Genomic DNA, 53,477 nt, shown 5'->3' with positions numbered 1-53,477 from the left:
TCGCTCGTTTTTTTTAAAACCCCCACACCCCCCCCGCTTTTTCCGCCCACCCCACGACGGCCACGGGGGCGCGCCGGGCCCCCACGCCGGCCCCCGGCCCTTTCGGAGGACTTCTCAGAGGACCTCTCAGCGGGGAAGTCTCACAACAACCCGTCCCACATCTGCTCCAGCAGCACCGACCACCAGCTCTCCGGGGAACCGAGCGCCGCCGGGTCGAGGGAGGCCAGCTGGGCCTGGAAGTCGACGGTCCACCGGCCCGCCTGCTCCTGGTTCAGCCCGAACCTGAGCCGCCACATCCGGCCCAGCAGCGCCAGGCACCGCTGGAACTCGGGCAGCCCCGTGTTCACGAACTGCGGCGGCACGGGCCCACCGCCCGGCCCCGCCTCCACCGGCACGGCGACGATGTTGGCGGTGCCGTACTGCACACAGATCGCCTTGCCGAAGTCGCTGCCCATGACGAGGTACGAGCCCGCGTCCGAGGCCGGCTGCACCCCGCGCTCGGCCGCCAGCTCCGCCAGTGTCGGCACCGGCCGCCCCGGCTGGGCCTGCGCCCAGAAGAACGGCCCCATGTCCATCGGCAGCCCCGCCACCACCAGCGAGTGCGCCACGACCGGCGGCACGCCCTGCCGGGACACGGCCACCTGCTCGAACCGGAAGAGCCCCGGGCCGAACGCCCCCGCCAGCTCCTGCGCCACGCCCTCCGGCGGAATCGGCGGCGTCGGCTGCACCTGGGGAAGCGGGGCGCGGATGGGCGCCGGCCGGGCAGGCCCGTCGGCCACCTGGTGCAACTCGCCCTGATGGGCGAGCAGTTGCCGCATGCCCTGCTGCCGGCTCGCGTGATCCGTGCCGTACGGCGCGATGCTCGTGATCCGCGCCTGCGGCCACTGCTCCCGGATCATCCGCGCGCAGTACGCGCCCGGCAGCTCGCACGACTCCAACTCCGTGTGCAGCTCCAGGACCTGGTCCGGCGGCACGTTCATGGCGCGCAGCTCGTGGAAGATCTGCCACTCCGGGTGCGGCGTGCCCGGCGCCGAACGCCGGATCAGCTGCTGCTCGGAACCGTCGTGCGCGCGGTAGCGCAGTACGGCCTGGTAGCCGGGGCCGACGGTCGGCTGCCCCTGCTGGGGCGGGTAGCCGTACGACGGCTGCAGCCCGGGCACGGGCTGCCCGGGCGGCGGCATCGCACCGGGGGGCGGCATCGCGCCGGGGGGCGGCATCGCGCCGGGGGGCATCGGCTGGGGCGCGCCGGGAGGCATGCCAGGGGCGCCGGGGGCCGGGGGCGGAGGCATACCGGGAGCCCCGTGGCCCGGAGGCGGCGGAGGCGTGCCCGGTACGCCGGGGGCGTGCGGCGGAGGAGGCGTGCCGGGGCCACCCACCGGGGGCGCGGCCAGCACGGTCTCCGCGTGATGCACGGCACCTCGCGCACCGCCGGAGGAGCCCTGCGAACCGGGGGCACCGGGGGCGCCCGGAGGCTGCGGCGCGCCGGGCGCACCAGGCATGCCCGGGGCGCCCGGGGGCTGGGGGGCGCCGGGGGTGCCGGGGGCACCCTGGGCGCCGGGAACACCAGGAGCACCGGGCGGCTTGGGCGCACCCGGCGCGCCGGGCACACCAGGAGCGCCTGGAGGCTGCGGCACGCCCCCACCAGGACCCATCCGCCCCGGATCCGCAAGCATCGTGGCGGCCTGATGCACACCACCCGGAGGCGTACCACCGGGCGCGCCCGGGGCCCCGGGCGGGTTCGGCGCACCAGGAGGATTCGGGGCTCCCGGAGTATTCGGCGCACCAGGCGGGTGCGGCGCACCCGGGGCCTGGGGCGCCCCAGGCCCCTGCGGAGCCCCCGGTCCCGAACCGGGACCCTCAGGGCCCTCGGGACCAAACGCCGACACGAGCTGCGTCGGCACGTACCCACCCGCCGGCGTGCCCGGCGCCCCCGGGGCGCCCGGCGGAGGCGGCGGGTTCGCACCCGCGCCCCCACGCCGCGGCGGAGGCGCCGCCTTGCTCGTCGCGGCATCGGCGATGTCCTCGGCATGCGGCGGAAGCGGCCGCCCCGGCGCACCGGCCCCCGCGGCCGGAGGCTGAGGCGCCCCCGCACCACCGTCGGCCCCCTGCGGATAGCCGTACGACGGCGCACCCGGCGGAGGCGGAGGCGTCGCACCCCCAGCCGGACCACCCGAAGACGGCGAACCCTGCGCACCCCCACCCTGCGGATAGCCATACGACGACGGAGACGGAGGCGGAGGCGTCGCACCCCCAGCCGGACCACCCGAAGACGGCGTACCACCCGACGCGCCCAGCGCATTCGGGTCGTCGAGCGCCGGCTCGAGTGCCGTCGGCGGAAGCTGGCTGCCGCCCGACATCAGCGCCGTCTTGGCGTCCGGCGTCGCCGTGGGCGGCGCCTGCTCGTCGTCGGCGCCGCTCAGCGGCGGCGCGAACACGGTCGCGGGCAGCGGCACGGAACGGTCCTCACCGGCGTCCGCGTTGGTGTCCGTCCCGGCCCAGGGCGTCGCCCCGGGGGGCGCCCCCGGCGCACTCGGCGTCGCGGGCGCCGGCCCGCCACTCGACGCACCAGGAGCCCCCTGCGCAGGAGTGGCCGAAGCACCGGCCCCGGCACCACCGGATCCAGGCACCCCACCCTGCGTCTCAGGCAACGACGACCCACCGCCGCCCCCGGAAGCAGCAGCCGCACCGGCCCCCCGCCGATCCGGAATCCCCAACTTGTCCGCCGCCTCCTGCAACCACTCCGGCGGAGTCAACAAGAACGACGTCTGATTCAGATCCACCCGAGCCGCAGGCGCCGGCGCCGGCTCGGCCCCGCCGTCCGGACGGCCGTACTCCTCCTCGTACCGGCGAATCACCTCACCCACCGGCAACGACGGCCACAGCGTGGCCTCCCCGCTGTCCCGCGCGATCACCAGCCGCTGCGCGCCCCCGTCCGAACGCGGCCCCTCCGCACGGTCCTCGGCCCACACCACGAACCCGAGCCCGAACTCCCGCACCCGCACCTCACGATGCTGGTACGACGGCACATCCCCGTTGATCCACTCTTCCGCACGCTCCTGCGCCTGCGCGAACGTCACCATCGCGAAGCTCACTCCCCCACCGAAGACGCCGAAGCCGAAGAACCCGCGGAAGAGGCCGCCGCATCCGCGGGCACCGCACGCGCGAACCCACCGTCCACCATCAGATTCGCCACCGTCTCCAACTCCGGCGGATTGCCCGCCAGCCGGGACAGAAACGCGTCGAAGTCCTCACCGCACGGCAGCAGCAACCGCTCCACCCGCTCCGCCGGCGGCCACGCCGGATCCACGTCCCGCGCATCGTCGTACGCGCAGAACCACACCGAACCGGCCCGCTCGCCCTTCACCTTCACGGCCAGCAACCCGCCCTGCACGAACCCGACCCCCAGATAGTCCTTGGTCAGATGGTCACGCAGACACTTGTTGACATACACCAGGTCATTGACCGCCGCCTCGTCCCGCACCGTGAAGAACGGCTGGTCCACCAGCAGGCCCAACTCCGCGTCCAGCGCCGCGCCCACCGGCGCACACCCGCCCGCCGCCTTCAGGAACGACCGGTACGTACCCGGCAACCGGAACCCGAGGTCCTCCTCGACCCCCTGCACCTGCGACTCCGTCACCGCCACACCCGACTTCGGCAACCCGAAATGCGCCGGACGCGTCTCCTGAAGCGGCCGCGTGCCCCGCTTGTTGTGGTCGACCCGCGCCACCGCGATCCCACCGTGATGCCGCAACAACGCCTTCACCTCGACCGGAACCAACTCCAGCCGCCGCGAACCCACCACGTGATGCCACGTCCAGCCGTGCGGCGTCGCCACCGCCGGCACCGTGTCCCACAACTCATGCCCGCTCGCCGCCAACGCCGCGTTCGCCGACACATAATCCGTCAGCCGCAACTCGTCGACCCCGAAACCCTCCGGCGGCTCGGCGATCTCCGCGGCCGCACGCGCATACGGCGAGAAATCGGGGTAGCCGCGCTCGTCAACCCGCACCCCTCTCGGGTGACGGGCCGCCCGGACCGGGTCCGGGAAATGCACGACCTGCGCGGCGTAGGCCGCGTTCGGCGGCGCGGCTTGCTGCCCGAGCCGACCTGTCGTCATGGCGGTTGCCCCCTGCGGCACTCTGTACGACCCGTAGCGACCAACTCTGGCTCACTACGCCCCGTAGCGACTGTCTCGACCGTCTCGACTTCCGTACTCGACTTCCGTCTCGACTTCTCTCCGTGTTCACTCCACGCGGTGACCGCGTGGATCGCGGTGCGGACAGCCTATGCGGTACGACGACACCGGTCACCGGGCACCGGTCAGCGGCCCTCCGCTTCCGTGACCAGCCGTCACCCCGCCGTGACAGCCCGCCCAAACCCGGGCGTGTCGCGAAGCCCAGCTTCCCCACCAGCCACGCCATTTGGCAGTCTGTCTCCGCCGGGGGGATGCTCGGGGAGGGGATAACGATCATGAACACGACGCAGACGGGACCACAAGCCGCACCGCCACCAGGCACGCCCGCAACCGTGTCCGGCGATCCCCGCATCGGCTGGAGCAGCACCGAAACCCCGCACGCCCCCGCCCTGCGCCACCGCCGCGACGGCATACTCCCCACCGTCGCCGCCGCCCTCTCCGTCCGCGGCGCCACCCTCACCGGCACCGCCGCCCGCGGCGACCAGCCCCCCACACTGCACCCCCTCGTCCAGGACTTCCTGGACCGCCTCCCCAGCGCCGGGCGCGACCGCTTCACCGGCCGCTGCGCCGAAACCACGCTCATCTCCCGCCACATCACCGCCGCCGACGCCGCCCGCAGCAAACGCGCCGCCCGCAAACCGATGACCAACGGCGAAGCCCGCAAAGCACTCAAGCAGGCCAAACTCACCGCCCGACGCATCCGCGAGGACGGCGACCCACTCCACGGCAGCTTCGCCCCACCCTGCCGCGCCTGCACAGCCCTCAGCGCCCACTTCGGCGTCCGCATCGTCGACCCCACGACGACAGACGGCTGACCCCCACACCCCCGGCAAGGAAAGCCGCACGGCAGCGCCCACCGGGCGCCGGTCCGCGAACCCGACGAACGAAGAGCAGATGCACCCCGACCGCACCTCCACCACGCGCTTCCCCGTACCCGTCGACGCCGCCCTGCGCGCCGCCGGCTGGCAACCCGGACGCTGGGACATAAAGCAGGCCGAGATCTGGGCCGACGCCCTACGCGAACACGCCTCACCCGCCGGACACCGGCACGCCGTCTTCCCCGCCGCCGTCGAAGCCTGGGCCGAATTCGGCGGCCTCCACATCACCCCGACCGGACCCGGCCGCCAGATCGCCCCCGCCGCCCTCCACTTCGACCCCCTGCACGGCCTCCACATGGCCCGCACCCTCAGCGACCTCGGACGCGCCCTCGACACCGAGGTCTGCCCCCTCGGCGCCGAAACCGACACCCAGGCACTCCTCGCCATCGACACCGACGGCCGCGTCTACGCCCTCGACCACACCGGCGACTGGTACCTCGGCCCCAACCTCGACCAGGCCCTCGCCACCCTCGTCTCAGGCATAGAACCCACCCGCCTGACAGCCGACTGAGCCGACTGAGCCGACCGAGCCGACCGAGCCGACCGAGCCGACCGAGCCGCGACAAGGACGACCACGCGGGCCGGCCACACGGTCACGACGCCGGAATCACCGCCGACACCCGAAAACCCCCCGCCTCCGTCGGCCCCGACACGAACACACCGCCCAGCGCCAGAACCCGCTCCTTCATCCCCACCAGCCCATTACCGCCGGACGGCAACCGCGCCGACGACGCCGACACCTCGTCCGGCGGCTCGTTCTCCACCTGCATCGCGATCTCCGACACCCGATGCGCCAACCGCACATGCGTCTTCGCCCCCGCCGCATGCTTGTGGACGTTCGTCAACGCCTCCTGCACCACACGAAACGCCGTCTGCTCGATCTCCGCCGCATACGACCGCGCATCACCCTCCACCGACAGATCGACCACCATCCCCGCAGCCGCCGACTGCCCCACCAACACCTCCAGATCCGACAGCCAAGGCCCGTCCGCCGCACCCTCGTCATCAGCCACCCGCGACGCGGCCGCCGCAGCGGCCACCCCCACCGCCGCCAACGGCACACCCTCCCGCCGCGCCACGCCACCGTCCCCACTGCGCAGCACACCGAGCATCTCCCGCAACTCGGTCAACGCCTGCCGCCCCATGTCACCCACCAAAGCGGCATTCTTCACAGCCTTCTCGGGATCCTTCCGAGCCACCGCCTGCAGCGCAGCCGCATGCACCACCATCAGACTCACCCGATGCGCGACAACGTCATGCATCTCCCGCGCGATCCGAGTCCGCTCCTCATTCCGCGCCCACTCGGCCCGCTCCTCGGCCCGCTCCGCCAACAACTGAAGCTCCCGCTCCAGACTGTCCGCCCGCTCCCGCAAACTCTCCATCAACCGCCGCCGCGCCCCCACGTACAGCCCCAGCAGAACCGGCGGCGCGGTCAGCCCCAGCGACGTCGTGATCGATGCGAACGGGACAAACCAGTCCCCGATCGTCAATTCCCCCCGCGCCATGTCCTGCCGCACCTGTACGAACGTCACGATCAACGTCCCCACCAGCGACATCCCCGCCAGCGACCCGATGATCCGCCGCGGCAACTCCGACGCCGCCAGCGTGTACAGGCCGACGATGCCCATCAGGAAACCCATCTGCGCGGGCGTGATCGCGATCGCCACCAGCACGACCGCCACCGGCCACCGGCGCCGCACCACCAGCACGGAACCGGCCAACAGCCCGAACACGATCCCCGCAGCCACCGGAATCCCCGCGTCCTGCGCGAACGGATACCCCTCCACCGCGCACTCCGCCGACGACACCACCGCCAGACTCACATCCAACGCCGCACCGCGCCGCCGCACCCACCACCACGGCCCTCCCGAGGCCGTCGTGTCGTCTTCCCCCGTCGTGGTCATGCCTCCAGCCTACGGGCGCCGGCCGCCCCATTTCCGGCGAGTTTCCGTGACTGGCCTACACCACACTCCGTGACCGAACGGCGACGATACGGCCCGAAATCCCTCGAACTGCTGAATCGCTCACCGTTCGACCCCGGAAGATCGGATTCCGGTCGGACGGTATGCGCATGGCACATTCACATGGCAAGTACGCGGACTTCGAGGGGTTGCGGGAGCGGGCGGTGGCGCTGCGGCGGCAGGGGTACAGCCTTCGGCAGATCCGCGACGAGCTCCAGGTACACAACAAGGAGATCCTTCAGCGCCTCGTCGAGGGTGAACCGCCTCCGGAATGGACGAAGCGACCTCGGGCGAAGGACGACCTGAGGGAGAGGGCCCGGGAGTTGCGGAGGCAGGGCTGGACGTACAACCGGATCCAGGCCGAGCTGGGCTGCTCCAAGAGCTCGGTGTCACTTTGGGTGCGGGATCTGCCGCACCCAGAGCCGAAATGCACCCCGGAAGAGCAGCGCGCACGAATGAACGCGGGACTCGCGCGACTGCGCGCCTCACAGGACCGGGAACGGCAGGCCACCAAGGAGGCAGCCGCAGCAGACATCGGCAAACTGTCGGACCGCGAGCTGTTTCTTCTGGGCGTCGGCCTGTACTGGGCCGAGGGAACGAAGGACAAACCGCACGCTCGCCGCGAGAGCGTGGAGTTCGTCAACAGCGACCCCGGAATGATCTCCGTCTTCCTGGCCTGGCTGGATCTTCTTGAGGTGGGGCGCGACCGCCTGCACTGCCGCCTCATGATCCACGAGACCGCAGACATCGACGCCGCCGAACGCTACTGGACCGACCTCGTCGGCATCGACAGATCGGCGCTAGGCAAGACAACACTCAAAAAGCACAATCCGACAACTGTGCGCAAGAACACGGGGGACGCCTACCGAGGGTGCTTCTGCATCAAGGTGCGGCAAGGAGCCGATCTGTACCGTCGCATCGAGGGCTGGTGGAACGGGATAGTTGATGGCTCAGCCGCACGTCTCCGGTAAGGTCTGAGACGCTGTCCCCCGTGGTGTAACTGGCAGCACACTGGTTTTTGGTACCAGCAGGACAAGGTTCGAATCCTTGCGGGGGAGCCACAGCCCACAAGACCTTGGTTCGGGCCCTGACCCTCACCGTCAGGGCCCACACTCATAACCCTCACGAAACCCCCCGGTATCCTGCGGATGTCACCCCCACCCATCCAAAGCCGAAGGGCAACCCCGTGAGCGCCATTCGCCCGGCAGCCGTCGTCGTTCTCGCAGCGGGTGAGGGCACCCGTATGAAGTCGGCCACACCCAAGGTCCTGCACGAGATCTGTGGCCGTTCCCTCGTGGGCCATGTGCTCGCCGCCGCGCGTGAGTTGCAGCCCGAGAACCTCGTCGTGGTCGTGGGCCACGCCCGTGAGAAGGTCACCGCGCACCTCGCCGAGATCGACGCCGAGGTACGCACGGCGGTGCAGGCGCAGCAGAACGGCACCGGGCACGCCGTACGCATGGCGTTGGAGGAGCTCGGCGGGTCCGTCGACGGGACAGTGGTCGTCGTATGCGGGGATACGCCTCTCCTGACCGGTGAGACCCTTCAGGCCCTCGCCGCCACCCACTCCGCCGACGGCAATGCCGTGACCGTGCTGACGGCCGAGGTGCCGGACGCGACCGGTTACGGCCGTATCGTGCGCGACGGCGTCTCCGGGGCCGTGACCGCGATCGTCGAGCACAAGGATGCCTCCGAGTCGCAGCGGGCCATCCGGGAGATCAATTCGGGGGTGTTCGCGTTCGACGGGCAGTTGCTCGCGGACGCCCTGGGGAAGGTCCGTACGGACAATTCCCAGGGGGAGGAGTACCTGACCGACGTCCTCGGGATTCTGCGTGAGGCCGGTCATCGGGTCGGGGCCTCCGTGGCCGGCGATCACCGGGAGATCGCCGGGATCAACAATCGCGTGCAGCTCTCCGAGGCGCGCCGGATTCTCAATGACCGGCTGCTCACTCAGGCCATGCTGGCCGGCGTGACTGTCATCGACCCGGCGACGACCTGGGTCGATGTGACCGTCACCTTCGAGCAGGACGCCGTCGTGTATCCCGGCACTCAGCTGTACGGCTCCACGCACCTCGGGGAGGCCGCGGAGGTGGGCCCCAACAGTCGCCTCACCGATACCCGCGTGGGCGCGGGCGCGCGCGTGGACAACACCGTCGCCGACGGCGCGGAGGTCGGTGCGCAGGCGGCGGTCGGGCCGTTCGCCTATCTCCGGCCCGGTACCCGCCTGGGTCCGAAGGGCAAGATCGGCACGTATGTGGAGACCAAGAACGCTTCCATCGGTGAAGGGACCAAGGTCCCTCATCTCTCCTATGTCGGTGACGCGACCATCGGTGAGTACACGAACATCGGTGCCGCGAGTGTCTTCGTGAACTACGACGGGCAGGACAAGCACCACACCACCGTGGGCTCGCACTGCCGTACCGGTTCGGACAACATGTTTGTGGCTCCTGTCACGGTCGGGGACGGCGCGTACACCGCGGCGGGCTCGGTGATCACGAAGGATGTGCCGCCCGGTTCGTTGGCTGTGGCCCGTGGTCAGCAGCGGAATATCGAGGGTTGGGTGGCTCGGAAGCGTCCGGGGAGTGCGGCTGCGAAGGCGGCCGAGGCGGCCTCTCGCCAGGGGGAAGGCGAAGACTGACCGGAAACGGGCGCGCCGGACACGGCGTACCGTGATAAGTGCAGACCGCACCCCACCAGCCGTGACGGCCTCTCGCAGCCAGCTGAGACGGTCGTTCGGTAACCAGTTGTGAGACCTCTGAGGAGACAGTGCTGTGACCGGGATCAAGACGACCGGCGAGAAGAAGATGATGTTCTTCTCCGGCCGCGCCCACCCCGAGCTTGCCGAGGAGGTCGCCCACCAGCTGGGTGTCGGGGTCGTCCCGACCAAGGCCTTCGACTTCGCCAACGGCGAGATCTATGTGCGTTACCAGGAGTCGGCACGTGGTGCGGACTGCTTTGTGATCCAGAGCCACACGGCTCCGATCAATCAGTGGATCATGGAGCAGTTGATCATGATCGACGCTCTGAAGCGTGCGTCGGCGCGCTCCATCACGGTCATCGTGCCGTTCTACGGTTACGCGCGGCAGGACAAGAAGCACCGTGGACGTGAACCGATTTCGGCGCGTCTGATCGCGGACATGATGAAGACGGCGGGTGCGGATCGCATTCTGACCGTCGACCTGCACACGGATCAGATCCAGGGCTTCTTCGATGGGCCGGTGGATCATCTGTTCGCTCTTCCGCTGCTCGCGGACTACGTGGGCAAGAAGGTGGACAAGGACAAGCTGACGGTGGTGTCCCCGGACGCCGGCCGTGTGCGGGTCGCGGACCGCTGGTGCGACCGGCTCGGTGCACCTCTCGCCATCGTGCACAAGCGGCGTGACAAGGACGTGGCGAATCAGGTGACCGTCCATGAGGTCGTGGGTGAGGTCAAGGGGCGGGTGTGTGTCCTGGTGGACGACATGATCGACACCGGTGGCACGATCTGCGCGGCTGCGGATGCTCTTTTCGCGCACGGCGCCGAGGACGTCATGGTGACGGCGACGCATGGTGTGCTGTCGGGTCCGGCGGCGGACCGGCTCAAGAACTCCCGGGTGAGCGAGTTCGTGTTCACGAACACGCTGCCGACGCCGGGTGAGTTGAGTGATGCTCTGGACAAGATCACGGTGTTGTCGATCGCGCCGACGATCGCGAGTGCGGTGCGTGAGGTGTTCGAGGACGGTTCGGTGACGAGCCTGTTCGACGAGCAGTAAGGCTCCTCGCAAGATCCTTTTGGGTGCGGCCTTCCTCGCCGAGTAGACTGCTGAAGTTGCTCGGCGAGGGAGGCCGTTCTCCGTCTTTCGGCGGTGGATTCGGCGATCCGTTATCGACGCGCTCTTCGTAGCAGGCCGTTCGTGGCCGGGTGACCACGTCCGTTCCTAGTTTCTACGAGGAGTGATCATATGTCCGAGGTGAAGATCGCCGCCGAGACGCGTAGCGAGTTCGGCAAGGGTGCCGCCCGCCGTATCCGCCGTGACAGCAAGGTCCCGGGTGTTCTGTACGGCCACGGTCTGGACCCGGTGCACCTGACCCTTCCGGGTCACGAGCTTCTTCTCGCCCTGCGTACGCCGAACGTCCTGATCGCTCTGGACATCGACGGCAAGAAGAACGAGCTGGCGATTCCGAAGTCCGTGCAGCGTGACCCGATCAAGGGTTTCCTGGAGCACGTCGACCTGCTGCTCGTGAAGCGTGGCGAGAAGGTCAACGTCGACATCTACGTCCACACCGAGGGTGAGCTGGCGGCGGGTGGCAACCTGCTGGAGCACGTGCTGAACGCGCTGCCGGTCGAGACCGAGGCGACGCACATCCCCGAGTCGGTCACGGTGTCCATCGAGGGTCTGGCGGCCGGCGATTCCATCCTGGCCAAGGACATCCCGCTGCCGAGCGGCACCACGCTGGCTGTCGACGGGGACACGGTCGTCCTGCAGGTCCTGGGCGCGCAGGCGGAGGAGGCCCCGGAGGGCGAGGCCGAGGGCGAAGAGGCCGCCGAGGCCTGATCCTCACCTTCGTCGTTTCGTCAGCCGCTGCTCCCCGTCGGGGCAGCGGCTGGCGCGTATCAAGGAGACATGCACGTGACGACCGATGCCAACGCGCCCTGGCTGATCGTGGGGCTGGGCAATCCGGGGCCGGAGTACGCCGGCAACCGGCACAACGTGGGGTTCATGGTCGCCGATCTGCTCGCGGAGCGGGTCGGGGGCAGGTTCAAGCGGGCCGGTAAGGCGCAGGCGCAGGTCGTGGAGGGGCGGATCGGGCCGCCGGGGCCGGCGAACCGGCGGGTGATTCTGGCGAAGCCGATGTCGTACATGAATCTGTCGGGTGGGCCGGTGAACGCGCTGAAGGACTTCTACAAGGTGCCCGTGGCGAACATCGTGGCCATTCATGACGAGTTGGACATCGATTTCGGCACGCTGCGGCTGAAGCTGGGTGGCGGGGACAACGGTCACAACGGGTTGAAGTCGATGACGAAGGTGATGGGGTCCGACTATCACCGGGTGCGGTTCGGGATCGGGCGTCCTCCGGGTCGTATGCCGGTGGCGGATTTCGTGTTGAGGGACTTCTCGTCGTCGGAGCGCAAGGAGTTGGACTACTTCGTGGACCGGGCGGCGGATGCCGTGGAGTGTCTGGTGATCGAGGGGCTGGAGCGGGCGCAGGGGACGTACAACTCCTGACTTGTCCGCCCATCGGCCCCGCCGAGGTTGACCGACCGCAGGACCATGGCCAATGATCCCGGCCATGCCTGCCACAGCCACCACTTCCCGTCAGGCCTCGGTCGCCGCGTTGCGGTTCGGGCGGATCGCGGCGATGGGTACGGTCGCGGCGCTGATCCTGATCGCCGGTGTGTGGGCCTCCTGGGGGAGCGCTCAGCACGTGATGCTCACCAAGGGGCGGGAGCGCGGCACGGTCGAGGTGACGCGGTGCGGCGAGGACACCTGTTCGGGGCCGTACACGCCGTTGTCGACGGGGTCGACGGCCCGTAAGAGCGTGGTCATCGAGCACACGGCCGCTGTGCGGAAGGGGCAGACGTACACCGTGGTGGTGAAGCCGGGCAGCGATGATGTCGTGCGTTCCGGTCCTGCGGGGGTCCTGTATGCGTGGGTGCCGCTGGGTGGGGCGCTGTTGCTCGCGTCGGTGGTGGTGGCGGGTGGGCTGCGGCGGACGCGGGTGGCGTGGGTGATGGCGGGGTCGGGGATCGCGCTGCTCACGGCGGCGTTCGTAACGATGTGACGGGTTTCGCCGTTCTCAAGTCCAGTGGTGGGGATGAGTGTTGCCTGTTCGTGATTGACCTGGTCACGGCATGTGCTGGATGCTGAGCCGCCCCCTCCACATCTTCCCGTTCGTTTCTCGAAGATGGACTACCGCCTCATGCGAACCCTTCCTCGCGCCGGTGCCTTTGTCGCCGCCGCTGTTCCGCTTGCGTCGCTGCTGCTTGTCGCGGGCGTCGCGGCACCGGCCTTCGCCACCACCGACGACTCGTACACCGTGCGGCTGCGGCAGGATCTTCCGCGCACCTCGACCACCGATGACGGCGGCGCCCCGCAGAAGTCGTCGGACCAGTGCCCCGGTGTTCCCGCGGGGCAGGACGGCTGGCACTTCGTGCTGCCCGGGAACTCCACGGACTTCGTCAAGCTGACGGTGACCTTCGAGCCGGGTGGGCAGCAGGTGGTCACGGACTTCGGGCCGCCGTCCGACAAGCACGCCTACGTGGCCTCATTGCCGGGGGCGGAGCTCACCTCCGCCGTCGCCGAGGTGAGCGGCGGCGATCTGGAGCTGTTCAACCTCTCGCACACCTGTCCCGCGGCGGACGGCACGACGCCGGGGACGGACACGCCCGGCGCCTCGGCGGAGCCGACCGCCGACGCGTCGGAGTCGCCCGACGGCACCGTCACGGAGCCGGACGACACCGCCACGAAGCCTGACGGGGACGAGCCCGCGGGTGCGGTCGAGGGCGAGGCGTCGCCGTCTGCGGGCGTCGCGTCGGCGTCCCCGGCGGCGCAGGGCGGCGAGGGCGATCTCGCCGAGACCGGCAGCGGTGCTCCGGTCGGTCTGCTGGCGGCGGCTGCGGCGGCGCTGCTCGGTGCGGGCGGTTACCTGGTGTTCCGTCGTCGCAAGGCCTGATCCACGGCATGACAGTGCCCCCCGTGCTCGTACGGAGCATGGGGGGCACCCTCATGTGCGGGATCAGCCGGTGTTGCGCAGGCCTGCTGCCACGCCGTTGACGGTGAGGAGCAGGGCCCGGGACAGCAGCGGGTCCGGCTGCTCGCCGGCCGCCGCGGCGTCGCGCTGGCGCTTGAGCAGGGTGACCTGGAGGTAGGAGATCGGGTCCAGGTAGGCGTCGCGGATGGTGAAGGTCTGCTTGAGGACCGGTGCGGCGTCCAGCAGTTCCTGTTCGCCCGTGATGCGCAGTACCTCGCGCACGGTCAGTTCGTGCTCGGCCTTGATGGTGTCGAAGACGTGCTTGAGGTCGTCGGGGACGAGGGTGTCGACGTAGTGGGCGGCGATCCGCAGGTCCGTCTTGGCGAGGGTCATCTCGACGTTGGAGATGAAGTTGCGGAAGAAGTGCCACTGCTCGTGCATCTCGTCGAGGACGGTGTCGAGGCCGGCCTCGCGCAGCGCCTTGAGCCCGGAGCCGACGCCGAACCAGCCGGGCACGATCTGCCGCGACTGGGTCCAGCCGAAGACCCAGGGGATGGCTCGCAGGCCGTCGAGGCCGGCGCCCGAGTCGGGCCTCCTCGAAGGCCTCGATCCCAGGTGGAGGTCGGCGAGCTGGTCCACCGGCGTGGAGGCGAAGAAGTACGCGGGCAGGTCGGGGTCCTCGACCAGCCTGCGGTAGGCGGAGTGTGCGGCTTCGCTGACGACGTCCATCGCCGCGTCCCAGCGGGCCAGTGCCTCCACGGACTGGCGGGGTGCGGTGTGCAGGGCGGAGGCCTGGAGGGTGGCGGCGACGGTCAGTTCCAGGTTCTCCCGGGCGAGGGAGGGCACGAGGTACTTGTCGGAGATGACCTCGCCCTGCTCGGTGACCTTGATCTCGCCCTCCAGGGTGCCCCAGGGCTGGGCGAGGATGGCGTCGTGGGAGGGGCCGCCGCCGCGGCCGACGGTGCCGCCGCGGCCGTGGAAGAGCCGGAGCCGGACGCCGTACCGGTGGGCGACGTCACGCAGGCGGCGCTGGGCGCGGTGGATCTCCCACTGGCTGGTGGTGATGCCGCCGAACTTCGAGGAGTCGGAGTAGCCGAGCATGACCTCCTGGACGTCGCCCCTGAGCGCGACGAGGCGCCGGTAGGACGGGTCGGAGAGCATGTCCTCCAGGATGGTGTCGGCGGCCTTGAGTTCGTCGGTGGTCTCCAGCAGCGGCACGATGCCGATCTTGGCCCAGCCGGCGTGGAGGTCGATGAGGCCGGCCTCGCGGGCGAGGACGGCGGCGGCGAAGACGTCGTCCGCGCCCTGGCACATCGAGATGATGTACGACTCGATGACCTCGGGTCCGAAGACCTCCAGGGCTCGCTTGACGGTCTGGAAGACGCCGAAGGTCTTCTCGCCGGCCGCGTCGACGGGTGCCGGGGTCGGGGCCAGGGGCCTTCTGGACCGCAGTTCCTTGGCGAGCAGCTTGGTCCGGTACTCGCGGGGCATGTCGGCGTACCGCCAGGACTCCTCGCCGAGGCGGTCGAAGAGCTGGCCGAGGGCGTGGTGGTGGGCGTCGGCGTGTTCGCGTACGTCCATGGTGGCGAGCTGGAGGCCGAAGGCGGCGAGGGTGCGGATCGTGCGGTCCATGCGGCCGTCGGCGAAGAGGCCGCCGCGGTGCTCGCGCAGGGAGGTCTGGATGAGGGTGAGGTCGGCGAGCAGCTCGGAGGTGCCGAGGTAGTCGCGGCCTTCCTCGTGGGGGGTGCCCTTGGCGAGGCGCTGCTTGGTGTTCTCCAGCTTCTGCCGGATGCAGGTGGCCTTGAGGCGGTAGGGCTCCTCGGCGTTGAGGCGCTTGTAGCGGGGGCTGATCTCGGGCAGCCGCTCGAGGTCGGTCTGGAGGGATTCGAGGAGTTCCTCGGTGGCTCCGGTGTAGCGGATGGAGTTCGACAGGAAGCCGCGCAGTTCGTCGATCATCTCCAGGGCGTCGTTGATGCCGTGCTCGTGCTGGAGGATGAGGACGTCCCAGGTGACCTGGGGGGTGACGTTCGGGTTGCCGTCGCGGTCGCCGCCGATCCAGGTGCCGAAGGTGAGGGGGCGGGTGTGGTCGGGGAGCTTGACGCCGACTCGCTCCAGTTCGGCGGTGAGGTCCTCCAGCACGTCCCCCACCGCGCCGGCGTGCAGCTCGTCCAGGTAGTAGATGGCGTTGCGGGCCTCGTCGGCGGGCTCGGGGCGTACGACGCGCAGTTCGTCTGTCTGCCAGACGAGGTCGATGTTCTCGGCCAGACGGGTGTCGTAGCGGCGGCGGTCGGCCTCGATGACGGGCAGTTCCAGGAGTGCGGCGATGCGCCGGAGCTTGTTGAGGACGGACCGGCGTGCGGCCTCGGTGGGGTGGGCCGTGAAGACGGGGCGGACGTTGAGGTGGGCGACCGTCTGGCGCAGGTGCTCGGGGTCGGCGTCCTTGAGCCGGTCGGCCGTACGGGCGAGGAGGCCGCCCTCGGCGGCGCGCTTGGCGCGCAGTTCGCGGCCGCGGTGGACCTGTTCGGTGACGTTGGCCAGGTGGAAGTAGGTGGAGAAGGCGCGGACCAGCTTGGCCGCGGTGTCCAGTTCGGTGCCGCGCAGCAGCTCGGCGGCGGCCTCGCCGTCCTCGCGGGTGAGGCGGCGGACCTTTTCGACGAGCTGGAGCAGCTCGGGACCCTCCTGTCGGACGAGGGTCTCGCCGAGGAGGTCACCCAGTCGCCTGATGTCGGCGCGCAGCGCACTGCTGGTCGTCGTGGTGCTCGTAGTCAGGTCGTCGGCACTGCTCACAGGTGCGGCTCCTTGCAGTGTTGAAGCTCGTCTGGGAGGGAACCCGGAGGGCGGTCGGGCGGCTGGCATCGCATACGGGACCGGACGTCCGGGAAGAAATCAGAGCGGACCGCGCTGTCCGACCGACTCCAGGATAGGTGTCCGTGCGGACGCGCAGACTCGCGGGCTCTTGCCGCCGGGCGGCGCACTGCCATACTTACGATGCCGTAGGTTACGGAACCGTAGGAAGTACCGCACGGTTTTCCCGGCCCGGCACCTGCCTCAATCCAAGACCCCACAGGGGACGCGCATGACCACAAGCTCCGACGTGATCGAAGACTCTTCGAAGGCTACCGACGACACCCTCCCTTCCTCCGCCACGCTGGGCGGTGAGCAGAAGCGCTCGATCGAGCAGATCACGCTGCTGCTCTTCATCACCGTCCCCTTCCTCGCTCTGCTGGCGGCGGTGCCGCTGGCGTGGGGCTGGGGTGTGAGCTGGCTGGACCTCGGCCTGCTGGTGTTCTTCTACTTCCTGGGTTGCCACGGCATCACGATCGGCTTCCACCGCTACTTCACCCACGGTTCCTTCAAGGCCAAGCGGCCGCTCAGGATCGCGCTGGCGGTCATGGGGTCGATGGCGGTGGAGGGGCCGCTGGTGCGCTGGGTGGCCGACCACCGCAAGCACCACAAGTTCTCCGACGCGGACGGCGACCCGCATTCGCCGTGGCGTTTCGGCGAGACGATCCCGGCGTTGATGAAGGGCCTGTGGTGGGCGCACATCGGCTGGATGTTCGACGAGGAGCAGACGCCGCAGGACAAGTACGCGCCGGATCTGATCAAGGACAAGGCGATCCGGACGATCTCGCGTCAGTTCGTGCTGTGGACGGTCGTGTCGCTGGCGTTGCCGCCGCTGATCGGCGGCCTGGTGACGATGTCCTGGTGGGGCGCGTTCACGGCGTTCTTCTGGGGGTCGCTCGTCCGGGTGGCTCTGCTCCACCATGTGACGTGGTCGATCAACTCGATCTGTCACGCGGTCGGCAAGCGTCCCTTCAAGTCGCGTGACCGTTCGGGCAACGTGTGGTGGCTGGCGATCCTGTCCTGCGGCGAGTCCTGGCACAACCTGCACCATGCCGACCCGACCTCGGCGCGGCACGGTGTGGAGCGCGGCCAGCTGGACTCCTCGGCTCGGTTCATCCGCTGGTTCGAGTTGCTCGGCTGGGCGTACGACGTGCGCTGGCCGTCACGCTCGCGTATCGATTCCCGCCGGAACACGGGTGAGGACGGCTCTCGGCACAAGAAGGAGGCCGCCGAGGCGGCATGATTGACGCCGTGGCGACCGACTCCAGCAGCACCCCGAGCAATGACAAGCCGCGGCGTGCGCGTCGCACCCGGATGACCGGTGCCGAGCGCCGCCAGCAGCTGCTGGAGATCGGTCGCACCCTGTTCGCGGCGAAAGGTTTCGAGGGCACGTCGGTGGAGGAGATCGCGGCGAAGGCCGGGGTGTCCAAGCCGGTGGTGTACGAGCACTTCGGCGGCAAGGAGGGCCTGTACGCGGTAGTGGTGGACCGGGAGATGCGGCGTCTGCTGGACATGGTGACGAGCTCGCTGACCGCCGGCCACCCGCGCGAGCTGTGCGAGCAGGCGGCCTTCGCCCTCCTGGACTACATCGAGGAGTACACGGACGGCTTCCGCATCCTGGTCCGGGACTCCCCCATCCCGCAGTCGACGGGTTCCTTCGCGTCTCTCATCTCGGACATCGCCACCCAGGTGGAGGACATCCTGGGCCGCGAGTTCAAGAGCCGGGGCTTCGACCCCAAGCTGGCGCCGCTGTACGCGCAGGCGCTGGTCGGCATGGTGGCGCTGACGGGCCAGTGGTGGCTGGATGTACGCCGGCCGAAGAAGGCGGAGGTGGCGGCACACCTGGTGAATCTGGCGTGGCACGGGCTGGACGGGCTGGAGCCGAAGCCACGACTGATAGGGCACCGGAAGAGCTGACGAGTCAGCTCTTCCGGTGCCCTGGGACGTCAGCCTGACGTCAGCCCTTGAACGTGTCCTTCCCCTTCTCCTTCGCCTGACGTGCGTGCCCCTTCGACTTCTCGGCCCGGCCTTCCGCCGTCATCCTCTCGTTGCCGACCGCACGGCCCATGACCTGCTTGGCCTTGCCCTTGAGCTGTTCCTTCTTCGACTTGGCCTTCTGCTCTCGTGCCACCGTCCATCACTCCCAGCGAGCCTTGACCACGGTGTCACTACAGCGAGTGACCCTTACGGTGCCGTTCAAACGCCGGTCAGCGGCTCCATGAACTCCAGCCGGTTGTGCAGTCGCACCGCCCCCGCCTGGCACCAGCAGCCCCCGAGGACGTCCGCGCAGTACGCCCGCAGGCGTTCCTCGGGTGAGCATCACACCTGCTTGCGGGCGACGGCGAAGATGCGGCGGAAGGGGAAGGTCGTGCCGTGCGGGCCGGTGGGATAGGCCTCGCGGAGGGCGGTCCGGTAGGCGGTGAGGAAGTCGTCCCGGGTCTCGGGGGCGTCGGCGAGGGCGGTGAGGACGGGGCGCAGGCCGGTTCCCTTGACCCAGTCGAGCACCGGGTCCTCGCCGTGCAGCAGATGGATGTACGTCGTCTCCCACACGTCCGCCGTGCAGCCGAGGTCGGCCAGCTTCTCCAGGTAGGTCTCGGGGGCGAGGACGGCGTCGTCGTGGCGCAGGGTGTCGGCGAGGCGGTCCTTGAAGCGGGCGGAGTGGGCGAGGTCGCGCATGAGCTGGTGGCTGGGGGCGCCGAAGTTCCCCGGGACCTGGAAGGCGAAGGTGCCGCCGGGCTTCAGGCCCGCCACCCACTGCCCGAACCGCTCGGCGTGCCCGGGGACCCACTGGAGGGTGGCGTTGCTGACGATCAGGTCGTACGGCTCCTCGGGCGCCCAGGTGACGGCGTCGGCGTGGGCGAAGTGGAGGCGGCCGCCGCCCGGGGTGGGCCCGGCGTGGGCTTCCGCCCGGGTGAGCATCTCGGGCGAGTTGTCGTACCCGGTGATGCGGGCGGTGGGCCAGCGTTCGGCGAGCAGGGTGGTGACGTTGCCGGGGCCGCAGCCGAGATCGGCGATGCGGGGTGGCCCGGCGGGCGGTTCTGTGGGCAGGCTGGGGACGCGGGCGAGGAGGTCGGTGAAGGGGCGGGCGCGGTGGCCGGCGTGGCGCAGGTACTGGGCGGGGTCCCAGGTGGGGGCGGGCATCGGGCCTCCTGGTCGTGACCGTTCTCGACGATGCCAGCCTCGCTCGGATTCAATTCGACGTCAAGAGTCTTGACGTCAAGAGACTTCACGTCGACACAACCACTACACTGATCGTCATGGAGGACGAGGTCGATCGGCTGGTCGCAGCGTGGCGCCGGGAGCGCCCGGACCTCGACGTGGAACCGCTCGAGGTGCTCAGCCGGGTGAGCAGACTGGCCCGGCACCTGGACCGCGCACGCCGTCTGGCCTTCGCCGAGCACAGCCTGGAGCCCTGGGAGTTCGACGTGCTGACGGCGCTCAGGCGCGCCGGCACGCCGTATCAGCTCTCGCCGGGGCAACTGCTCACCCAGACCCTGGTCACCTCGGGCACGATGACGAACCGCATCGACCGGTTGGCCAAGAAGGGCCTGGTGGAGCGGCTGCCCGACCCGAGCGACCGGCGCGGCGTGCTGGTCCGGCTCACGCACGAGGGCCGGGACCGCGCGGACCAGGCCCTGGCCGGACTGCTGGACCAGGAGCGCGCGATCCTCGCGGAGCTCTCCCGCGCCCAGCGCAGCGAACTGGCGGGACTGCTGCGGCAGTTGACCGCCCCGTTCGACAACATTCCCGGCTGAGGGACCGGCGTGGTGACGTAGGCACGGATCAGGCGCTGCTGCTTTCCTCCACCCCGATCCGCCCGGCAGGCCTCAGGTCGACGGGCCCCACCCCCGCCCGCCGCGCGAGCGCGACGGCGGCCAGGGTGCTGTGCACGCCCAGCTTGCCGAGGACGTTCTGCATATGGGTGCGGACGGTGTGCGGTGAGAGGAACAGGCGCTCGGCCACGGCCTTGCGCCCCAGCCCGGCCACCATGCACCGCAGCACCTCCCGCTCCCGGGGGGTGAGCGACTCGACGAGCCGCTCGCTCTCGGTGCGGTGCTTGCGGGCGGCGGTCAGCTCACGCAGGACGCCGGTGAGCAGGGCGGGCGGCAGATGGGTCTCGTCGCGCAGCACCCCCCGGATGACGGTGAGCAGCCGGGACAGCGAGCAGTCCTTGGCGACCCACCCGGAGGCGCCGGCCTGCAGGGCGAGCGCGGCCCGCCGGGGATCGTCCTTCTCGGCGAGCACGACGATCCGTACGGCCGGCTGCGCCGAACGCACCCCGGCGACCAGCGAAATCCCGTCGACCAGCCCGTCCTCGTTGCCCTCCTGAACGGGCACGGCGGGCCGTACACCCGGGACGTTGCCGCCCAGGTCGGCGTCGACGAGCAGCACGTCGAAGCGGCGCCCCTCGGCGACCGCCCGCTCCAGACTGCGCATCGCGGCGGGACCGCTGCCGGCGGCGGACACGTCGACATCCGGCTCGGCGGCCAGAGCCGCCGCGAGCGACTCGGCGAAGATGCGATGGTCGTCGACGACCAGAACTCGGATGCGAACCACGAAACCCCCTTCCCCAAGCTCTCGAAGAGCAGGGGATACCCCATCGTCGAAGGACGACACCGGGAGACGACATCGGCGCGAGTACGGCGCCCGAAGCGCGATTGCCGCGCGCACGGCCGCCGCCGTGCAAGGACTGCTACCCCCACTTCGGGCGTCGTACCCGACTGTCTCGCCCCCTGATCAGCACCGGCCCCCACCGGTGCTGTTCATCAGAGTACGGGTGGGGGCTTGGAGCGGAAGGTAATTTGCAGAACTGGCTGTCCGGCACGTTTATGGTGAGCCGCATGTTTCGTCTGGTGACAGAAGTCGACAAGGCCCGGCACGATGTGCTGCGTCTTCGGCTGCGGGAGACCAACACGGCGGCCTCACCGATCCTGCGCGCGCTGCGCGGAACGCCCGGCGAACGGCAACTTCCGTTGCAGGTCTGGGCCTTGGACTCCTCCGACGCCCTGGCCGGCGGCCTGGTCGGTCACACCTGGGCGACCTGGCTGCACGTGACGTACCTGTGGGTCGACGAACGCCACCGCGGATCGGGCGTCGGCTCCCACCTGCTCGCCCGGGCGGAACGGGTGGCCCGCCGCGAACGGGGCTGTACGGCCGCACGCCTGGAGACCTGGGATTTCCAGGCGCCGGCGTTCTATCAGAAGCGGGGGTACGAGGTGGTGTGCGTGATCCCCGACTATCCGCCGGGGATCACGGAGTACACGCTGACGAAGCGGATCGGCTGAGCCTGCGCGCCCCCGCCGAAGGCACCGCCTCGAACACCCGCGGGGCGGTGAAGTCCGCCGCGGCGAAGGCCTCCTGGACGGCCTTGGTGATCGTGTCGACGTCGGCCGCCTCCGCCAGGACGATCGCCGAGCCGCCGAAGCCGCCGCCGGTCATGCGGGCGCCGAGGGCGCCGGAGGCCAGCGCGGTGTCCACCACCAGGTCCAGTTCGGGGCAGGAGATGCGGAAGTCGTCCCGCAGGGAGGCGTGGCCCTCGACCAGGACCGGGCCGATCGCGCGCGTCTCGCCCGACTCCAGCAGCGAGACCACCTGCTCCACCCGGTGGTTCTCCGTGACGATGTGGCGGACCAGGCGGCGCACCTCCTCCTCGTCACCGAGGCGCTCCAGCGCCGCGTCCAGCCCGTCGTACGGCACGTCCCTGAGCGCGTCGACGCCCAGCAGGGCCGCGCCCTTCTCGCAGCCGGCGCGGCGCTTGCCGTACTCGCCGTTGCTGTGGGCGTGCTTGACCTGGGTGTCGACGACCAGCAGGCGCATGCCCTCGGCGGCCAGGTCGAAGGGGATCTGCTTCTGGGACAGGTCGCGGGTGTCGAGGAACAGGGCGTGGCCGGCCTCGCAGCACGCGGACGCCGTCTGGTCCATGATGCCGGTGGGGGCGCCGACGTAGACGTTCTCGGCGCGCTGGCACAGGCGGGCCAGCTGCCAGCCCTTCAGGCCGAGTGCGAAGAGGTCGTTGAGGGCCAGCGCCACGACGACCTCCAGTGCCGCCGACGACGACAGGCCCGCGCCCGCCGGCACGGTCGAGGTGAGGTGGACGTCCGCGCCGGTGACCTGGTGGCCCGCCTCGCGCAGGGCCCAGACCACGCCAGCCGGGTACGCCGTCCAGTCACTGTCGGACTCCGGTGCCAGGTCCTCCAGCCGCAGTTCCACGACACCGGCCTCGATGTCCGCCGAGTGCAGGCGCAGGACGCCGTCCTCGCGCCGGGACACGGCCGCGACGGTGATGTGCGGCAGCGCGAACGGCATGACGAAGCCGTCGTTGTAGTCGGTGTGTTCGCCGATCAGGTTGACCCGGCCGGGCGCCGCCCACACCCCTTCCGGATCGGTCCCGTACAGCTCCTTGAACCGCTCGGCGACCGCCCCTGCCACAGCCTCGCTCATGCCCTGACCCCTGACTCTTTCCGTACGTTCTACTTGCCGCGCCGCTGCGCGAAGTCCCACGCGTCCGCGACGATCCCCGCGAGGTCCGCGCGGGACGGGTTCCAGCCCAGCTTCTCGCGGGCGGTGTCGGCGGACGCCACCAGCACCGCCGGGTCGCCGCCCCGGCGGGGGGCCACGATCTCGGGAATCGGGTGGCCGGTGACCTGCCGGACCGTCTCGATGACCTCGCGGACGGAGAAGCCGTTGCCGTTGCCGAGGTTGCAGATCAGGTGCTCGCCCGGCTGAGCGGCTTTCAGCGCCAGCAGGTGGGCATCGGCCAGGTCGGCGACGTGGATGTAGTCGCGGACACAGGTGCCGTCCGGCGTCGGGTAGTCGTCGCCGAAGACGGAGATGGCGTCCCGCTTGTCCTGCGCGACCTGCAACACCAGCGGGATGAGGTGCGACTCCGGGTCGTGCCGCTCGCCGTAGGCGCCATAGGCGCCCGCCACGTTGAAGTAGCGCAGGGACACGGCGCCGAGGCCGTGGGCCGCCGCCTCGCCGGTGATCATGTGGTCGACGGCGAGCTTCGAGGCGCCGTACGGGTTGGTGGGCTTCGTCGGCGCCGTCTCGACGATCGGCACCTGCTCCGGCTCGCCGTACGTCGCCGCCGTGGAGGAGAAGACCAGCCGGCGCACGCCCGCCTCGCGCATGGCGGCGAGCAGCGCCATCGTGCCGCCGACGTTGTTGTCCCAGTACTTCTCTGGCTTGACGACCGACTCGCCGACCTGGGAGAAGGCGGCGAAGTGCAGGACGGCGTCGAAGGAGGAGTCCAGCCACTTGGCGGCGTCCCGGATGTCACCCTCGACGAAGGTGGCACCGGCCGGGACGCCCTCGCGGAAGCCGGTCGTCAGGTTGTCGAGTACGACGACCTCGTGGCCCGCCTCCAGCAGATGCTGGGCGACCACGCTGCCGACATAGCCCGCGCCACCGGTGACCAGGTACTTACCGCTCATGAACTCGCTACCTCTCGCAGTCGCTCGGCCGCGCGCTCCGGCGGCACGTCGTTGATGAACACGTTCATACCGGATTCGGAACCCGCGAGGAACTTCAGCTTGCCGGAGGTACGGCGGATGGTGAAAAGCTCGAGGTGGAGCGCGAAGTCGTCACGGCTGACGCCCTCGAACTCCTCCAGTTGCCCGAACGGCGCCTGGTGCCAGGCGGCGATGTAAGGCGTCGGAGGCTCCCCCGCCCCTTCTTTTCCTCCGTCTTGCCCATCGAAGATCCGGTCGAAGCGCCTCAAGAGTTCCAGATACACCTTGGGGAACTCTGTGCGCGCGTCCTCGTCGAGCCCGAGCAGATCCGGCACGCGACGCTTCGGGTACAGGTGGACCTCGTACGGCCAGTGCGCGGCGTACGGCACGAAGGCGAGCCAGTGTTCGCCCTCCAGGACGACCCGCTCGTCGGCGAGTTCCTGCTCCAGGACGGCGTCGAAGAGATTCTCACCTCCGGTCGCCTCCTTGTGAGCGGCGACAGAACGCAGCATCAGCGCGGTGCGCGGGGTGGTGAACGGGTAGGCGTAGATCTGCCCGTGCGGGTGGCCCAGCGTCACACCGATCTCGGCGCCGCGGTTCTCGAAGCAGAACACCTGCTCCACGGAGGGGAGATGCGACAGCTCCGACGTCCGGTCGGTCCACGCGTCCAGGACCAGCCCTGCCTGCTCCTCCGTCAGATCACCGAAGGACGCGTTGTGGTCGGAGGTGAAGCAGACGACCTCGCAGCGGCCGGAGTCGCCGGCGAGGGAGGGGAAACGGTTCTCGAAGACCACGACGTCGTACGACGAGTCCGGGATCTCACTCAGCCGCTCGCCCTGCGAGGGGCACAGGGGGCACTCGTCGGCCGGCGGATGGTAGGTGCGCCCCTGCCGGTGCGAGGCGATGGCGACGGAGTCGCCGAGCAGGGGATCGCGGCGGACCTCGGACGTCGTCACGGTCCGCTCCAGCGGGCGGCGGTCGACCGCGTCCCGCACGGCGTCGTCCCGCAGGTCGTAGTAGATGAGCTCGCGACCGTCGGCCAGCCGGGTCGAGGTCTTCTTCACTGCGGACTCCTATTCGAGCCACTCAATCATCAAACAGAACCAAACACATTAGAACACAAGGCACCTCAACTGTCGACATCACAATCCAACAAAGACCATCACCCGGAGTGTTCAATGACTGAACGCTGAGGCGTAGGTTCCGCTACGGATCAGTTCGCGCAACGAAGTGAGTCCTTATGCAAACCCCCACGAATCTGGCAGCCGAGCTACGACTCCCCACGAACTGGCTCGACTACACGATCCTCGGCATCTACTTCGTCGTCGTCCTGGGCATCGGCTTCGCCGCCCGCAGATCGGTGAAGACCAGCCTCGACTTCTTCCTCTCCGGCCGCTCCCTGCCGGCCTGGGTCACCGGCCTCGCGTTCATCGCCGCCAACCTGGGCGCCACCGAGATCCTCGGCATGGCCGCCAACAGTGCGCAGTACGGCGTCTACACCACCCACTGGTACTGGATCGGCGCCATCCCGGCGATGGTCTTCCTGGGCCTGGTGATGATGCCGTTCTACTACGGCAGCAAGGTCCGCTCGGTCCCGGAGTTCCTGCTCCTGCGCTTCGACAAGGCAGCACACCTGCTCAGCTCGATCCTGTTCGCCTTCGCCGCCATCCTCATCGCGGGCGTCAACCTCTACGCCCTGGCGATCGTGGTCGAGGCGCTGCTGGGCTGGCCGGAGTGGGTGGCCATCGTGGTCGCCGGCTTCTTCGTCCTCGCCTACATCACGCTCGGCGGCCTGTCCTCCGCGATCTACAACGAGGTCCTCCAGTTCTTCGTGATCCTGGCGGCCCTCATCCCCATCACCGTCCTCGGCCTGAAGAAGGTCGGCGGCTGGGACGGCCTGTCCGGCAGCCTGACCGAGAGCCGCGGCGAGAACTTCATGACCTCGTGGGGCGGCACCGGCATCGGTGAGGCCAACCCGCTCGGCGCGAACTGGCTCACCATCGTCCTCGGCCTCGGCTTCGTCCTCTCCTTCGGCTACTGGACGACCAACTTCGCCGAGGTGCAGCGCGCCCTCTCCGCGAAGAACCTCTCCGCCGCCCAGCGCACGCCGCTGATCGCCGCGTTCCCGAAGATCTTCATCGTCTTCCTGGTGATGATCCCGGGCCTGGTCGCCGCCGCGGTGATTCCGCGGTTCGGCACGCCCGACTCGGGCTACCAGTACAACGACGCGATCCCGTACCTCATGCAGGACCTGCTCCCCAACGGCGTCCTCGGTATCGCGGTCACGGGTCTCCTGGCGGCCTTCATGGCGGGCATGGCGGCCAACGTGTCCTCCTTCAACACCGTCTTCACCTCCGACGTCTGGGCGAAGTACGTGGTGCGGGGCCGGGAGGACGGCTACTACGTCCGCTTCGGCCGCATCATCACGGCGATCGGCGTGCTCGCGTCCATCGGGACGGCGTTCCTGGCCTCGTCGTTCTCGAACATCATGGCGTACCTCCAGACACTGTTCTCCTTCTTCAACGTGCCGATGTTCGTCGTCTTCATCATCGGCATGTTCTGGAAGCGGGCGTCCGTGAAGTCCGGCTTCTGGGGTCTGCTCTCCGGCACCACCGCCGCGATGGTGAACTACTTCTGGATCTACAAGCAGGGCATCATCGACATCCCCTCCGACCAGGGCGCCAACTTCGTCTCCGCGATCGCGGGCTTCGTGGCGGGCGCGGTGGTCATGATCGCCGTAACCCTCTTCACGGCCCCCAAGCCGACGGAGGACCTGCAGGGCCTGGTGTACGGCACCACGTCCCCCGGCATGGAGGAGCCGCCCGCACCCGGCGACGACGCCTGGTACCGCAAGCCGGCTCTGCTGGGCTGGGGCGCGGTGATCCTGGCGGCCGCCTGCTACATCCCGTTCTCGTTCTGACGCTGGAGACACCATGTCTGAGTTTTCCGGCTCCTCCGAGCCCTCCGAATACTCCGAGAAGGACGTCCACAGGGAGGTCTCCGAACTACAGACCAAGTCCGCGACCGCCGCACGCCTCTTCGACATCCGGCGCATCATCGGCGGCCTGTTCGTCCTGTACGGCGTCATCGTCACGATCGCGGGCTTCACGGCGTCGGACGCGGACATCGACAAGGCGGAGGGCGTCAACATCAATTTGTGGACCGGGTTGGGGATGCTGCTGCTGGGGGTGTTTTTCCTGGCGTGGCTGAAGCTGCGGCCTGTGGCTCCGCCGCCGCCGGATGTTGTGGCGGACGAGAAGCCGCCCGAGTAGCAGGGACCTTACGGGGCCGGAGTCCGCGTCGGCGGCTTCGACCCCGTACGGCTGTCCGGCCATCGGGCGTCGGGCTAGGCAGCGGTGAGGTCGCACCAGACGTACTTGCCCCGACTGCCGTCTCTGGCCAGCGGCTGCCAGCCCCACAGGTCGGCGCAGGCGCGGACGAGGGCGAGGCCGCGGCCGCCCTCGAGGTCGGTGATATCGGCCAACGGCCGCGGAGGCTCGGGGGGTTCGGGATCCGCGTCCCAGGCTCCGATCCGTAGGACGCCGGCCGACCAGCGCACACGCAGGGCGGCAGGGCCCTTGGTGTGGAGTACGGCATTGGAGACCAGCTCGGTTGCGAGGAGCTCGGCGAGGTCGACGACGCCGATCAGTCCGTGCATGGTCAGGATGAGGCGGAGGGTGCGGCGACTGACGGTGACGGCTCGGGGGTCGTAGGGGATGGAGAGGGAGTACTCCCAGGGGTCGTTTTCGGGCATGCGACAACTCCGGTGGCTTGAAGGGTGGTTGAGGGAAGGGCTGCGGGACGGGCGGTGGCAGTGCCGCAGCCGTCATGGCAGGACGGAGCGGTGCGCTTCCGGGGGTCCCGGATTCCGCAGCGTGTGCGTCGCGTCACCGACGGTAGGGTAGGAATTCCTACCCTTGCAACCACGTCGCGTAATCTGACACCCGAACGGGGAGCAGAACGTCCCCTCCTCTTCAGGGGTGTTGAAGGAGAAGTACAACGGATGACGATGCGGAACCAGCCCACGGCACGGCAGGTACGCCTTGGCTCCGAGCTGCGCAAACTGCGTGAGGCTTCGGGCAAGTCCGCCAAAGAGGTGGCAGGTCTCCTCGGGTCCAGCTCGACGCACATGAGCCAGATCGAAGCGGGCAGCTCAGCGATCAGCGAGGAGCGGCTGCGAAGGCTGGCAGCTCACTGCGCGTGCGCGGAAGAGGAGTTGATCGAGGCGCTGGTGGCGATGGCGACGGACCGTACGCGTGGCTGGTGGGAGGAGTTCCGGGGCATCCTTCCACCGGTGTTCCTGGACGTCGCCGAGCTGGAGCACCACGCGACCTTCCTGCACGAGGTCGTCATCACGCACGTTCCGGGCCTGTTCCAGACCCCCGACTACGCGCGCGCTGTCTTCAGCTACATGGTGCCGGAGCTTCCACCCAGCGAACTGGACCCCCGAATCGAGCACCGGCTGCGGCGCAGGGCCGCCATCGACGGCGACGCCGCGGCCGAGTACGAGACGGTCATCCACGAGTTCGCGCTGCGTATCCTCGTGGCCGACCGGGAAGTGGCACGCGCCCAACTGCTCGAGATCCTGCGGCAGATCGAGCGGGGGCACACCGTACGAGTCATTCCCATCGACGCGGAGGGATTCGCCGGAGCCAGCAGCGCCATGATGTACGTGGGCGGCCCCGTGCCCCGGCTGGACACCGTGCTCCGCGACTCCCCCCATGGCACCGCGTTCCTCGATGCGGAGTCCCAACTGGACAGGTTTCGAAAGCTCTTCCGTAAGGTGAAGAAGGCAGCTCTCGACCCCGTTCCGTCACGGGACTTCATCCACCGCATCGCCAAGGAACTGTGAGGCACAAGGCATGACCCAGTCCCTCCACTGGCAGAAGTCGTCCTTCTCCGAGGGGGGCGACGGCAACACCTGCGTCGAACTGGCGGCGTCCTCCGACACCATCCACCTCCGCGAAAGCGACATCCCCACCACCCACCTCACCACCACCCCCGCCACCCTCGTCCATTTGCTGGCAGGCATACGCACCGGAGCCCTCACAACGCCGTCGGCGTGACGCCGGCACCGCACGCCCACAAAGCCGGCCTCGGATGCGTCGGCAGGCACGGGTCTTCCACACTGCAGGAACTGGCCGGTGGTTGGTGTGCCTGGTGGTGAGGGAAGGACGATTGGCAGCTGCGTTCCACCATAGGAAGTAAATGCGCAGGTCGGCGAATGGCGAGGTGGAACAGATCTGCCGATCACTGGGGTGCCCACGGTATTGGAGGGTCTGGGGCGATCGCCGCCCAATCCGTGCAGGAGGGACGGCCTCCCGCTCGATTGGCGGTCAGGCGTCACCCAAACGTTGAGCGAGCGTGGCTCGGAATTCGGGGACGTTCAGGCCGCACTCGCGCAGCAGCGTGACGCTGTCCTTGTCGTTGTCCAGGATCAGGGCCAGCAGGTGGTTCGATGTGAAGTACTTCTTGGTGTAGCTCTGGGAGAGCTGGAGGATGTGTTCCATCGAGCTGGACCACGGGAGCGTTCGCTTGTTGGTCGGCTTGCCGGCCGGTTGACCGGCCGACAGTGCCGCGTACAGGACCGAGTACTCGACTCCCGCGGCCTTCAGCAAGCTGCTCGCATCGCTCTCATGGTGAGCGACGCAGAGGAGCACGTGCACGGGGAAGACTTCCTTGCGGTGCAAGGAACGGGCTTCGGCAGGGGACCGTGCGAGGTCTCGAACCGCATCCTCTGACATCAATTCGGGCATGTGATCAGTACTCTGTCGCGTCGAGTCCGTCGTCTACCGGTCTGTGAAAATGCCTGAGGTCTGCTGACATCATTCCTCTGCGCCTGTCTCCCGCTCGCGCATTCCGGTGTTGCCCGGCGCCGGGACAAACACCCGGATCAGGTGGGAGCCCGTACACCACTTCTCAGGATGCAACCGAGGCCGACTCATGGGCGGCATGCAACTGCCTGGATTCAGCCTATGACCGTGTCGGCCTCTGGGACCACCGCCTCGATCCCAGGTGGAACGCTACTCCACCGGAGACGCGGCCATGGAAGGTCCCCTAAGATCCCTGGAGCATCATGCCCAGCAAGGGCAGACCTTCCCCACCGGCCTGCGGAGATACGCGGAAGTATCAGCCGGTGGGGGAAGGCGATCAGGGATGGTCAGCTCCACACCGGATATCCGCACCGACCGCACTCCCGGCGCACGAGGCTCGCGGCGTCGATGCCGACCATGATGGCTCGGCCAGGGTTCGCAAGGCCTCGGCCACCTTCTCGGCCGCATCCGCGCGGATCATGCCAATGTGCACGTACGGCTTGCCGGTGTGCGTAACAAGGGGTCGCACGCTGGCCCAGACCCGCTCGGGGAGGCCGAGAGCGGCCAGGGCTTCCCTGATCGCCTCCGCCGCTTCGGTGGCCCTCTGACGGCCAGCGCGGTACGTGTGCATGTCCAGCGTCATGAGTGGGCGCCCCCGGCGTGATCCCGGATCTCGGTGGCGTGGCGGCTGGCCTTCGTGATGTCACCGTCGTCCTTCGCGGCGTTGAGTTGCTTCCAGTTCGCGGCGCAGACCTTGCATCCGGGGACCGGTAGGCAATCGAGCAGCCATGCCTCGAACCCCACCGGCAGCTCTACAGGTGGTTCCTGCGTGGTCTTGTGGCGTGTGACTGCCATCGTGTCTCCCCGACTCTCCGTGACTCCGGATACGACCGTAGGAAGCAGGAGTTGGGCGAGGGCGGAGATATTCTCGGATATTTTCAGGCGTCACTCCGAGTTCCCTCGACATTCCCGCGCAGCGGCAGACACCCTTGTCCGGCCAGGGCTTCCACGAGCGACACGAGAGGTGACCGCATGGCACGCAGGCTGCGCTTCAACGGGACCGGTTCGGGCGACGACGGGTGTCCGGCCGTGCACGAGGACCTGGACAGCCGGGAGGTGATCGTGCACGGCCCTCCACTCACCGATCCCGACGACATCGCCCAGCTCCAGCACCTTGGAGAGGGCGAGGTGCCGATCGTTGTCCCGCGAGAACTGCTGGTTGACTGGGGGCCGAAGGAAGTGACCCGCGACGCGAAGATCATCGACCTGGACGCCTTCGGCAAGCTGTTCACCACCTTCAAGCACACCGCGTGGCGGCTGGAGACCCGGCGCCGGTACGCCTCCGACGAAGTCACCGACACCTACGCGCAGTTCGTCGAGAGCGGCGCGGCACGGTGGGATCTCGACACCCCGTGGTGCGAGAACCGGCGCAGGCAGGCCGAGCAGGGCAAGCGCGTCGAGCGCGTCCGTGTCGTCGATGACCCGCCCACCACAGGGCAGCTCTACTTGCTGGACAACGCGCGGCGGAACAGCGCCGTCGGCGAGGACATCCGGATTCTCCCGCGGGCGGAGGCTCAGCGCCTCCAGCTTCCTGAAGCGGACGCGTGGATCTTCGACTCGCGGCTGGTCGCTGTGCTCAACTTCGACGACGCCGACAACCTGGTCGACGTGGAGTTGATCACCGAGCCGGCTGAAGTGGTGCGGTACGCCCAAGTCCGGGACCGCTTGGCATTACGCGGTGCCGTTCGAAGAGTTCGCGGCAGGACTGTAGTCGGCGGGTAACGGTGAGCACAGACTTTCAGCGGGCACGCGTGGCCCTCGGGGACAGGCTTCGAGAACTCCGCCTGTCCTCCCCTGACGGTCGGCTCACCGGTACCCAGCTCGCGGAGCGGCTCGGCTGGACACAGTCGAAGGTCTCCAAGCTGGAGAACGGGCGGCAGACCGCGACGGCCGAAGATCTGCGAGCGTGGGCGGAGGGGACCGGCCGGCCCGAGGCCATCGGCGAGCTGACCGCCCGCCTCAAGGGCCTTGAATCGGACTACCGGTCATGGCGGCGCCAACTGGCGGCAGGGCACCGGCCCGTACAGGACACCCTGAATGCCGAGCACGCTCGGACCAGGGTCTTCCATGCCTGGCAGGGCTCGATGGTCCCAGGACTTCTCCAGACTGCTGACTACGCCCGTCACGTCTTCATCCGGTACGCCGAACTGCACCGCTCGAAGCGTGACACCGAGGACGCCGTGCGGTCGCGGCTGAAGCGGCAGGAGGGTTTGTACGACTCCGGCAAGAAGTTCAACATTCTCATCGGCGAGACCGCGCTCCGTTCCTTGATCTGTCCACCTTCCGTACTGGCCGCCCAGCTCGACCGGCTGACGGGTGTCGTCGGTCTCGACACTGTGCACCTGGGCGTCGTCCCGTTCTCCGCATCGCTGAAGATCCCGCCCGCGAACGGGTTCCTGATCTACGACGAGCGACTTGTGATCGTCGAGGACTGGCATGCGGAACTGTGGATCAAGGACCAGGACAGCGTCACGACGTACATGCGTGTATGGAAGACGCTCCGCGAGTCCGCCGTCTTCGGCGCCGACGCCCAGCGGGTGATCAGCCGGGCACGACAGACTCTGGGCGAGAGTTGATCGTCTTCGGCCGGGCGGGCAAGCCGGTGCCGACCCGTTTTCCGCAGGCCACACAGGGGGTATCCGGGCGCCTCGGTATGGGGCACCTCTTCTCTGACTTGCTATTTGTCCGAATCAACAGAACTTCGGGCTAGGACTGCGGTTCTCCTCCCGCCTCCGGCGCCGAATGCCGAACCGGCCCCGCCCGGTCCAACAACCCCGTCCGCGCAGCCAACGCCGCCGCCTCCAGCCTCGACCCCACCCCCAGTTTCATCAGCACCCGCTGGACATGGGTCCGGGCCGTCGACGGTGCGATGCCCATGCCCGCCGCGATCAGCCGTGTGTCCTCGCCGTCGGCGACCCTGACCAGGACCTCGACCTCCCTCGGTGTGAGCATCTGGAGCAGGCGCTGGCCCTCGTCGTCCGGCTGGGCCGCCGGGTTGAGGAGTTCGCTGAAGGCTCCCTGGAGGAGCTGCGGGGCGACCGCCGCCTCGCCCGCCCTCGCCTTCATGATCGCGCGCTCGACCCCCTCGATGCGCTCGTCATGCCGTACGTAGCCGGACGCGCCCGCGGCGAAGGCCGCCGCGATACCGCGTGGGCTCGGTACCGGGCCCAGCACCAGGACCGCGACCTGCGGCCGCTCCCGCTTGATCCGGACCACCGGGTCGAACATCCCCGGCTCCGCCGGTGTCGCCGTCCCCAACAGGCACACCTCCGGTGCCCGGCTGATCACCAGTTCCGCCGCGCCCGCGGCGGGCGCCGCCGCGGCGAGCACCCGGTGCCCCCGCAGCTTCAGTGCCGAGGCCAACGCCTCGGCGAGCAATCGGTGGTCGTCGACCACCATGAGCCGCACTCCCATCGAGCAACCCCCCAGTCCCCCCAATGGATCTCCGTGGATGCCCCCTATGGCTGCCCACTATGGATGCCCACTGGTCCGCACGGACAACGGACGGAAGCCCCCTCCCGGCTCCCCCCGCCCCTTCATGCCCCCGGAAGCTACACGCTTGTTCGACGTTGCGCTTCCCCTACACGTGAGATGTGCCCCGGATCGACGGAATTTCTGGCTTTCCTCTCATTCGAGGGTGATGAGCGGTACGCGCACGGCCCCGCCCCTGAACAGGGACGGGGCCGCAAACGACAGCGCTCGCGCGAACGCTCAGCTCGTGCCGAACGCGATCAGCAGGTACTCCTTGTCGTTGGAGCTCGTCGACTCGCTGGCGAAGACCTCGGACATGAACAGATGCCCCTGCGAGTAGAGCATCTCGGAGTACTCCGGGCTCATGCTGGTCTCCGCGTCACGCACGGACTCCGTGGCGGGGTTCTCCAGCAGCTTCGTCTCCTTGAAGGAACCGCCGTCGATGCTGACGATCTGACCGCCCTTGTCGTACGGCGGCTCCTTGTAGGCGATCAGGTTGCTGCCGTCCATCCGCAGCGGGGTGATCGTGTAGTCGGCGCCCGCGTCGGCGCGCTGGCCGGTCTGCTTGCCGGTGGCCAGGTCGATGGCGACGATCTCGTTGGTCTGGTCGAGCCCGTCGGAGCCGACGTCGTGCTCCTCGGTCGCCAGGTAGAGCCGGTCGTTGCCGACCACCACCGCGAAGCACTCCTCGATCTTGGAGATGCCGTCGCAGCTGGCGCCGTACTGGTCGCTCGGCGCCGCGATCCGGGTGCGCAGCTTGCCGGTCTTGTTGTCGATGGAGAAGAAGTCCGAGATGCCGCTGCCGTCCTGCGCGGCCTCGCCGACGTCGGCGGCCACGACCAGCGGGTCGGTGGACACGACGCTGGCGTACTCGATGCCGGTCGCCATCTTGTACTCCGTGATCACCTTCCCGGACTTCGGGTCGATGGTCTGGATGTGCAGCTCGCGCTGGTCGTACGAACCGCACTTGCGCACCGCGACCAGCTTGGGGCCGCCGCCGTACCCGGAGTCGTAGCAGGTGTCGGACGGCTTCGGGGCCCACAGCTGCTTGCCGGAGGCGATGTCGAAGGCGGCGCCGCCGTTGGTGCTGCCCACGGCGACCGTGCTCGCGCTGACCGTGATGTTGCTGAATCTGATCGCCTGGTCACCGGACTTGGCGGTCTTGGTCCACAGCTTCTTGCCCGCGTTCAGGTCGATCGCCGCGACCTGGCTGCAGCCGTGCGAGGGCTCGGCCTTGGTCGGCATCTCGGGCTCGTAGATGATCGCCGTCTTGTTGTCGGCGGTGGTGTGGTTGCTGCCCTGGCACACCGGGCCGGGGAGCTTGATCGTCCACAGCTTGGTGCCCTTGTCGGGGTCGTAGCCGACGATCTCGGCGATGCCGCTCTTGGCGTACACCTTGTCGGTGAGCCAGGAGCCGGCCGTGGAGATGGTGCTGTCGTTCTTGACCGCGGGCGCCGGGACCTGGAAGAGGACCTTGGAGGCGGGGTTGGCGGGCACCTTCTCCACCGGCTTCGTGGAGGTGCCCGAGGTGCCGCCGTCGGCGCCGTCGCCGTTCTTGCCGTCGTCGGTACCGCCGGTGCCGCCGCTGGAGCTCGCGGTGTCGTCCTTCTTGCCGTCGTCACCGGAGGAGGAGTACAGGACACCACCGCCGATGATCAGCGCGATCGCCACGACGGCCGCGACGATGATGGCCAGCTGCGTGTTGAACTTCCGCCCGCCACCGGCCGGCTGTCCCGGCTGTCCGGCCTGCGGCTGCAGCGGCATGGTCGGCTGCGGGAAGCCGTAACCGGGCTGCTGGCCATAGGGGTTGGGCTGCTGTCCGTACGGGTTCGGGGTCGGGGTGGGCGCCTGCCCGGGATAGCCGTAGCCGGCGGGCGGCTGCGGCGGCTGGGGGGCCGCCTGCGGATAGCCGTAACCGGGAGGGGTCTGCGGCGGCTGGGGCTGCTGGGGATAGCCATAACCCGGCTGCGGCTGCTGCCCCGGCGGGGGCGGCGGCGTCTGCGGGGTCTGGGGCGCACCGAAGCCGCCCTGCTGCGGGGCCTGTGGGGCCTGTGGCGGCTGGTCCTTCGGTGCGCCAAAACCCCCCTGCTGCGGAGGCTGGTTGGGTGGCTGATTGGGCGGCGGAGGCGGTGGCTGGGTCATGGCGTGAGCACCTCGGAGGCGGGGACGACGGAGCAGACGAAGAAAGGGAGGCGAAGGGTCACTTGCCGTAGGCGAGCATCAACTTCTCCTTCGCGTCGTCCTTGCCGGTCAGCCGGGCCGTCGAGAGGTAGAAGCGCCCGTCGGCCCAGTCGACGGCCTTCGAGAAGAAGCCGCTCTCGATCTCCGCGGTGCCCTGCGGCATCTGCAACAGCTTCGTCGGCGTGTGGCTGCTGCCGGTCGTCGGGATCGACACGATCCGGCCGCCCGAGTCGTACGACGGCTGCACATACGCGACGAGCTTGCCGCCCTCGATCTTCATCGGCAGCATCGACTCGTCCGCCGGGGACTTCACCCGCCACTTCTCCTTGCCGTCGGCGAGGTTGATCGCGACGATCTCGTTCGCCCCGGTCGTCGCCTCGGTGGGCAGGTAGAGGGTGTCGGCGTCGGCGGCCACGCCCTCGCAGCCCTGGAGGTCACGCGAGAGGATGGCCCAGCCGCACTCGGGGGCGAAGTCCTCGTCGAAGGCGACCTGCGAGCGGAACTTGCCGGTGGCGGTGAACGTGGAGATGTTCCAGGCGTTCTTGTCGTCGTGGGTGAGGTAGACGACCAGCGGGTCGACGGAGTAGGTCCGCACGGCTTTCCAGCCCTTGTCGAACTTCTGGGTCCACTTGGCCTTGCCGGTCTTGGGGTCCAGCTCCTGCATCTCGTCGTGCTCGTTCGTCCCGCCGGCGGCGCAGGACGAGACCACGACCAGCCGGGCGCCGCCCGCGAACGCGCTCGGGAAGCAGGACGCGCCGTACCTCTTCTTGTCGAACAGCTTCTTGCCGGTGCGCACGTCGTACGCCGTGCCGGACTGCGAGCGGCCCACCATCAGCGTGTTGCCGGTGACGGACAGCCCGATCCGCCTGGTGCTGTCGAACAGGTCGCCGTCCGCGACCTCGCCGGTCCAGCCCTTCTCGCCGGTGTTGAGGTCGATCTCCTGGAGCTGGTTGCAGTCGGCGCGGTCGGTGCTGCCGCTCATGTACGCCACGACGATCTTGTCGTCGGCCGTCTTCTGCGGGGTGACCGCGCAGATCTTCTGCGGGAAGGTGATCGGGTCCCAAGTGGGGTTGCCGACGCCGACGTTGTAGGCGAAGAGCTGCTTGTACGCCGCCTTCACCGCGGTCTTGTCGGTGATCCACATGCCGGGGGCGTCGGCGCCGTCACCGGGGGCGTCGGGCGCGTCCTTGTACCAGAGCACCTTGGCCTCGCCGGCCTGGCGGTTCTCGTTGAGGTTCTCCGGTTCCGAGCCGCCGTCGCCGCTGCCGTCGCCGGGGTTGACCGGGGCCTCGGAGCCGGTGGCCTTGGGGGCGTCGCTCGGTCCGGCCACCGGCTTCTTCTTGCCCTTGCCGTCGCCACCGCCGCTCGTCACCGCGAAGACGGTCCCGCCGATGACGAGCAGCGCGGCCACGGCGGCGCCGATGACCAGGGCGGGCTTGCCCTTGAAGGGGTTGCGCGAGCCGGAGCCGGGCGGCGGGGTGCCGGGCGCACCGGGGAACTGCGGCTGCGGCGGGTAGCCGTAGCCGGGCTGCCCGCCGTACGGCCCCGGGTGCTGCGGCTGGCCGTACGGGCCGGGTGTGCCGGGGGCGCCTGGCGCGCCGTAAGGGCCCGGCTGGGCGTACGGACCGGGCTGGGCGTACGGGCCGGAGGGCTGCTGCGGTGGCTGCGGCTGTTGTGGTGGCTGCTGGGGATAGCCGTAACCGGGCTGCGGAGCGCCGGAGGGCGGCGGGGCCTGCGGAGGTGGTGGCGTCTGGGGCGGGCCCTGGGGCGGCGGTGCCCCGAAGCCTCCCTGTTGCTGTGGTGGCTGATCCTGCGGCGCTCCGAAGCCACCTTGCGGCGGCTGATTGGGCGGCTGAGTCATCAGCGGCTTCCCCCGTTCAATCACTGATTTTTAGCCACGCCCTGAGGTACGTAATGGACCCAGAGTCGTACTCATGAAGTTCTCAGGCGGCCCTTTCTATCACCCGGCACCGACAACGCAGTGGGCCGGTTCAGCCCCTGTTCCCAAGGGAGGACCGGCCCGTGATGCCCCCGTTACGCGCCTTCACGCACCCTTCACGCGTCCTCGGCGAGTTCCAGCCACCGCAGCTCCAGTTCGTCCCGCTCGCCGGTCAAGTCCCGCAGCTCGGCGTCGAGTTCGGCCACCTTCGCGAAGTCGGTGGCGTTCTCCGCGATTTGGGCGTGCAGCTTGGTCTCCTTCTCGGAGATCTTGTCCAGCTGCCGTTCGATCTTCTGGAGTTCCTTCTTGGCGGCGCGCTGGTCGGCGGAGCTCTTCTCGTTCTTCTCGTTCTTCTCCGATACGGCCTTCAGGGCGGCCGGTGCCGAGGCGGCCGCCGCCTCCTCGATCCGCCGGCGCCGCTCCAGGTACTCGTCGATGCCGCGCGGCAGCATCCGCAGGGTGGCGTCGCCGAGGAGGGCGAAGACGCGGTCCGTGGTCCGCTCGACGAAGAAGCGGTCGTGGGAGATGACGATCATCGAGCCGGGCCAGCTGTCGAGGACGTCCTCCAGCTGGGTCAGCGTCTCGATGTCGAGGTCGTTGGTGGGCTCGTCGAGGAAGAGGACGTTGGGCTCGTCCATGAGGAGGCGAAGCAGCTGGAGCCTGCGCCGCTCACCGCCGGACAGGTCCCCCACCGGCGTCCACTGCTTCTCCTTGTTGAACCCGAAGGTCTCGCACAGCTGTCCGGCGGTCATCTCGCGCCCCTTGCCGAGGTCGACGCGCTCCCGCACCCGCTGAACGGCTTCCAGGACCCGCAGGTTGGGGTCGAGCTCGCCGACCTCCTGGGAGAGGTAGGCGAGCTTGACGGTCTTGCCCACGGCGATCCGCCCGCCGGCCGGCTGTGCCTCGCCCTGGGTCCGGGCCGCCTCGGTCATGGCCCGCAGCAGGGAGGTCTTGCCGGCGCCGTTGACGCCGACGAGGGCGATCCGGTCTCCGGGGCCGAGGTGCCAAGTCACGTGCTTGAGCAGCACCTTGGGGCCCGCCTGGACGGTGACGTCCTCCAGATCGAAGACGGACTTCCCCAGCCGGGACGACGCGAACTTCATCAGCTCGCTGCTGTCCCGGGGCGGCGGTACGTCCTTGATGAGCTCGTTGGCGGCCTCGACGCGGAAGCGGGGCTTGGAGGTGCGCGCGGGGGCGCCGCGCCGCAGCCACGCCAGCTCCTTGCGGACCAGATTCTGCCGCTTGGTCTCCTCGGTGGCGGCGATGCGCTCGCGTTCGGCGCGGGCGAAGACGTAGTCGGAGTAGCCGCCCTCGTACTCGTAGACGGCGCCTCGCTGCACGTCCCACATGCGGGTGCAGACCTGGTCGAGGAACCAGCGGTCGTGGGTGACGCACACGAGTGCGGAGCGGCGCTCGCGCAGGTGCTTGGCCAGCCAGGCGATGCCTTCGACGTCGAGGTGGTTGGTGGGCTCGTCGAGGACGATCAGGTCCTGCTCGTCGATGAGCAGCTTGGCGAGCGCGATGCGGCGGCGCTCGCCGCCGGAGAGCGGGCCGATGACGGTGTCGAGTCCCTGGGGGAAGCCGGGCATGTCGAGGCCGCCGAACAGGCCGGTCAGTACGTCCCTGATCTTCGCGTTGCCCGCCCACTCGTGGTCGGCCATGTCCCGGATGACCTCGTGCCGGACGGTGGCGGTCGGGTCGAGGGAGTCGTGCTGGGTGAGGACGCCGAGGCGGAGGCCGCCGGAGTGCGTGACCCTGCCGGTGTCGGACTCCTCCAGCTTGGCGAGCATGCGGATCAGCGTCGTCTTGCCGTCGCCGTTGCGGCCTACGACGCCGATGCGGTCCCCTTCGGAGACGCCGAGGGACACGCCGTCGAGGAGGGCACGAGTGCCGTACACCTTGCTGACGTTCTCGACATTGACCAGGTTGACGGCCATTTTGCTCCTGCCCAGGGGGATCGGTCAGCCTCCCAGCCTAATGCGCGTCGGCCGGTGACCGATCCCCCCGCAGGCCACTGTGGGCTTGCGCAGGTCAGCGGGCCACAGCGGTGCGGACCTCGGCGAGCAGGTCGTACATCGTCTGGCCCGGGCACTCGGTGGCGAAGCGGGTGATCACCTTGATCAGGCGGGTCAGGGAGGCCTTGGCGGCGTCCGTGGGGCCCTGCTCGGTCAGGGTGCCGAGGAGGGGCTATGCCGAGGTTGCCGGAGTTGAAGCCGCCGGTGTGGAAGCCGGTGACGACGTTGCCGTCCCTGTCGAAGGCGGGGATCCCGTCGTCGCCGGAGTAGCGGCCCTCATAGACGTTGCCGGCTTCGTCGATGAGGAAGTGGTAGCCGATGTCGCCCCAGTCGTTGGTGATCGCGTGGAAGTCGTAGATCGCCCGGACCGTCGCGGCCGGGTCGGGGTCGTCGTTCGGCGTGGCCGTGTGGTGCACCGTGACGCACTGCAGCGGGAAGTACTGCTCGGGCGAGTTGACCTGCCCGTTCTCCAGGAACCGCTTCGACTCGTCGGCGCCCCAGGCGGGACGGGAGAGATACCGCACGCCACGCACGCGCGTGGGCTCCGACGGCACCTTGAAGGTGCGCTTCGGTCCGTCGGTGGTGTCGACCGCCCGGCAGCGCACACCCGTCGCGTCAGCCGAGGCCTTCACCTCGAACGCCGTGGCGTCACCGGCCGCGACCAGCGCCGTACCGCCGTCCTCCACGGTGGCGCAGCCGCCGGTCAGCGGCTGCCAGGTGCCGGGGGACGCCTTGCCGTTCGCGAAGAGGACGTCGACGCCGTCCCGCCCGCCCTGCCAGCGGACGCCGACGTAGGAGGCGGCGAAGGCGGTGGTGGCCTCGCCGGTGCCGTTGACCGTCTTGGCGCGGGTGGCGGGGAACTTCTCGGGCGTCGTGCCCTTGTCCGTGCCGGCGTCAGGGGCACTGCCGGAGTCGTCGCCCGCCGCGAAGACGACGGGGGTGAGCGCGGCACCGGCGGCCACGGCTGCGGCACCACCGATGACGCCGCGGTGGGAGAGGCGCGACTTGGATAAGGCGAAGAATGTTTAGATCCGGCCGCTGAGGACCGTGGCACCCGGTGCCGGTCCCGACGCCGCCCGCACGGTCCGGCATGTCCCGGACGCCCGCAGCGTCTCCGCCACCTTCGCCGCCGACTCGGCCTCTCGCGCGAGAAACGCCGTGGTCGGGCCCGAGCCCGAGACCAACGCGGCGAGGGCTCCGGCGGCCCGTCCGGCCGCGAGGGTGTCGGCGAGTTCCGGGAAGAGGGAGAGCGCTGCCGGCTGGAGGTCGTTGGAGACGGCGGCGGCGAGCGCGTCCGGGTCGCCCTTGGCGAGGGCGTCGAGGAGTTCCTGGGAGGCCACGGGGGCGGGGATGTCCACGCCCTCCCCCAGCCGGTCGAACTCGCGGAAGACCGCCGGGGTGGACAGTCCACGGTCGGCCATCGCGAACACCCAGTGGAAGGTGCCACCCACCTCACAGGGACTGAGCTGCTCCCCGCGCCCGGTCCCGAGCGCCGCCCCGCCCACCAGGCTGAACGGCACGTCACTGCCCAACTCGGCGCAGATGTCGAGGAGTTCCTCGCGGGAGGCGCCGGTGCCCCACAGCGCGTCGCACGCCACCAGCGCGCCCGCGCCGTCCGCGCTGCCGCCCGCCATGCCCCCTGCCACCGGGATGTCCTTGGCGATGTGGATGTGCACGCAAGGCTCAAGACCGCGGCGCTCCGCCAGAGCCAGCGCCGCCCGCGCCGCCAGGTTCGTACGGTCCAGGGGGACCTGGTCCGCGTCCGGCCCCGCGCAGGTGACGCGCAGTTCGTCGGCCGGGGTCACCGTGACCTCGTCGTAGAGGCCGACCGCGAGGAAGACGTTGGCCAGGTCGTGGAAGCCGTCGGGGCGGGCGGCGCCCACCGCGAGCTGGACGTTGACCTTGGCGGGGACGCGTACGATGACGCTCACTTACCGGGCTCCTTGTGTTCAGCGATCCGCGCGAACTCCTCCACCGTCAGGGCCTCCCCGCGCGCCTGCGGCGAGACCCCCGCGGCGACCAGCGCCGCCTCCGCGGCCGCCGCCGACCCCGCCCATCCGGCGAGCGCGGCCCGCAGGGTCTTGCGGCGCTGGGCGAACGCCGCGTCGACGACGGCGAAGACCTCGCGCCGGGCGGCGGTGGTCTTCAGCGGCTCGGCCCGCCGCACCAGTGAGACCAGTCCGCTGTCGACGTTCGGCGCGGGCCAGAAGACGGTGCGCCCGATGGATCCGGCCCGCTTGACCTCGGCGTACCAGTTGGCCTTGACCGACGGGACGCCGTACACCTTCGAACCGGGCCCGGCGGCGAGGCGGTCGGCGACTTCCGCCTGGACCATGACGAGGGTGCGCTCGATGCTCGGGAAAGTCTCGAGCATGTGCAGCAGGACCGGCACGGCCACGTTGTACGGCAGGTTCGCGACCAGCGCGGTCGGGGCGGGGCCCGGCAGCTCGGTCACGTGCATCGCGTCGGAGTGGACGAGTCGGAAGCGGTCGGCGCGGTCGGGCATGCGGGCCGCGACGGTCGCGGGGAGCGCGGCGGCGAGGACGTCGTCGATCTCTACGGCGGTGACCCGGTCGGCGACCTCCAGCAGCGCGAGGGTGAGCGAGCCGAGCCCGGGTCCCACCTCGACCACCACGTCGTCGGGGCGGACCTGCGCGGTGCGGACGATACGGCGGACCGTGTTCGCGTCGATCACGAAGTTCTGGCCGCGTTGTTTGGTGGGGCGCACGCCGAGGGCCGTCGCGAGTTCACGGACGTCGGCGGGCCCGAGGAGGGCGTCGGGGGGAGGGCTGCTCACGGGACAAGGGTACGGGGCCGTACGAGGGCGGTACGGGGGCTGTACCGGCGGCTATCCGTGCAGCCTCGCCCCGCAATGCGGCCAGGGGCTCGCCCCTCTGCGCACGTACAGCTTCTTCGCCCGGAGCGTCTGTTCCGCCGCCGACGCGTCCTGCGGCCGCCCCTTCCCGCCGAGGCTCTGCCAGGTCTGGGTGTCGAACTGGTACAGCCCGCCGTACGTCCCCGAGGAGTCGACGGCGTTCGGCCGACCCCCGGACTCGCAGGCCGCCAGCCCCTGCCAGTTGAGGTGGTCGGCCCCCTGTACGGACGTCGGCAGCGGCTGCGTTCCGACCTTCACCACCTGCGTGCGCGGCTCCCGCACCACCTCGGACTTGATCCGCCGCGGTTTCTGCCTGACCCCGTTGACGGTCCGCAAGGAGTACGTGACCCGGCGCAGCCCCGGCTGCCCGGGCCGCTCGACGATCTCCGTGCCGCGGAACAGGGAGGGGTCGTCCGTCCGCTGCACGTCGAACGGGATCGTCTCCTCGCGGACCTCCTTGGTCCCGGTGATCCGCAGCACGGTGACGGTCTGCCCGTCGCGCGGAAAGCTCTCCGGCTTGACGGACGTGGTGTCCTGGCCGCGCAGGGTGATCCCGGCCTCCTCGACGGCCTCGCGCACGGTCGCCGCGTTCGTGCGGATCTTGCGGGCCCGGCCGTCCGCCATGATCGTCACCGAGCGTTCGGTGCGCACGTTCAGCGCGAGGCCCCCGCGCCCGATGCGCCGGGAGCGCGAAGCCGACAGATACGCGCCCTCCGCGCGCACCCCCAGCTGTTCGAGCGCCTCGTCCACCGTGCGCGCCGTCGTCCACACCTCGCGCCGGTGGCCGTCGAGTGTGAGCCGTACGGGGCGGCCGTAGCGCACCGCGATCTCGTCGCCGTTGGCGAGCGCGTCGTCGGGGGCGGGCGTGACCGCGTCGTGCGCCCCGACCTCCACGCCCTCCTCCGTGAGCAGTTCGGTGACGTCGTCCGCGAAGGTGTGCAGCGTGCGCGGCTTGCCGTCGACGTTCAGCTCGATCGCCTTGTCCTTGGCGACGAAGGCGGTGGTGCCGCCGGCGAGGAAGGCGACGACCAGCGCCTGCGGGAGCAGACGGCGCATGCCGTCGGTCCGCTCGGCGTACCGCGTCCGGCGCCGGCGTGCGCCGCGCCGCCCCGCTCCGGCGCGCACGACGGACGTATCCGGCGGGCTCTGCCACGGCAACTCGGGCCCGGGCACCTCCGGCGCCTCGTAGGCGGGCCGGTACGTGTCCTCGTAGGGCGCCGGCGCCGGGTACGCGCCGTAGGCCAGCGTCTGAGCGCTGTGCACGTCGGAGTGCGGGTCGGTGGGCGGGTCGTACGCCGACGGCTCGTGGGCCGGATCCGCGCCGTACGGATCGCTCGGGCCGTACGTCTCGAACGTCTGGTACTGCGAGTTGCTCACGCCGACACGCTCCAGGGGCCGGAGGGGGTCCAGAGGGGTCCGGATCGGGCCCCCAGAACCTAGCGGAGCAATCGTCACTCTCCAAAGCGACGCGGCTACCCAGCGTTGCGTTCGAGCGGATCGATGAAGGGTCAAATTCGACAAAATGGTCAATAACGGGTCAGTACCCGAACGCGCGTGCCGTGTTCGCCGCGAGTGCCGACGCCAGCGCGTCCTCGTCGATGCCGCGTACGGCGGCCATGGCCCGCACAGTGACCGGAACGAGATACGGGGCGTTGGGCCGTCCGCGGTACGGCGCCGGCGTCAGGAAGGGCGCGTCCGTCTCCACCAGGACCAGCTCCAGCGGGGCCGCGGCGAGGGCGTCGCGCAGGTGCTGGGCGTTCTTGAAGGTGACGTTGCCGGCGAAGGACATGAAGTATCCGGCGCCGGCGCAGATCCCGGCCATGTCCGCGTCGCCGGAGTAGCAGTGGAACACCGTTCGCTCGGGAGCGCCCTCCTCCTTGAGGACGCGCAGCACGTCCGCGTGGGCGTCGCGGTCGTGGATGACCAGGGCCTTGCCGTGCCGCTTGGCGATCTCGATGTGGGCGCGGAAGGACCTCTCCTGGGCCGCCTTGCCCTCCGGGCCGGTGCGGAAGTAGTCGAGGCCCGTCTCGCCGACGCCCTTGACCTGGTCCAGCGCGGCCAGCCGGTCGATCTCGGCGAGCGCCTCGTCGAGGCCGGCGTCCCCGCCCGGCTCGCGCGCGCCCTGCCTTGACCAGCCGTCGGGGTCGCCGTGGACAATGCGCGGGGCCTCGTTGGGATGCAGGGCGACGGTCGCGTGGACGGCGTCGTACGCCGCGGCGGTCTCGGCGGCCCACTGGGAGCCGCGCACATCACACCCCACCTGCACGACCGTCGTCACGCCCACCGACGCGGCCTTCGCCAGCCCCTCCTCCACCGTGCCGGACTGCATGTCCAGGTGGGTGTGGGAGTCGGCGACCGGCACCCGGAGGGGCTCCGGGAGCGGCGGCGCGGCGTTCTTGTCGGCGTTCGAAGGCATGCCCCGATCCTACGAAAGGGGCACGCCGTCACCGATCGCGGAGGGCGTCAGCTCGCCCGGCGCTGGAACGGGTGCAGGAGATCGGACAGGTGCCAGTGGTGGTGCTCCTTCTGCCCCTCCGCCCCGGACATCGGCGCCTCGACCGGCCCGGCGGGCGACGTGCGGTGCTGCCGGTGCGCCGCGTTTCGGGCCGACGCGACCCGGCCCGGCCGCATGATCCGTACGACGTGGTTGTCGCAGTTCTGGCACGTGGGCCTGCTGAGCGGGGACGGCACGACCTGGCCGCCCACCACGTACTGCACGAACTCCCGGCCATCGGCGTCCACGTGATGCTCTATCTCGTACGACTGCTCCCAGCCGTGCCCGCAGCGCATGCAGGCGAAGGAATACGACTCGTGGACGACGGCGATCTCACTCATGCCAGCTCCTGGTGTCCGCTGGACGACAAGGACGGGTACGTCCTCTTCGACTCAGTGGACTCCTCCGCGGGCGCGGAGGCAGCAGACCTGCCGAGTGTTGGTGCCGATTTGGGTGTCCCTTGCCATACCGCCCCGTTGACCCCCTCCGGGCTTTGCCTTCCACGGTGACTCTTTACGCGTCCATGGGGCGCACGCTCAGAGGAGATACGCCGTGCTCAGACGCCGCGTGCGCCCCCTTGCGCGCCCCTCTTGGAGGACATCCCGGACGTGGCGTTCTTCAAGGCCACCACCGCGTCGAACACCTCCCGCTTCGGCACCCCCGCCTCCACCGCCACCGCGGCGATCGCCTCCTTGCGCCGCTCCCCCGCCTCCTCGCGCACCCGCACCCGCCGCACGAGCTCCTCGGCGTCGAGTTCCTCCGGCCCCTTCTCCGGCGCGCCCTCCACGACGACGGTGATCTCCCCCCGGACGCCCTCCGCCGCCCACGAAGCCAGTTCGCCCAGCCCGCCGCGCCTGACCTCCTCGTACGTCTTGGTCAGTTCCCGGCAGACGGCGGCCCGCCGGTCGGCGCCGAACACCTCGGCCATGGCGGCGAGGGTGTCGTCGAGCCGGTGCGGGGCCTCGAAGTAGACGAGCGTGCGCCGCTCGTCCGCGACCTCCCGCAGCCGGGACAGCCGTTCCCCGGCCTTCCTCGGCAGGAACCCCTCGAAGCAGAATCGGTCCACGGGCAGCCCGGACAGCGCGAGCGCGGTGAGCACGGCGGAGGGTCCCGGTACGGCGGTGACGCGGACGTCCTTCTCGACGGCCGCCGCGACCAGCCGGTACCCGGGGTCGGAGACGGACGGCATCCCGGCGTCGGTGACGAGCAGCACACGCGCGCCGTTCAGGAGCTCCTCGACCAGCTCGGGCGTACGGGCGGACTCGTTGCCCTCGAAGTACGACACCACCCGCCCCTTGGGCGTCACCCCCAGCGCCTGCGTGAGCCGCCGCAGCCGCCGGGTGTCCTCGGCGGCGACGACGTCGGCGCCGGCCAGCTCCTCGGCGAGCCGGGGTGGGGCGTCGGCGATGGCGCCGATGGGAGTGCCTGCGAGGACGAGGGTTCCGGGCGTAACTGTCACGTCCCCATCCTCCCAGGGCCCCGGGATGCGGACGCCTCCCCTCCATAGGCCAACGGAACCGGACGCATCCGCGCCTCTACCGCCCATGCGCGGGACTCACACAGCACCGTTCCCTACGATGGCGCGGTGACCAGTACCGCGTCCTCCACGGACACCCGGCAGGAGCAGGCCCATCAGGACCAGCGGCCGTCGTGGCAACAGCGGCTGCGCCGTTTCGGATACACGGCGGAGCCCAGAAGCGACGTCCGCGACCAGCTCGTGCCGCCGTACGTCCAGCCCAGCCCCCGGCTGTGGCAGGTCCTCGGCGTGTCCAGGACGCTCGCCGAGCGGATCACCCGCTGGTCCGGCTGGGGCGGTCCGCTCCTTGTGACGCTGTTCGCGGGCGTGCTGCGGTTCTGGAACCTGGGCAGCCCGAAGGCGGTGATATTCGACGAGACGTACTACGCCAAGGACGCGTGGGCGCTGGTCCACCGCGGGTTCGAGGTCAACTGGGACAAGAACGTCAACGACGTCATCCTGTCCAACAACGGGAACGCCCCGATCCCGACGGACGCGGCGTACGTCGTGCACCCGCCGGTCGGCAAGTACGTCATCGGGCTCGGCGAGCTGATCTTCGGGTTCAACCCGTTCGGCTGGCGGTTCATGACCGCCCTGCTCGGCACGCTGGCGATCCTGATGCTGTGCCGGATCGGCCGCCGCATCTTCCGCTCCACCTTCCTCGGCTGCCTGGCCGGCGCGCTGATGGCGGTGGACGGCCTGGCGTTCGTGATGGCCCGCACCTCGCTGCTCGACGGCGTGCTGATGTTCTTCGTGCTTGCCGCGTTCGGCTGCCTGGTGATCGACCGCGACCGGGCGCGCGAGAAACTCGCCGCCGCGCTGCCGGTGGACACCGACGGCCGGGTCCGCCCCGACGCGCACATCGCCGAGACCACCCGCCTGGGCTGGCGCCCGTGGCGCTGGCTGGCGGGCCTGATGATGGGCCTGGCGATCGGCACCAAGTGGAACGGCCTCTACGTCCTCGTCTTCTTCTGCGTGCTGGCCGTGCTGTGGGACGTCGGCTCCCGCAAGGTGGCGGGCGCGGGCCGCCCGTACGTGGCGGTGCTCAAGCACGACCTGGGGCTGGCCTTCCTGGCCACGGTGCCGGTCGCGATCGCCACGTACATCGCCTCGTGGACGGGCTGGATCCTCTCCCCCGCGGACGGCACCGGCGGCTACTACCGCAACTGGGCGGCCACCGACGGCAAGGGCAGCAGCTGGTCGTGGCTCTTCCCGGACTGGTGGCGCAGCCTGTGGCACTACGAGCACGAGGTCTACCAGTTCAACATCAACCTCTCCTCGCCGCACACCTACCAGTCCAACCCGTGGAGCTGGCTCGTCACGGGCCGCCCGGTCTCGTACTTCTACGAGTCCCCCACCCCCGGCAAGCAGGGCTGCCCCGTCGACGCGGGCGAGAAGTGCGCCCGCGAGGTGCTGGCGATCGGCACGCCGCTGCTGTGGTGGGTGGCCTGCCTGGCGATCCTGTACGTCCTGTGGCGCTGGTTCTTCCGCCGCGACTGGCGGGCGGGCGCGATCGCCTGCGGCATCGCGGCCGGATACCTGCCCTGGTTCCTCTACCAGGACCGCACCATCTTCTTCTTCTACACGATCGTCTTCGTCCCGTTCCTGTGCCTGGCGGTCGCCATGCTCCTCGGCACGATCATCGGCCGACCAGGCTCCAGCGACACGCGCCGCGTGGTGGGCGCGACGGGCGCGGGCGTCCTGGTTCTGCTGATCGCGTGGAACTTCATCTACTTCTGGCCCTTGTTCACCGGCACGGCGATCCCGATCGAGGAGTGGCGGTCGCGGATGTGGCTGGATACCTGGGTCTAGCTGGGCTGATGCGCCATGGTGGCCTGGCCTTGCGCCGCACCACCATGGCCGATGGTGATCGTTAGCGGTCATTGCTGGCCGCCCTCGTACGGCCCTGAGACGGCCCGCCGGCAGATTTGCAGCGGACCGACCCTCCACTATCCGACCTGCGCATATCGGCAGTGGAGGCCTGCTTGGGGAACACGTGGGGGAATCGGGTCCCCGGAGGGGAAGCGAACAGGCCCTGTTCACACAGACCGCTGACCCACGCCGCGACCACTTGCTCACAAGATCGCAATATCACGGACAATCTCACCTCAAGTGCGGTACCGATGGTGGGCGACCGAACCCGTACCGCCCCCGTCGCCCGAGTGTTCCTATCTGGCGGAATCAGGGCTCGAGAAGGACAAAGGGATAGCGTGATGAATAACGCAAATAGTGCAGATCAGGACTGGTTGGACCTGGCTGATGCAATCACCTTGCTGCGGGATCAGGTCGCTGAGGCGCAAGCGCGGATTGGAAGTCCTGACGGCACAGGCGCTGGCCACAAGGGAGTGCTGTTCACCCTGGGAGAGATCACGCTGGAGCTCGGCATGGAACTGACGCGCACCCGCGGGATCGACGGGGGCTTGAGATTCAGTGTTGTCGGTCTGGGCGGCAGGAAAGAGACTGGAAACACGGCGTCCCACACGGTCACGGTGCAGCTCAAACCGCACCGGCCGGGCGGTGGCGACGTTGATGTCAACGACGAGGAGTAGTCCCCAGGCCGTGTCGGTACACCGCAGGTCATAGTTGAAGAACGGGGACTGCCGTGGAATTCGACCGCCGAGTGCAGGTCCGGGTACGCAAGCCGGGCGCGGACACGCGGGGATTTGGCTCGGGATACCTGGTTGCGCCGCACTTGGTTCTGACTGCTGCGCACGTCGTCGAGGGGGCGTCCGAGACGGAACCGGACGCCGTGACTGTGTCCCGGCCAGATTCGGGCGAACGGGAGTTTGCCGCGACCGTGCGCTGGCAGCGCAAGGACGAGAAAGTCGATGCCGCCCTGGTCGAGGTTGACGATGGCCACGGCTGGGAGATTCCGGAGTCACTGGTCGATCTGCTGAGCCGGCCGCCGCAGCGATGGGGGCGCCTCATCGGGACCCGCCCCCATCGGGTCACGCTGGCTGGCTTCCCTCGCATGCAGAAGGACCCCACTGACGGCCGCCGCCTGGACGAACACCTCACTGGCCACATCGCCCCGGGCACAGGCCTTCTCGCCAGCCGTTACGAGGTGTCCAGCACCGACCCCACCCTCGCCGCCCTGCCTGCGGGCTCTGGCGGCAGCCGGTGGTCGGGGATGTCCGGAGCTGCCGTACTGAGCGACGACGTCTATGACGGTGACGTGCTCTGTGGAGTTACCTGCCGTGACCGGCAGGCGCGCGGCGGTACCCGCCTGATCGCCACTCCTGCGGCCCTCCTCCTGGCTGACCATGGCTTCCGTGAGCTGATCACCGCGCATACAGGCTGGGAGCCGGTTCTCGAAGCGGTGGAACCGGCAGGCCTGCTCACCCCCGCCGCATCTGAACGTGACCTCCACTCACCGGCAGCTCTCCTGCGTGCTGACGCCGCAGTCGTCACCTTCCAGGGCCGCGAGGACGAACTCGCTCAATTGCGCGCCTGGTGCGAAGGCGATCCCGCCACCGTGTCGGTTCAGGTGTTGACCGGGCCCGGTGGCCAGGGCAAGACCCGCTTGGCTCGCCATCTGACCGACACACTGGGTCGGGAAGGCTGGGCGACTGGACACTTGCGCCCCGACCTCACCGACCACGAGCCCTCGCCTGATTTCACCGCTCTGGCTACCCCCCTGCCCCTGTTGCTCGTCGTCGACTACGCCGAGACCCGCCCCCGTCTGCTCCGCCGCTTGATCACCCACCTACACCGCTCTCAGCATCGCGTGCGATTGCTGGTTCTCGCCCGATCCGACGGCGAATGGCGCACGGATCCCCTCAACGCCCCTGCGGGCACCCGCGGCCTCCTCAAAGCAGCCCAAGTCATCGAACTCGCCCCGCTCATTCCTGACAGTAGGCCGCAGGATCGCATCACCGCGTTCACCCGCGCCGCCCGCGACATCGCCCGCCTGCTGTCCCGTGTGCCAAGCCTGCCCGCGCACGACTGGGCATCACTGGCTGATGCTCTCCGGCCGATCGACGATCTGGGTCATGGCCACTACAACAACGCGCTCACTCTGCAACTGACTGCCCTGGTAACCCTGTTGCAGCAGGGCCCTACGCCCGTCGAGACGTCCGCCGACACTCCGGCCGAAGAGATTCTGCTGGAGCACGAAGAACGCTTCTGGGAGGACAGCGCCGCAGCTCCGGCCTTCAAGCTGAACCTCCCTACCCCCACCCTGGCCGCAGCGGTCGCCGCCGCCGCGCTGTGCGGAGCCACTAGCAAGGACGAAGCCCGCTGCGTCATCGGTGAAATCCCAGACCTGCCCGCTGAAAAGATGACCCGTACCGCAGCGTGGCTGGCCCAGTTGTACCCGGCGGAAAGAGGCCGCTATTGGGGCTCTCTCCAACCAGACCGCATCGCCGAATTCCACGCCGCACGCACTCTAATTCGCGGTGACATCTCACTGCCCGCTCTCCTGGAGGCCGCCGCGCCCGGGCAGCAAGCCCAGCTCATCATCGTCATGGCCCGCGCTGCTGTCGCCCACTACAACTCCGGACGCATCACCGAAAGCGAACACCTCCTCCGCGTCGTGGATGCCGCCCTGGACACCGCCTCCACAACGCGTCAGACCGTCAGCACCGTCCTAGCCGCGCTGCCCCACCCAACTCGCGTCATCGCCTCTCTCGCCTTGCGTCTCGGTGCCGGACTGGCCCATTCCGACCGACAACTGGCGGAGGGCAACCCTGCTCAGGAGCCGAACCTCGCCACGTCGCTATCCAACCTCGGCACTTACTTGGCTACGGTAGGGCGGTGGGACGAAGCCATCAGCGCCACCGATGAAGCGGTCGCCCTCTACCGGCGTCTGGCGGCAGGCAACCCGGCCGCACACGAGCCCGACCTCGCCACAGCCCTATCCAACCTCAGCATCTACTGCATGGAGCTCGGGAGACGGGACGATGCTCTGGGCGCGGCGCAGCAGGCGGTGGAGATCCGACGCCGTCTAGCAGCAGCCAACCCGGCCGCCCACGAGCCCCAGCTCGCCGCGTCACTGACCAACCTCGGCACCTACCTGGCCGAGCTGGGGCGGCGGGTAGAAGCACTCGCCTATTCCGAGGAGGCGGTGGAGATCCTGCGGCGTCTGGCGGCAGGCAACCCGGCCGCCCACGAGCCCGCCCTCGCCACAGCACTATCCGCTCTCAGCACCCACTTGAAGGATCTGGGCCGCTTGAACGATGCTCTGGGCGCCGAGCAACAGGCATTGAAGGTCCGACGCCATCTAGCAACAGCCAACCCGGCCGCCCACGAGGCTAATCTCGCCCGCTCCCTATCCAACCTCGGCACCTACCTGGCGGGGCTCGGGCGCGCGGACGACGCTTTGGACGCCGAGCAACAGGCGGCGGAGATCCGACACCGTCTAGCAGCAGCCAACCCGGCCGCACACGAGCCCGACCTCGCCGCGTCACTGACCAACCTCAGCACGCATCTAGCCGGGCAGGGTCGGAGGGCCGAGGCCCTCGCTGCATCCGAGAGCGCCGTCGCCCTCTACCGGCGCCTGGCAGCGGATCACCCAGCCGCCCACGAGCCCGACCTCGCCGCGTCACTGAACAACCTCGGCATCCGCTTGTCGGCGGTGGGGCAGGGCGACGAAGCCCTCGCCAGCAGCGACGAGGCAATCGCCCTCTACCGGCGCCTGGCGGCAGGCAACCCACACGCCCACGAGCCCGATCTCGCCACGTCACTGTCTGCGTGGGCGGAGGTACGCATCAACGCCCAACAGAATCTTTCCGGTGCGCTGCGAGCCACCGGCGAATCGGTTGAGATTTACCGCCGACTCGTAGCAGTAGCGCCCGCACGCTTCGGTCCACGACTTCGCATGGTGCTGCGCAACCAAGCGGACCTGCTGCTTCTCTGTGGGCGTCTGCGAGAAGCGAGAGAAATCCGGAAGTGGCTCGCAGCGAACGCGTCCGTTCTCGGTAAGGGTGCATGACGTCTTAAGCCGCATACGGAAGCCGCACTGGAGCCGGAGTGCGATCACCAAACTCGTGGTCACCAGCACGAAGCTTTCAGACGTAGTGCGCACACGGTCTGCGAGACGCTTCGTGAACGGCTCGCTTCGGGCGAGTACGACACGCCGAGAAGCTGCCATCAGAGCGAGCCTTGTAGAGGAACTCAGCAGCGGACGGACCGCGCCGCGACAGGTGCTCGCACATCCTGTTGATGGCAGGCAACAAGTCCTGGAACTGCGGGTTTGTCCGTGAAGCCGTGCCCTGCCAGACGGCCGCAGAGACAGCCATGACTGCCTACTCGTCGGCAGGCTGGCATTCCTGCGTGGCGAGTTCGATTCCGCGGACTCTCCGGAGCCACCGCGCCAGGCCATACAGTGAGGCGCCCGCGATGCCGCACGGTTCCCACACCTCAGTTACGAGTGCAGCCAAACCGTCATCACCTACGATGTAGATCGCCTGAGCGCCTACTGCTGCCGTGACGAATGCGTTGCTGCGTGCTCGAGTGCGCAGCAACCAGTCCACGGGCCACCACAGTCCACCGCAGAGATCATGAAGGCGGCATCGCGCAGCGGCGATGAGAAAGCCGAACGCCGCACGCTGCTGTTGGCGTGGTGACAGGACAATGCCTTCCTCCGGCACCCCAGTGAGGTGCGCACGCCATTCACCCGCATCCCGATGCCTGCCCGCTATCCGCGAAGCCCAAGTCGTCAAGCCCCACGCTGAGCGAGACCAAATACGAGAGGCCTGCTGGCTACGCTCGGGGAGTTCAACGCCGTTCGTATCCGCGAAAGCCACGGCAGCCCGTGAGTACTCCGCAGCAGATCGACGCCGCTCTTTGAGGAGCTTGAGGCATTCATGCCGAGCGCTACTGGCCAGCCACGACCCCACCTTTTCCGGCTCTGTAATCCGTCCGATTTGTTGGGCGAGGCGAAACCAGACGCTCTGGTACGCCTCATGTGCATCGACATCGGAGAGCCGCTGGGCGCGAACGACGGACCACACTAGTGTCCTGAGTCGTTAGTTCGTTGGCGGTTGTAGGGCGTTGGGGGATGCCGGGTCCGAAGCCGTTGTTGTTGGAGTTGTCCGATCGCGAGCGCAGGGTGTTGCGGGGCTGAGTGCGTTGGCGGACGGCGGGTCCTCCCCGGCGTCATCGCCGGGGTCGAC

General features: G+C 69.3%; 45 protein-coding genes, 1 tRNA gene and 2 pseudogenes. 23 read left to right on the top strand and 25 right to left on the bottom strand.

The features are described 5' to 3' along the window. Window positions 1–140: 140 nt before the first annotated feature. A complete protein-coding gene (locus ABT063_RS43750) occupies window positions 141–3,080 on the bottom strand; it encodes an SUKH-4 family immunity protein (protein ID WP_351066541.1) in 2,940 nt (979 codons plus the stop codon). Between the two features lie 8 nt (window positions 3,081–3,088). Beyond that, on the bottom strand, window positions 3,089–4,117 hold the full coding sequence (locus ABT063_RS43745; protein ID WP_351066538.1) for an SMI1/KNR4 family protein: 1,029 nt from the start codon (window positions 4,115–4,117) through the stop codon (window positions 3,089–3,091). A gap of 353 nt (window positions 4,118–4,470) precedes the next feature. Between ABT063_RS43745 and ABT063_RS43740 the strand changes: the two genes are divergently transcribed. Together ABT063_RS43740 and ABT063_RS43735 are read left to right on the top strand one after the other, a co-directional pair. Beyond that, window positions 4,471–5,010 carry a YwqJ-related putative deaminase gene (locus tag ABT063_RS43740; RefSeq protein WP_351066537.1) on the top strand — a complete coding sequence of 180 codons (540 nt, stop codon included), beginning with the start codon at window positions 4,471–4,473 and terminating at the stop codon, window positions 5,008–5,010. A 79-nt stretch (window positions 5,011–5,089) separates the two neighbouring features. Then, window positions 5,090–5,584 carry an SUKH-3 domain-containing protein gene (locus tag ABT063_RS43735; RefSeq protein ID WP_351066536.1) on the top strand — a complete coding sequence of 165 codons (495 nt, stop codon included), beginning with the start codon at window positions 5,090–5,092 and terminating at the stop codon, window positions 5,582–5,584. 82 nt (window positions 5,585–5,666) lie between these two features. Here the strand turns inward: ABT063_RS43735 and ABT063_RS43730 are convergent, their stop codons facing one another. Then, window positions 5,667–6,977 (bottom strand): sensor histidine kinase, encoded by a 1,311-nt coding sequence (locus ABT063_RS43730; protein ID WP_351066535.1) that lies wholly within the window; start codon window positions 6,975–6,977, stop codon window positions 5,667–5,669. Window positions 6,978–7,144: 167 nt separating this feature from the next. Here ABT063_RS43730 and ABT063_RS43725 point away from each other — a divergent pair, with 167 nt between their 5' ends. From ABT063_RS43725 to ABT063_RS43690, 8 genes are all read left to right on the top strand, one after another. Beyond that, complete coding sequence (locus tag ABT063_RS43725; protein WP_351066534.1) at window positions 7,145–8,005, top strand: hypothetical protein; 861 nt, start codon at window positions 7,145–7,147, stop codon at window positions 8,003–8,005. A gap of 14 nt (window positions 8,006–8,019) precedes the next feature. Next, a tRNA-Gln gene (locus ABT063_RS43720) sits at window positions 8,020–8,095 on the top strand. A gap of 125 nt (window positions 8,096–8,220) precedes the next feature. Further along, complete coding sequence (gene glmU / locus ABT063_RS43715) at window positions 8,221–9,669, top strand: bifunctional UDP-N-acetylglucosamine diphosphorylase/glucosamine-1-phosphate N-acetyltransferase GlmU (protein ID WP_351066533.1); 1,449 nt, start codon at window positions 8,221–8,223, stop codon at window positions 9,667–9,669. 133 nt (window positions 9,670–9,802) lie between these two features. Then, window positions 9,803–10,783, top strand: coding sequence for a ribose-phosphate diphosphokinase (locus tag ABT063_RS43710; protein ID WP_351066532.1), 981 nt, complete (start codon window positions 9,803–9,805; stop codon window positions 10,781–10,783). A gap of 189 nt (window positions 10,784–10,972) precedes the next feature. Next, window positions 10,973–11,566, top strand: coding sequence for a 50S ribosomal protein L25/general stress protein Ctc (locus ABT063_RS43705; RefSeq protein ID WP_351066531.1), 594 nt, complete (start codon window positions 10,973–10,975; stop codon window positions 11,564–11,566). Window positions 11,567–11,635: 69 nt separating this feature from the next. Next, the gene (gene pth, locus ABT063_RS43700) at window positions 11,636–12,238 is read left to right on the top strand and encodes an aminoacyl-tRNA hydrolase (RefSeq protein ID WP_351066530.1); all 603 of its coding nucleotides are present in this window, start codon (window positions 11,636–11,638) and stop codon (window positions 12,236–12,238) included. 52 nt (window positions 12,239–12,290) lie between these two features. Then, window positions 12,291–12,794: a hypothetical protein gene (locus ABT063_RS43695; protein WP_502991006.1), complete on the top strand. Its 504-nt coding sequence runs from the start codon at window positions 12,291–12,293 to the stop codon at window positions 12,792–12,794. 138 nt (window positions 12,795–12,932) lie between these two features. Beyond that, the gene (locus tag ABT063_RS43690) at window positions 12,933–13,685 is read left to right on the top strand and encodes an LAVTG motif-containing sortase-dependent surface protein (protein WP_351066528.1); all 753 of its coding nucleotides are present in this window, start codon (window positions 12,933–12,935) and stop codon (window positions 13,683–13,685) included. Window positions 13,686–13,748: 63 nt separating this feature from the next. On the opposite strand, the gene ppc is transcribed toward ABT063_RS43690, so the two are convergent. Continuing rightward, window positions 13,749–16,490, bottom strand: coding sequence for a phosphoenolpyruvate carboxylase (ppc, locus tag ABT063_RS43685; protein ID WP_351066527.1), 2,742 nt, complete (start codon window positions 16,488–16,490; stop codon window positions 13,749–13,751). A 289-nt stretch (window positions 16,491–16,779) separates the two neighbouring features. Here ppc and ABT063_RS43680 point away from each other — a divergent pair, with 289 nt between their 5' ends. Beyond that, window positions 16,780–17,790: an acyl-CoA desaturase gene (locus ABT063_RS43680; RefSeq protein WP_351066526.1), complete on the top strand. Its 1,011-nt coding sequence runs from the start codon at window positions 16,780–16,782 to the stop codon at window positions 17,788–17,790. Then, complete coding sequence (locus ABT063_RS43675; RefSeq protein WP_351066525.1) at window positions 17,787–18,464, top strand: TetR family transcriptional regulator; 678 nt, start codon at window positions 17,787–17,789, stop codon at window positions 18,462–18,464. Before ABT063_RS43680 ends, ABT063_RS43675 begins: the two co-directional genes overlap by 4 nt. Window positions 18,465–18,504: 40 nt before the next feature. Here ABT063_RS43675 and ABT063_RS43670 read toward each other — a convergent pair whose 3' ends face one another. Together ABT063_RS43670 and ABT063_RS43665 are read right to left on the bottom strand one after the other, a co-directional pair. Further along, window positions 18,505–18,678 (bottom strand): CsbD family protein, encoded by a 174-nt coding sequence (locus tag ABT063_RS43670; protein ID WP_351066524.1) that lies wholly within the window; start codon window positions 18,676–18,678, stop codon window positions 18,505–18,507. Window positions 18,679–18,866: 188 nt separating this feature from the next. Beyond that, complete coding sequence (locus tag ABT063_RS43665) at window positions 18,867–19,688, bottom strand: trans-aconitate 2-methyltransferase (RefSeq protein WP_351066523.1); 822 nt, start codon at window positions 19,686–19,688, stop codon at window positions 18,867–18,869. A gap of 116 nt (window positions 19,689–19,804) precedes the next feature. Between ABT063_RS43665 and tamR the strand changes: the two genes are divergently transcribed. After that, on the top strand, window positions 19,805–20,302 hold the full coding sequence (gene tamR, locus ABT063_RS43660) for a MarR family transcriptional regulator TamR (RefSeq protein WP_351066522.1): 498 nt from the start codon (window positions 19,805–19,807) through the stop codon (window positions 20,300–20,302). 28 nt (window positions 20,303–20,330) lie between these two features. Here tamR and ABT063_RS43655 read toward each other — a convergent pair whose 3' ends face one another. Beyond that, on the bottom strand, window positions 20,331–21,104 hold the full coding sequence (locus ABT063_RS43655; RefSeq protein WP_351066521.1) for a LuxR C-terminal-related transcriptional regulator: 774 nt from the start codon (window positions 21,102–21,104) through the stop codon (window positions 20,331–20,333). Between the two features lie 272 nt (window positions 21,105–21,376). Between ABT063_RS43655 and ABT063_RS43650 the strand changes: the two genes are divergently transcribed. After that, a complete protein-coding gene (locus ABT063_RS43650) occupies window positions 21,377–21,832 on the top strand; it encodes a GNAT family N-acetyltransferase (protein ID WP_351066520.1) in 456 nt (151 codons plus the stop codon). On the opposite strand, the gene galK is transcribed toward ABT063_RS43650, so the two are convergent. Genes galK through galT form a run of 3 tightly spaced genes read right to left on the bottom strand, consistent with a single transcriptional unit; the run spans window position 21,798 to window position 25,062 of the window. Next, entirely contained in the window at window positions 21,798–22,988 is a 1,191-nt protein-coding gene (galK, locus tag ABT063_RS43645; RefSeq protein WP_351066519.1) for a galactokinase, read from the bottom strand. The genes ABT063_RS43650 and galK overlap by 35 nt on opposite strands. Window positions 22,989–23,017: 29 nt before the next feature. Beyond that, window positions 23,018–23,980, bottom strand: coding sequence for a UDP-glucose 4-epimerase GalE (galE, locus tag ABT063_RS43640; protein WP_351066518.1), 963 nt, complete (start codon window positions 23,978–23,980; stop codon window positions 23,018–23,020). Next, on the bottom strand, window positions 23,977–25,062 hold the full coding sequence (gene galT, locus ABT063_RS43635) for a galactose-1-phosphate uridylyltransferase (RefSeq protein ID WP_351066517.1): 1,086 nt from the start codon (window positions 25,060–25,062) through the stop codon (window positions 23,977–23,979). Before galT ends, galE begins: the two co-directional genes overlap by 4 nt. A gap of 176 nt (window positions 25,063–25,238) precedes the next feature. Here galT and ABT063_RS43630 point away from each other — a divergent pair, with 176 nt between their 5' ends. Beyond that, entirely contained in the window at window positions 25,239–26,918 is a 1,680-nt protein-coding gene (locus ABT063_RS43630) for a sodium:solute symporter family protein (protein ID WP_351066516.1), read from the top strand. A 13-nt stretch (window positions 26,919–26,931) separates the two neighbouring features. Beyond that, window positions 26,932–27,270, top strand: coding sequence for a hypothetical protein (locus tag ABT063_RS43625; RefSeq protein WP_351066515.1), 339 nt, complete (start codon window positions 26,932–26,934; stop codon window positions 27,268–27,270). Window positions 27,271–27,344: 74 nt separating this feature from the next. On the opposite strand, the gene ABT063_RS43620 is transcribed toward ABT063_RS43625, so the two are convergent. Beyond that, complete coding sequence (locus ABT063_RS43620; RefSeq protein ID WP_351066514.1) at window positions 27,345–27,752, bottom strand: ATP-binding protein; 408 nt, start codon at window positions 27,750–27,752, stop codon at window positions 27,345–27,347. A 249-nt stretch (window positions 27,753–28,001) separates the two neighbouring features. On the opposite strand from ABT063_RS43620, the gene ABT063_RS43615 reads away from it, so the two are divergent. After that, complete coding sequence (locus ABT063_RS43615; RefSeq protein ID WP_351066513.1) at window positions 28,002–28,850, top strand: helix-turn-helix domain-containing protein; 849 nt, start codon at window positions 28,002–28,004, stop codon at window positions 28,848–28,850. 10 nt (window positions 28,851–28,860) lie between these two features. After that, window positions 28,861–29,064, top strand: coding sequence for a DUF397 domain-containing protein (locus ABT063_RS43610; protein ID WP_351066512.1), 204 nt, complete (start codon window positions 28,861–28,863; stop codon window positions 29,062–29,064). 270 nt (window positions 29,065–29,334) lie between these two features. Here the strand turns inward: ABT063_RS43610 and ABT063_RS43605 are convergent, their stop codons facing one another. Continuing rightward, the gene (locus tag ABT063_RS43605; RefSeq protein ID WP_502991005.1) at window positions 29,335–29,664 is read right to left on the bottom strand and encodes a hypothetical protein; all 330 of its coding nucleotides are present in this window, start codon (window positions 29,662–29,664) and stop codon (window positions 29,335–29,337) included. A gap of 786 nt (window positions 29,665–30,450) precedes the next feature. Then, window positions 30,451–30,666, bottom strand: a complete 216-nt coding sequence (locus ABT063_RS43600; RefSeq protein ID WP_351066511.1) for a hypothetical protein — start codon at window positions 30,664–30,666, stop codon at window positions 30,451–30,453. A gap of 177 nt (window positions 30,667–30,843) precedes the next feature. On the opposite strand from ABT063_RS43600, the pseudogene ABT063_RS43595 reads away from it, so the two are divergent. Beyond that, window positions 30,844–31,582, top strand: a pseudogene (locus tag ABT063_RS43595) (DUF6879 family protein). A gap of 13 nt (window positions 31,583–31,595) precedes the next feature. Then, window positions 31,596–32,447 (top strand): helix-turn-helix domain-containing protein, encoded by an 852-nt coding sequence (locus ABT063_RS43590; protein WP_351066510.1) that lies wholly within the window; start codon window positions 31,596–31,598, stop codon window positions 32,445–32,447. A gap of 130 nt (window positions 32,448–32,577) precedes the next feature. Here ABT063_RS43590 and ABT063_RS43585 read toward each other — a convergent pair whose 3' ends face one another. The 11 genes from ABT063_RS43585 to rsmI all read right to left on the bottom strand — a co-directional run bounded on the left by ABT063_RS43585 (window position 32,578) and on the right by rsmI (window position 46,305). After that, window positions 32,578–33,285 carry a helix-turn-helix transcriptional regulator gene (locus ABT063_RS43585; RefSeq protein WP_351066509.1) on the bottom strand — a complete coding sequence of 236 codons (708 nt, stop codon included), beginning with the start codon at window positions 33,283–33,285 and terminating at the stop codon, window positions 32,578–32,580. A 297-nt stretch (window positions 33,286–33,582) separates the two neighbouring features. Beyond that, entirely contained in the window at window positions 33,583–35,484 is a 1,902-nt protein-coding gene (locus ABT063_RS43580) for an outer membrane protein assembly factor BamB family protein (protein ID WP_351066508.1), read from the bottom strand. A gap of 58 nt (window positions 35,485–35,542) precedes the next feature. Continuing rightward, the gene (locus ABT063_RS43575; protein ID WP_351066507.1) at window positions 35,543–37,384 is read right to left on the bottom strand and encodes an outer membrane protein assembly factor BamB family protein; all 1,842 of its coding nucleotides are present in this window, start codon (window positions 37,382–37,384) and stop codon (window positions 35,543–35,545) included. Window positions 37,385–37,578: 194 nt separating this feature from the next. After that, window positions 37,579–39,399 (bottom strand): ABC-F family ATP-binding cassette domain-containing protein, encoded by a 1,821-nt coding sequence (locus tag ABT063_RS43570; protein WP_351066506.1) that lies wholly within the window; start codon window positions 39,397–39,399, stop codon window positions 37,579–37,581. Continuing rightward, complete coding sequence (locus ABT063_RS43565) at window positions 39,288–40,439, bottom strand: N-acetylmuramoyl-L-alanine amidase (protein ID WP_351066505.1); 1,152 nt, start codon at window positions 40,437–40,439, stop codon at window positions 39,288–39,290. The genes ABT063_RS43570 and ABT063_RS43565 overlap by 112 nt, the downstream gene beginning before the upstream one ends. 63 nt (window positions 40,440–40,502) lie before the next feature. Beyond that, complete coding sequence (locus ABT063_RS43560) at window positions 40,503–41,408, bottom strand: 4-(cytidine 5'-diphospho)-2-C-methyl-D-erythritol kinase (RefSeq protein ID WP_351066504.1); 906 nt, start codon at window positions 41,406–41,408, stop codon at window positions 40,503–40,505. Then, window positions 41,405–42,274 (bottom strand): 16S rRNA (adenine(1518)-N(6)/adenine(1519)-N(6))-dimethyltransferase RsmA, encoded by an 870-nt coding sequence (gene rsmA, locus ABT063_RS43555; protein WP_351066503.1) that lies wholly within the window; start codon window positions 42,272–42,274, stop codon window positions 41,405–41,407. Before rsmA ends, ABT063_RS43560 begins: the two co-directional genes overlap by 4 nt. 51 nt (window positions 42,275–42,325) lie before the next feature. Then, window positions 42,326–43,729 carry a resuscitation-promoting factor gene (locus ABT063_RS43550; RefSeq protein WP_351066502.1) on the bottom strand — a complete coding sequence of 468 codons (1,404 nt, stop codon included), beginning with the start codon at window positions 43,727–43,729 and terminating at the stop codon, window positions 42,326–42,328. 160 nt (window positions 43,730–43,889) lie between these two features. Then, window positions 43,890–44,768, bottom strand: coding sequence for a TatD family hydrolase (locus ABT063_RS43545; RefSeq protein ID WP_351066501.1), 879 nt, complete (start codon window positions 44,766–44,768; stop codon window positions 43,890–43,892). Between the two features lie 47 nt (window positions 44,769–44,815). After that, window positions 44,816–45,187 (bottom strand): hypothetical protein, encoded by a 372-nt coding sequence (locus ABT063_RS43540; protein WP_351066500.1) that lies wholly within the window; start codon window positions 45,185–45,187, stop codon window positions 44,816–44,818. 215 nt (window positions 45,188–45,402) lie between these two features. Beyond that, window positions 45,403–46,305 (bottom strand): 16S rRNA (cytidine(1402)-2'-O)-methyltransferase, encoded by a 903-nt coding sequence (gene rsmI, locus ABT063_RS43535; protein ID WP_351066499.1) that lies wholly within the window; start codon window positions 46,303–46,305, stop codon window positions 45,403–45,405. 126 nt (window positions 46,306–46,431) lie between these two features. On the opposite strand from rsmI, the gene ABT063_RS43530 reads away from it, so the two are divergent. The 3 genes from ABT063_RS43530 to ABT063_RS43520 all read left to right on the top strand — a co-directional run bounded on the left by ABT063_RS43530 (window position 46,432) and on the right by ABT063_RS43520 (window position 52,294). Then, a complete protein-coding gene (locus ABT063_RS43530) occupies window positions 46,432–48,174 on the top strand; it encodes a dolichyl-phosphate-mannose--protein mannosyltransferase (protein WP_351066498.1) in 1,743 nt (580 codons plus the stop codon). A gap of 401 nt (window positions 48,175–48,575) precedes the next feature. Continuing rightward, window positions 48,576–48,911, top strand: a complete 336-nt coding sequence (locus tag ABT063_RS43525) for a trypco2 family protein (protein WP_351066539.1) — start codon at window positions 48,576–48,578, stop codon at window positions 48,909–48,911. Window positions 48,912–48,964: 53 nt separating this feature from the next. Next, complete coding sequence (locus ABT063_RS43520; protein ID WP_351066497.1) at window positions 48,965–52,294, top strand: tetratricopeptide repeat protein; 3,330 nt, start codon at window positions 48,965–48,967, stop codon at window positions 52,292–52,294. Between the two features lie 841 nt (window positions 52,295–53,135). On the opposite strand, the pseudogene ABT063_RS43515 reads toward ABT063_RS43520, so the two are convergent. Then, window positions 53,136–53,327 (bottom strand): annotated as a pseudogene (locus ABT063_RS43515) (sigma factor); the annotation flags it as partial. Window positions 53,328–53,477 lie beyond the last annotated feature (150 nt).

This window comes from Streptomyces sp. NPDC002838 (assembly GCF_040295365.1).
GTDB lineage: Bacteria > Actinomycetota > Actinomycetes > Streptomycetales > Streptomycetaceae > Streptomyces.
Note: the sequence above shows the minus strand (reverse complement) of the source record. Positions and strands in the feature narration are given on the sequence as shown.

Bases quoted from the DNA above. Each gene is read 5' to 3' on its own strand.
- ABT063_RS43625 (WP_351066515.1), top strand. From the start codon at position 26,932: ATGTCTGAGTTTTCCGGCTCCTCCGAGCCCTCCGAATACTCCGAGAAG.
- ABT063_RS43630 (WP_351066516.1), top strand. From the start codon at position 25,239: ATGCAAACCCCCACGAATCTGGCAGCCGAGCTACGACTCCCCACGAAC.
- ABT063_RS43695 (WP_502991006.1), top strand. From the start codon at position 12,291: ATGATCCCGGCCATGCCTGCCACAGCCACCACTTCCCGTCAGGCCTCG.
- ABT063_RS43525 (WP_351066539.1), top strand. From the start codon at position 48,576: ATGAATAACGCAAATAGTGCAGATCAGGACTGGTTGGACCTGGCTGAT.
- tamR (WP_351066522.1), top strand. From the start codon at position 19,805: ATGGAGGACGAGGTCGATCGGCTGGTCGCAGCGTGGCGCCGGGAGCGC.
- ABT063_RS43705 (WP_351066531.1), top strand. From the start codon at position 10,973: ATGTCCGAGGTGAAGATCGCCGCCGAGACGCGTAGCGAGTTCGGCAAG.
- ABT063_RS43570 (WP_351066506.1), bottom strand. From the start codon at position 39,399: ATGGCCGTCAACCTGGTCAATGTCGAGAACGTCAGCAAGGTGTACGGC.
- ABT063_RS43610 (WP_351066512.1), top strand. From the start codon at position 28,861: ATGACCCAGTCCCTCCACTGGCAGAAGTCGTCCTTCTCCGAGGGGGGC.
- ABT063_RS43725 (WP_351066534.1), top strand. From the start codon at position 7,145: ATGGCACATTCACATGGCAAGTACGCGGACTTCGAGGGGTTGCGGGAG.
- ABT063_RS43665 (WP_351066523.1), bottom strand. From the start codon at position 19,688: ATGCCCGCCCCCACCTGGGACCCCGCCCAGTACCTGCGCCACGCCGGC.
- galE (WP_351066518.1), bottom strand. From the start codon at position 23,980: ATGAGCGGTAAGTACCTGGTCACCGGTGGCGCGGGCTATGTCGGCAGC.
- ABT063_RS43750 (WP_351066541.1), bottom strand. From the start codon at position 3,080: ATGGTGACGTTCGCGCAGGCGCAGGAGCGTGCGGAAGAGTGGATCAAC.
- ABT063_RS43745 (WP_351066538.1), bottom strand. From the start codon at position 4,117: ATGACGACAGGTCGGCTCGGGCAGCAAGCCGCGCCGCCGAACGCGGCC.
- pth (WP_351066530.1), top strand. From the start codon at position 11,636: ATGCACGTGACGACCGATGCCAACGCGCCCTGGCTGATCGTGGGGCTG.
- ABT063_RS43735 (WP_351066536.1), top strand. From the start codon at position 5,090: ATGCACCCCGACCGCACCTCCACCACGCGCTTCCCCGTACCCGTCGAC.
- ABT063_RS43740 (WP_351066537.1), top strand. From the start codon at position 4,471: ATGAACACGACGCAGACGGGACCACAAGCCGCACCGCCACCAGGCACG.
- ABT063_RS43600 (WP_351066511.1), bottom strand. From the start codon at position 30,666: ATGGCAGTCACACGCCACAAGACCACGCAGGAACCACCTGTAGAGCTG.
- ABT063_RS43620 (WP_351066514.1), bottom strand. From the start codon at position 27,752: ATGCCCGAAAACGACCCCTGGGAGTACTCCCTCTCCATCCCCTACGAC.
- ABT063_RS43680 (WP_351066526.1), top strand. From the start codon at position 16,780: ATGACCACAAGCTCCGACGTGATCGAAGACTCTTCGAAGGCTACCGAC.
- ABT063_RS43545 (WP_351066501.1), bottom strand. From the start codon at position 44,768: ATGCCTTCGAACGCCGACAAGAACGCCGCGCCGCCGCTCCCGGAGCCC.
- ABT063_RS43675 (WP_351066525.1), top strand. From the start codon at position 17,787: ATGATTGACGCCGTGGCGACCGACTCCAGCAGCACCCCGAGCAATGAC.
- ABT063_RS43585 (WP_351066509.1), bottom strand. From the start codon at position 33,285: ATGGGAGTGCGGCTCATGGTGGTCGACGACCACCGATTGCTCGCCGAG.
- ABT063_RS43730 (WP_351066535.1), bottom strand. From the start codon at position 6,977: ATGACCACGACGGGGGAAGACGACACGACGGCCTCGGGAGGGCCGTGG.
- ABT063_RS43580 (WP_351066508.1), bottom strand. From the start codon at position 35,484: ATGACCCAGCCACCGCCTCCGCCGCCCAATCAGCCACCCAACCAGCCT.
- ABT063_RS43540 (WP_351066500.1), bottom strand. From the start codon at position 45,187: ATGAGTGAGATCGCCGTCGTCCACGAGTCGTATTCCTTCGCCTGCATG.
- ABT063_RS43575 (WP_351066507.1), bottom strand. From the start codon at position 37,384: ATGACTCAGCCGCCCAATCAGCCGCCGCAAGGTGGCTTCGGAGCGCCG.
- ABT063_RS43650 (WP_351066520.1), top strand. From the start codon at position 21,377: ATGGTGAGCCGCATGTTTCGTCTGGTGACAGAAGTCGACAAGGCCCGG.
- ABT063_RS43690 (WP_351066528.1), top strand. From the start codon at position 12,933: ATGCGAACCCTTCCTCGCGCCGGTGCCTTTGTCGCCGCCGCTGTTCCG.
- galK (WP_351066519.1), bottom strand. From the start codon at position 22,988: ATGAGCGAGGCTGTGGCAGGGGCGGTCGCCGAGCGGTTCAAGGAGCTG.
- ABT063_RS43615 (WP_351066513.1), top strand. From the start codon at position 28,002: ATGACGATGCGGAACCAGCCCACGGCACGGCAGGTACGCCTTGGCTCC.